The organism is Shewanella sp. MF05960 (assembly GCF_050849305.1).
Classification (GTDB): Bacteria; Pseudomonadota; Gammaproteobacteria; order Enterobacterales; family Shewanellaceae; genus Shewanella.
This window is the reverse complement of the sequence record NZ_JBOZPS010000010.1, coordinates 115,343-173,013: the sequence shown is the minus strand read 5'-3', so window position 1 is coordinate 173,013 and position 57,671 is coordinate 115,343. Positions and strand designations below refer to the sequence as shown.

The following is a 57,671-nucleotide window of genomic DNA, read 5'->3' as shown; positions in this document are numbered from 1 at the left end:
GGCATAATGGTGCTCAGGTTAACCACGATACTCAACATAAGGCTCATAATGCTTTTGCGAGTAATCATGAGCAATTGAAACAACGTCATCAGTCAATTTGTCATAAGTTAAAAGGGCTGAATTTGTCCTAATGAGCGAATGGTTCGTTAATAAACTTGATTGCTATGACTGTTGGGAATGACGCCGCTAAAACATATCGAATTGTTATCTGAAATCAATGCATTGCTACGGCAGCGTTACTCTGAAGTTTAGTCGCTATAGAGTAACGTTTATCTGTGGATGCATTAATAAGTTTTTGCTATAAGTGTTCATACTTTAATTACTTCTTATTTCACAGGAATAAGCATGAAAACCATTGGTATGATTGGTGGTATGAGCTGGGAGTCGACGCAAAGCTATTATCAGGCGATTAACCAGGGGGTTAAGGCGGCCTTAGGTGGATTACACTCAGCTAAGATTTGTTTGTACAGTGTTGATTTTGCTGAAATCGAAACGTTACAACATCAAGGGTTATGGGATGATACTGCCAAGATATTAGCAGATGCCGCTGTAGCGGTTGAAGCCGGTGGTGCTGATTTTGTGATTATTTGTACCAATACCATGCACAAAGTGGCTGATGAGATACAGGCGAAAATCTCGATCCCGATTTTACATATTGCCGATGCGACCGCCAATGCACTTCTGGCCGACGGCATCACTAAAGTCGGTTTGTTAGGCACTCGCTTTACTATGGAGCAAGACTTTTACAAACGCAGGATCAGTGACAATTACCCCATTGAAGTGATTGTGCCCAATTCCGATGACCAAACGCGAATTCATGACGTGATATATCAAGAATTATGTTTAGGCACCATCAATCCGCAATCAAGGCAAGCTTACCTAACCATTATCGATAAGTTGTTTGCTCAAGGCGCGCAAGCGGTGATTTTAGGATGCACTGAAATTGCTTTATTAGTGCAGCAACAACACACTCAAGTACCGTTATACGACACCACTCAAATCCATGCAAACAGCGCAGTATCGATGGCATTAACATAAAAAACGCCTTAAGCGCGGTGGCACTTAAGGCGTTTTGTATTAGCATTTTATAACATTAGTCTTTATAAGCACGGCCATAGAAGCTGTCTAATAGCACTTGTTTAATCTCGCTAATGAGTGGGTAGCGTGGGTTAGCACCAGTACATTGGTCATCAAATGCATCTTCTGCAAGTTCATCCAATTTGGCGATAAAGTCTGCTTCGTTGACACCGGCTTCTTGAATAGAGGCGGGGATCCCAATGACCTTCTTAAGCTCTTCGATTTTCTCAATGAGCTTTTCAACTTTTTGCTCATCTGTTTTGCCACCTAACTTTAAGTGTTCACTAATGGCGGCATAACGACATAATGCTTTAGGGCGGTCGTATTGGCTGAACGCCGCTTGCTTAGTTGGCATGTCTGTGGCGTTAAAACGAATAACGTTAGAGATTAACAGTGCATTAGCTAAACCATGTGCTAAGTGGAACTCAGCACCTAATTTGTGTGCCATTGAGTGACAGACACCCAGGAATGCGTTGGCAAATGCAATACCGGCAATGGTGGCGCCATTATGCACTTTCTCACGGGCAACAGGGGCTTTTGCTCCAAGCTCATAGGCGTCTGGTAAGTATTTCACCAGTAAATCGAGAGCTTGTAATGCCTGGCCGTCACTGTATTCGTTTGCCATTACACTGACATACGCTTCTAATGCGTGAGTTACCGCGTCAATACCGCCAAAGGCCGTTAATGACTTAGGCATGTCCATCACAAGGTTAGGGTCAACAATGGCCATATTGGGTGTCAATTCATAATCTGCAATAGGGTACTTTTTACCTGTCACTTCATCGGTGACTACCGCAAATGGTGTGACTTCTGAGCCTGTGCCTGATGTGGTAGGAATGGCCACCATTTTCGCTTTACGGCCCATTTTAGGGAACTTGTAAATACGTTTACGAATATCCATGAAGCGTAAGGCTAAGTCAGCAAAATCAACATCTGGGTGCTCGTACATGACCCAAATGATTTTCGCTGCATCCATAGGTGAACCGCCGCCTAATGCAATAATCACATCCGGTTGGAAGCTATTAGCCACTTTAGCGCCTTGACGGACAATGGCTAATGTTGGGTCGGCTTCGACTTCGTAAAACACTTCGGTTTCTAACCCTTGTGCTTTCAAGATCTTTAAGGTTTCGTTGCAATAGCCATTATTGAACAAGAACTTGTCGGTGATGATTAACGCACGTTTCTTGTCGCTTAATTCTTCAAGGGCAATCGGTAAACTGCCACGGCGGAAATAGATTGATGATGGAAGCTTGTGCCACAACATGTTTTCAGCCCTCTTGGCGACCATTTTTTTGTTGATTAAGTGACTTGGGCCAACGTTTTCAGAAATTGAGTTACCGCCCCATGAACCACAACCTAAAGTTAACGATGGCGCTAATTTAAAGTTGTATAAGTCACCAATGCCGCCTTGTGAAGCAGGGGTGTTAATTAAAATACGCGCGGTTTTCATTCTAAAACCAAAGGCTTTAACGCGTGCCTCCTGGGTGTCTTGATCGGTATATAAACCAGAGGTGTGGCCAATGCCGCCTAAAGTGACTAGGGCTTCAGCTTTATCCATGGCTTCATTAAAGTCTTTGGCTTTATACATACCCAATAACGGAGATAACTTCTCGTGGGCGAACGCTTCAACGTCATTAATGTCTGTCACTTCACCAATCAATACTTTGGTGTGGCCTGGCACGGTAATACCTGCCATAAGGGCGATATTGACTGCGCTTTGACCAACGATGTCGGCGTTTAGGCCGCCATTTTTAAGAATGACGCTTTGCATTGCGGCGGTTTCGGCTTTAGATAACATATAGCCGCCGTAATGAGCAAAACGCTCTTTGACTTGCTTATAAATGCTTTCTACCACAATGACAGCTTGCTCAGAAGCACACACTACGCCGTTGTCGAAAGTTTTAGACATTAAAATTGAACTCACAGCGCGTTTAATGTCTGCGGTTTCATCAATAACGATAGGAGTATTACCCGCGCCAACGCCAATGGCTGGTTTGCCAGAAGAGTAGGCGGCTTTCACCATACCTGGGCCACCGGTGGCTAAAATGAGGTTGATTTTTTCATGCGTCATTAATTGATTAGACAATGCAACGCTGGGTTGATCTATCCAGCCAATAATGTCTTTGGGTGCGCCAGCCGCTACAGCTGCATCGAGTACGATTCTTGCTGCTGTTGTGGTTGAGTTTTTTGCTCTTGGGTGCGGTGAAAAAATAATGCCGTTACGGGTTTTTAAACTTATAAGCGCTTTAAAAATCGCGGTAGAGGTTGGGTTGGTTGTGGGCACAATACCGCAAATAATCCCGACAGGTTCTGCAATCGTAATAGTGCCAAAGGTTAAGTCTTCAGACAAAATGCCACAGGTTTTCTCATCTTTGTACTTGTTATAAATGTATTCAGACGCAAAGTGGTTTTTTATCACTTTGTCTTCAAGCACACCCATGCCTGTTTCTGTAGCCGCCATTTTAGCAAGAGAGATGCGCGCATCTGCAGCAGCAAAAGCCGCAGCCCTAAAAATTTTGTCTACTTGCTCTTGGCTAAAGTTAGCAAATTCGGCCTGCGCCTTGGCAACGCGTTCTACCAGTAGGTCAAGCTCTTGAGTATTGGTTACAGTCATAATAGTTTCCTCTAAAAATATTCAACAAATCGTTTTTGCAAAATATTCTTTGTAAATAAAATTACAGTTTATAGGGTGAATATGCTGTGATACTGACCACAAAAAAGCGACAAATGTAATTTTATTACAACTTGTGTGTACGATTTTTGCACTTTTTTGTGTTGTAGATATGCATATCAATTACATGTTATTGAGTGAATGGCGATTGATGATCAAGTGCTAATTGAATCTTCAATCTTCAATCTTCAACCTTCAAATCTCAGCGTTCAGCCATTCACCTTGAGTGCAAATAAGCTTGCGCATTGCATCTTCAAAATGCGTTTAATTGGTGCAATGTACAAGGCGTCAAATGACAATATTAAGCTTCAATCTTGATTGTTCTGTATTACAGATTGAATGATTTTCGCTCAAGTTGAATCGTTTAATTATCGTACTTCCAAAGTGCACTTAATATTATTCTATTGAATTTAAATAACATTTTATTATCACAAAACGTACATAAGCAACCGCTAAAGCTCGATTTGCTTATTTAATTCAAGAAATGTGATTGACATCAATATTGAGAAGAGGGAATATGCTCAATGAAAGGGCATATGCTCACGCTGGGTGCAAAAGCTCGATTTAGGGTAGTCATACCCTGATTACAGATAATGACGCAGCGTAATAAGCATCGAATAATGCCTAACATAGACAGTTAAGTGGGATTTTTAGCTTAAAGCCATTGTAAAATAGGACCTTAATTTTCTTTATTCATTAAGGCTGGTTTATGGATACAAAGCCAAAGTTAGTCATTTTTGATTGCGACGGTGTTGTGATCGACAGTGAAGTCATCAGCGCGAATGTGTTAATCGACAAATTAGCCGTGTTGGGTGCCCAGATTGATATGGCGTTTGTGCAGCAACATTTTTTAGGCTGCCAATTTGCGACTGTGGCGACCAAAATTAACAGTTTGTTGAATATAACGTTGCCACATGCTTTTGAATTGCAGTACCGAGAACAGTTGTTATTGGCATTTGAGCGTGATTTAACCGTTACGAATGGCATTAAAGAGGTGCTCGCTGCCTTAACTGTGCCATTTTGCATTGCCACAAGCAGCAGTTTACCGCGAACAACAAAAGCGTTGGCGGTGGTGGGATTAAGCGATGTGTTTGCTGGAAATGTTTTTACCGGCAGCGAAGTTGAAAACGGTAAACCAGCACCGGATTTATTTTTACATGCAGCCAGGCGTATGGGTGTAGCACCAGAACAATGCTTAGTGATAGAGGACAGCTTTTTTGGCGTAACAGCCGCTGTCGCAGCCAATATGCCTGTTATTCATTATGTGGGTGGTGGACATATTAGTTACCACAATCATCCGGTTGCTAAGACTTTTCCACAGGTTACGGCATTAACAGATTGGCAAGATTTCGCTCAGTTAATGCCCAGCATAATGCGTTAACACTGAATAATGAGGAATATCATGGACAGTAAATCAAATTCAGAATTAGCGCGATTAGAAGATGCAGCTAGAGCGGCGTGGTTGTATTACGTGGCTAAAAATACTCAAGATGAAATAGCACAGAAATTAGAGGTATCAAGGCAATCTGCACAGCGACTCGTTGCACTAGCGGTGAGTGAAGGCTTAATTAAAGTCCGTTTAGACCATCCCATTGCAAAATGCATGGAATTGGCTGAGCAACTTAAAAACAGATTTTCTTTACTTGAGTGCGAGATTGTCCCTAGTGATCCCAGTGATGACAGCTCGGTACATGGCTTAGCACAGACCAGTGCGGCTGTGGTAGAACGCTATTTAAAGTCGGCACAACCGAAAACGCTGGCATTTGGAACGGGTCGGGCACTTAAGGCGTGTATTGATGAGTTACCGTCAATGCAATGCCCACAACATAAAATTGTGTCGTTGCTCGGTAATATGATGTCAGACGGTTCAGCTTCAGCATTTGATATTGTTGTCAGCATGGCGAACAGAGTCCAAGCTAAACATTACCCAATGCCATTGCCGGTTATTGCAAACTCAGTGACAGAGAAAAACATTTTGCATGAGTTAGCGCCGATAAAAAGTATTTTAGCGTTGGTTGAACAGGCGGATGCGACATTTGTTGGTATAGGGCAGATGGGCGAGCAATCACCCTTAATGCTCGATGGCTTTATTGACCAAGATAAATTGAATGAATTGGTGAGCGATAGCGCAGCAGGTGAAATCATTAGTTGGGTTTACGATCATCAAGGGCAGTTATTAGCACATCCCATTAATCAATTAGTGATGAGTGCGCCGTTAACACCCAATGCCAGTAAACCCGTTTATGGTATTGCCGCAGGTAAAAGTAAAGTGAATGCGATATGTGCAGCATTGCAAGGCGGGTTAATTAACTCATTAATTACTAATGAATATACCGCCGAGCAAATACTTGCAAAAGTGAAATAAATTATAGAATGCTAACAGAGTAGGCTGAGTCACTGGAATTATGGATGTGAAAGTGATTTGGCGTAAATAGATTTTACTCTCTGTATGTCAATCAATAGAGCTTAATTAATAGAACTTAAGAAATAGAGCTTAAGAAATAGATTGTAATTTTAAACACTGACTAAAAAATAATGTCAGTCGGTTTATCTCAATGTAAACCACAATACAATAAGTATCAGCAATAAAGTGTTATTGGTGCTTAAACTTTATATGCAGCAAAACGTATTAATAAAAATAGAACGTCAATGGGGTTATTATTTCAGTTAAACAGAAATAATAAATAGTCAAAAAGGTAAGTTGCATAATTTTATCATCGATATTGGTGAGGGATTAATTTACCTGAAAATATAGGAATATAACAATAATGACAACAAGTCACCGAGATTCTTCATTTCATCAAATGAATGAAGAGCAGCTTCCCGTCGCTAAGAATAAGTTGCACGGTTGGAAACATTTTGCAGGTTTATATGCTGGGGAGCATGTTGCTGCAACCGAATTTGTGATTGGTGCAACCTTTGTCGCCCTAGGTGCATCGACGATAGATATCCTTTTAGGGTTACTGATTGGTAACCTGTTAGCCATGTGTTCTTGGTGGCTACTGACTGCGCCTATTGCCGTTGAAACCCGTTTAAGTTTGTACAATTATTTAAATAAAATTGCTGGCGATTCAATGACCAAGCTCTATAACTGGGCTAACGTAATTATCTTTGCCGTGATTTCTGCCGCCATGATTACTGTGTCTTCTACCGCAGTGCGCTTTTTGTTTGATATTCCCGCGCAGTTGAATTGGTATCCCAGCAGTTTATGGTTTGTGATGATTGTATTGGCCGTTGGTTCAATCGTTGTGGTAGTGGCCATGTATGGTTTTTCAACCGTTGCTGACTTTTCTAAAATCTGCGCTCCCTGGTTATTTGTTATCTTTATTGCCGGTTCATTCAGTTTATTCCCTGCGTTATCAAACCATGTGATAGGCACTACGACGTTAGGTGGCTGGCAAGACTTTATGACCATTGGCGACAGTTCAATCTGGACGGGCTTAAACGATAAAGGCGAGCCTGGCATTGGTTTACTTGAAGTGATTGGATTTGCCTGGGCTGCCAACTCTATTACCCATTTTGGTTTAATCGACATGGCTATTTTTCGTTTTGCTAAGCGTAAAAGTTATGGTTTGTTTTCTGGTGTGGGTATGTTCTTTGGCCATTATATTGCCTGGATCTCGGCCGGTATTATGGGCGCGGGTACTGCGGTATTGTTAAAAACCACCATCACACAGCTTGATCCTGGTGACGTGGCTTATCATGCTTTAGGCTTTTCTGGTTTTGTGATTATTATCATTGCAGGATGGACGACAGCAAACGCTAACTTGTATCGTGCTGGTCTTGCTGCACAATCTATTTTTGTTAATCAATCGCGTGAACGAACCACTGCGATTGTGGGAATGGTCACGGTTGTGATTGCCTGTTTCCCATTTGTATTTACCCAAATGCTGCCATTACTGACGTATGCCGGTTTATTAGTGGTGCCTGTGGGCGGAATTGTATTTGCTGAGCATGTGTTATTTCCTAAAATCGGCTTAACTCGCTATTGGGCTAAATATCAAAACCTGTCTAAAAGCACACCAGCCATTGCCACCTGGGCGTTAGCATTAATCTTTGGCTTTGGTTTAAACAGTTTAGATGTGATTTCATTCTACTATTTGTTTATTCCTACCTGGATATTCACCATCATTATTTACACCGTATTAGCCAAAAAATACGGTGCTGATTTAGATTATAGCGACGCTATTATTGCTGATGAAAAAGAACAGCAACAAATTGCAGAATATCAAGACGCAATGGCACAAGATGATAAAGAAACAATCGAAGATGTAAGTAAGTTTACCAAGCTATTAAATGGTTTTGCCTTTATCTCGTTAGTGGTTATTACCGCACTTGCCGTGAATGTGATGTTTTATAGCCCAACGATGGATATATACGCAGACAATAAATCGTTATTCGAAACCGTGTGTTTTGTTTGTACGGTGATTTATTTTAGTTGTTCATACTTTGCATTAAAACGTCACAAAAAGTTAAATTCATAAAACCCAATGAGTGACTCAAAGCAATGGTCATATTAATGGTCATATTAATGATAAAGATTGCTTTGGGTCTGGCGTGTTACTGAGCTAACACAGAACCGATTATTATATTTTACGAGGCATGAGTATGCAGCACACTCAACAATCAAACGTTAAACTTAACCCATTAAATCAACAATCGTTATCCACTTTATCTGCTGATGTTGATGTGCCGAAATACGATCGCAGTCAGTTAACGGCAGGCATTGTGCATATTGGTGTCGGTGGTTTTCATCGCGCTCACCAGGCTATGTATGTTAATGAATTACTCAAAACACCTGGCTCAGAGTCGTGGGCCATTTGTGGTGTGGGTTTATTAGAAGCCAACCGTGGATTGCGTGATGTATTGGTTAAGCAAGATTACTTATACAGTTTAACGGTGCGTCACCCTAATGGTCAGATAGATCATCAAGTGATTGGTTCAATGATTGATTTTCTGTTTGCGCCAGAAAACAAGCAACAGGTGATTGATAAGTTAGTTAACCCACAAACCAAAATTGTCTCTCTGACCATAACTGAAGGCGGTTACAACTTTAACCCCGCAACGGGTGAGTTTGACTTTGCGAACCCTGAGATTATCCATGATATGGCTAATCTGCATGACCCTATCACCGCTTTTGGGTATATCACTGCTGCATTAATGCAACGTAAAGCCAATGGCATGAAGCCTTTTACCATTCAGTCTTGCGACAATATTCAACATAACGGTGACATGACCCGTAAAATGTTATTAGCATTTGTGAGTAAAATTGATGCTGAGTTAGGGCAATGGATAGCGGCAAATGTTGCGTTCCCTAATGCAATGGTTGACCGTATTACGCCTGTCACCACAAAAGCAGATATTGAACATGTCGCCAATACATTACACATTAATGATGAATGGCCAATCACCTGTGAAGCGTTTACTCAATGGGTCATTGAAGATAACTTTAGTGATGGTCGCCCTGCATTAGATAATGTTGGCGCACAATTTGTGAGCGATGTTACCCCATTTGAGAAAATGAAAATCCGTTTACTCAATGCCGGCCATTCTGTATTAGGTTTACTCGGTTCTATTCATGGTTTTGCCACGATTGATGAGGCCGTTACCGACCCATTATTTGCCACCTATTTACGCCGTTTTATGGACGATGAAGTCACGCCATTAATTGATCAGTTAGAGGGTATCGATTTAACCCAATACAAAGATACCTTAATTGAGCGCTTTGCTAACCCGAACATCAAAGACAGCCTGGCGCGTATTTGTTTAGAAAGCTCAGCAAAATTACCGAAATTTATCATTGCATCGATTAATGAAAACATAGCCTTAAATCGCGATACCTCTTTAGCCTGTTTGGTGATTGCTGCCTGGTGCTTATACAGCGATAAACAGGTTAACCAACAAGGTGAAGCGCTGGATATTAACGATCAAATGGCCGCTAAATTACATTCGTTCGCCAGTAAAACGAGTCAAGATCCATTAGCTTTTTTACAGTTAACCGATTTATTTGGCGACTTAAACAATCAAGCAGTTTTTTGTAAAGACTACCGTAACGCCATTGCTGACTTGTATGGCGAAAAAAGTAATATCAAAGCGATTATGCAAGCAAGATTACAAGCAAAAGGTTAAGCATGATGAACAGTGTATTAGTGAATCATAAAGCCAAAGCGGATATTAATATCAGTTGTTTTGGTGAAGTCTTGTGGGACTGTTTTCCTGACGGTAAACGAGTTGGCGGCGCGCCGTTAAATGTGTGCGTCAGGCTCAATGCTTTAGGCATTAAAGGCTCAATGATCAGCGCCGTAGGTGATGATCAATTAGGCCATGAGTTGTTAGCATTTATTGATGAACGTGGCGTTAACCGCGATTGTATTGCGATTAATCCGCTTAAAAGCACCAGTACCGTTGAGGTGACGTTAGACAAAAATGGCTCTGCGTCATATGAAATCGTGGCTGATACCGCCTGGGACAATGTGGCGTTAACCGACACGATTATTAACCAGGTTAAGCAAGCTGATGTATTGGTATTTGGCAGCTTAATTGGCCGCAGCCCGGTGTCATTAGCCACATTAACTGAGTTAGTGAACGCGGCTCATTTTACGGTGTTTGACGTTAATCTGCGTGCGCCGCATTACGATATCGACAGCATAGTTGAATTGATGAATAAAGCTGATTTCATTAAATTAAATGATGATGAACTCTACGAAATTGCCAAAGCAATGGGTTCACCGTTTAATTCATTAGAGCAAAATGTCGATTACATTGCTGCGCAAACACACACTGAGTATTTGTGTGTAACGAAAGGCAGTCATGGCGCGTTATTAAGTGTAAAAGGGCAGAAGTTTTACAACTCTGGTTACCTGGTCAATGTGGTTGATACCGTGGGTGCCGGTGACTCGTTTTTAGGGTCGTTATTGTATCAATTGTGCAGTGACAATAACCCGCAATATGCGATTAACTTTGCTTGTGCCGTTGGCGCAATGGTGGCGCAGTCTGCTGGCGCAACGCCTTTATTAACGCTTGAACAGATTAATGCGTTTATGCAACCAGCGTGAACGTGAGAGCGATGCGTTGCGTAAAAATTGAGTAGTAGATTAATCGTTTTGTATGTAAACAGTTGTTGTATGTAAAAGTGAAGTGTCGTGTGTCGTTTGGGTTAGTTCCCCTTTATTTAACCCGCTAGCGCTTGGTTTTTATGTTTATAAATAACCAAGCGCTTTTTTCTTTTCTAGGCAATATGATTATTGCTCGCTGCTTAATTCTAAAATCCCCGCTGTTTTAGAACCAAACAATTGTTGATGCAATCTGCCAGCAAACCCATCGGTCATCCCTGAAATATAATCGGCAATCACGCGCATGGGGTTACTGTTTTCAGCATTTGCGGCTAACCAACGCTCACGGGTGTTAAGCGGTAGTAATCGCTCAGGATCTGATGCAAAGGCTTCAAACAATTCCATAATGATTTGCTGGCCTTTGTATTCAAGCATTTGAATTTCAGGTTTACGAATCACATATTTAAACACCAACTGTTTGAGTACATGTAAGGTACTGGCAAAATCTGGCTGCAGCTGTGCGTTGTATTTTAATAAGTCGGCTTCAAAGCTGTTGTTGGTATCGATGCTAATCGCAGTGACAAAGCCGTTAACTAAAGTCCCTATGGCATCTTTGCGTAAATGATGTTCATGGGAAAATAACTTTTCGCCAATGCTGGCGATTTCTGATGTTAACCACTCATCGTTGATATGTTGTAATTGATCAACCACATCATGTTGCCACTGGCGCTGATTGACAATACCCATCACTATCGCATCTTCTAGATCATGCACAGCATAAGCAATGTCATCAGCCAGCTCCATAATCGAGCAATCTAATGATTTAAAAAGCGTTTTAAGGTGAGGGTAATGGGCATTGACCTGGCTTTGCTCACTGCTGATAAACAGTTGGCGATCGTTGTCGCTTAACGCTGATAACACCCAATCGATAATGGGTTTGTCGTCATCAAATAAGCCTTTAACCGGCGGCCAATCTGATGGTTTCAATTGACGATGATTGGCAATGTCTGGCTTATGTTGATCGATAAACAATTGCGAATGCATGGCTGGGTATTTCATGATCCCAAGCAAGGTGCGCCGCGTGAGGTTCATCCCCCATGACGGAGTATAAGGTTCTAGGCGTGACAGAATTCGAAAGGTTTGGCCATTACCTTCAAAACCACCATGATGTCGCATCATGTAGTTGAGCGCCACTTCACCACCATGACCAAAAGGCGGATGACCGATATCGTGAGCCAGGCAAACCGATTCGATTAAGCTCATCGAGTTAAGTAAGTATTTAAACTCGGGGTATTTACGGCGTAATTGTGCGGTAATGCCGGTACCAATTTGCGATACTTCTAACGAATGGGTTAACCGAGTGCGATAAAAGTCGTTCATGCCAACACCCAGTACTTGGGTTTTTGCCTGTAAACGTCTAAAGGCAGCTGAGTGTAAAATGCGGGCGCGATCGCGCTGAAACGGGCTGCGATGATCATTACGGCGTTGTTTATCTTCACCGAGTAGGCGTTGGTGCCAAATATTGTCTTGCTGCTCTGTGGTATCGGGCATAACTATCCTTACAGCATTTGGTTAATTTCATCTAAATTCAGGGTAAAACTTGGAATAAAACAGTCTCTAAAATAGCGCACCGCAGGGTTGGGATTGTCATCTAAGTTTTGTTCTAAACGCTTACGTGCGCTGTTAAATTCACTGTTACCGGCTTTTTGTTCTTCTAAACATTTCAAATAGGCGCATAGCGTGTCAGCGGCTTTCACAATCGCTTTGTATTGCGGATCCGCGGCTTCGCTGATAAATAAGCTACGATAATCCTCTTTAAATTCATCGGGTACCATTTCAAGCATACGCTGTTCGGCAATGGCTTCAATTTTTTTATATTCGGCTTCGATTTCTTTATTAAAGTATTTAACGGGAGTGGGTAAGTCACCCGTTAATATTTCGCTGGCGTCATGATAAATCGCAATGGTCGCGGCTTGATTAGGGTCTAAATCGGTGGCGAATTTTTTATTACTAATAATCACTAATGCGTGTGCAACCATGGCCACTTGTAATGAATGTTCTTGGACGTTTTCGCGGCGAACGTTGTACATTAATGGCCAACGTTGGATAAGTTTCATGCGGGCTAAGTGGGCAAAAAGATGACTCATGATAATCCTTACATTAAATGCATAATCTGTAATTCACATCTCAGCTTACCTGAGCTAGAGGATAAAAAAAAGCGACTGTTCAGTCGCTTAGTGTTTTAGTTGTCGCCAGTCTTCACAGACGTTATTGACGGTAATCTTCTAAAAAGTCGCCAAACTCATTTAACGCTTTGGTTAAGTCGGCTTTGTGCGGCAAAAAGACCACGCGTAAGTGATCGGGTTCGGGCCAATTAAAGGCGGTACCTTGCACTAAGAGGATTTTTTTGGTTTTCAATAAATCGAGCACTAGGCGTTCATCATCACGTAAATTAAACTTTTTCATGTCTAATTTAGGAAAGGCATACAGGGCGCCTTTGGGTTTTTTACAACTCACGCCAGGAATTTGATTGAGTAACTCGTATACCGCATCTCGTTGAATGGTTAAGCGGCCGTTGGGGAGTATCAACTCATTAATAGACTGATAACCACCCAGTGCAGTTTGTATCGCGTGTTGATTGGGCACGTTGGCACACAAACGCATTGAGGCGAGCATTTCTAAGCCTTCAATGTAACTTTTGGCGGCTTTTAAATTGCCTGATAACATCATCCAGCCCACACGGAAGCCAGCAGCACGATAGGCTTTTGATAGGCCATTAAAGGTGATGGTTAAAATATCGTCAGACAAACGTGCAGCAGGAATGTGTTTTGCTTCGTCGTATAAAATCTTGTCGTAGATTTCATCGGCAAATAATATTAGGTCGTGCTGGCGACATAACTCGATGACCTGTAACAGCAACTCTTCGCTATACACTGCGCCGGTTGGGTTATTAGGATTAATTAACACAATGGCGCGCGTGCGGCTGCTGATTTTACTTTTAATGTCATTTAAATCCGGAAACCAATCGGCTTCTTCATCACAACGATAATGAACCGCTTTGCCGCCAGCAAGGTTTGCTGCAGCTGTCCATAACGGATAGTCAGGAGAGGGGATAAGCACTTCATCATCGGTGTTAAGTAATCCTTGCATGGCCATCACGATGAGCTCTGACACGCCATTACCGATATAGATATCTTCTATATCCACGCCAAAAATACCTTGTGCCTGGTAATGTTGCACAATGGCTTTACGTGCTGAGAATAAGCCTTTGGATTCGCAATAACCTTGTGCACTTGGCAGGTTTAAAATTACGTCTCGCACGATTTCTTCTGGGGCTTCAAATCCAAACGGGGCCGGGTTACCAATATTTAATTTTAAGATACGGTGACCTTCGTCTTCTAAACGGCGGGCTTCTTTGTGCACTGGTCCACGAATGTCGTAGCAAACAGAGTCAAGTTTATTGGATTTGATAATGGGTCGCATACTGCTCTCAATAACTAAATACGGCTTAAGTTAGCGAACCATAACGAATTTATTGACTTTGTGAAAGGGGCAAACGAGCAAATTGAATAATAATATTAGTCGTTCATGCTATTTATGAGGGTAATTAAGCCTTTGCTTTAGTGTTTTATTCTGTTTGGTGAGTCAGTTTTAGCGTTTATGTAATGTGTAGAGACAAAAAAGCCAGCACGTATGCTGGCTTTTAGAGCGTTTACTTGAATTATGGCTATTTCAGCTGAAACTCAAATTAACTGGCGATTAAACGCGCTTTTTGAACTCGCCTGTGCGAGTGTCAATTTCAATCTTGTCGCCCACTTTAACAAAATCAGCAACAGTAATAGTACCGCCACCAGTGATGGTAGCTGGCTTCATTACTTTACCTGAAGTATCACCACGAGCTGAAGGCTCTGTGTAAATAACTTCACGTACGATGTGAACTGGTAATTCAACAGAAATGGCTTTCTCGTTGTAGAAAGTCACTTGGCACTGATCTTCCATACCATCAACGATGTATGCTGCAGCATCACCTAGATTGTCAGCTTCAACGTCGTATTGGTTGTATTCTTCATCCATGAATACATACATAGGATCAGCGAAGTATGAGTAAGTACAATCAAGACGTTCTAAAATAATATCGTCTAATTTGTCTTCACCTTTAAAGGTTTGTTCAGTGCCAGAGTCTAGCAATACGTTTTTTAATTTTAACTTAACGATTGCAGCGTTACGGCCAGAACGAGTTGTCTCAGTCTTCTGAACAACCCATGGGCTGCCATCTAACATGATCACGTTACCAGGACGGATTTCATGAGCAGTTTTCATTGTACTATTTCCTATATATATGGACTTTTTATATTTACAGAGCAGTATCTTAGCTATTTTTAACGAATTGAACTAGTCGACTCGCAAGATCTGCATCATTTAATGCGTTATTTGGCCAATTAAGCGCATGTTGCTGTAATGGCAAAATAACAGAATTTAATTGTTGCCAGTAGTTCACTACGGCATCTTGATCACCTTGATTGAAGGCCAAATTCACCTCACACCAAGCGGTCGATATTTCTGCCGCAAGATTATCGCAGTAAATCTTCATAAAAGCTTGTAATTTTACTAGATGATAATCATCTTCTTGGGGATAAATGTGCCAAATAAAGGGTTTTGCGGCCCATTGTGCCCGTAAAAACGAATCTTCACCGCGCACAATATTAAAATCACAGCTCCACAGCAAGCGATCAAAGCCTGTTTGGTCGGTCATGGGTAAAATATGCAGTGTGAGATTACCGAACTTAAATTGCTGACCGGGCATCAAATGATTAACATCACAGGGGAAAAATGAGGCTAAGCTGGTTAAACTGCGACCTTTAGGTATTAGCGCGTGTATTGGTTTGGCTGATGTTTGCCATTGGGCCATTAATGCGGTTAATGCAGGGCTTTCATAACTAAACACACTAATAACAGTGTCATCAACATTAATGCCACTCAGACCTAGTTGGTCAAAGAGACCCATTTTAGTATTGGGGTTGGCTTGCCATAGGTCGCGCTCTTTAAAGAGGTGTTGCTCGCAAATTAGCCCGCCTGTTTTTGGGTTAAAACCGGGGAAATAAAACCACTTTTTAACACCGCTTGGTTGTGTTGAAGGTAAACCGTGACAACCGTCTACCCAATTTTCGGCACTTAAATATTCAAGGTTTAACCAGTGTGGCGCTGAGCTTTGCGGTTGTTTATGTAATTGTTCAATGACCGACTTTACCTGTTCAGGTAATTCACAGGCAAAGGCTTCAATAATGACTTCGCCGGCCTGATAGTCTATATCTAATGGGTTATTCCATTGAAATATATTCACACTATTAAACGTTTGTTGGCAAAGTATAGGATTAAGGTTCGGTAGAATATGTGAGAAACTGTGTAAATCATCTACCCATAAGTTTACCGGGATGTGGTATTCAGCCGCCAATTGCTTAGCTAAGCGCCAGGTCACTCCAATATCGCCATAGTTGTCGACAACGGTGCAAAAGATGTCCCAGTGTTTAACGCGTTGAGTGTGATCTGTTGTGGTCATAAATAGAGGTGAAGTACATCATCAATGTAAAATTTGAATAGTAAAAAAGCGGCAAATGCCGCTTTTTTGTTGGGTAAAGCCAGAATTAATCTGCTAATTCTGCTAAGCACATTTCTTCATAAATTTGCTTAACCCAGCCATCAACACGCTCTTCAGTAAGTTCAGGTTGACGGTCTTCATCAATCCCTAAGCCTACAAAGTGCTTGTCGTCTGCCATGCCTTTAGAGGCTTCAAAATTATAGCTTTCAGATGGCCAGTGACCAATGATAATACCACCGCGAGCTTCAACAATGTCACGTATCATGCCCATTGCGTCAAGGAAGTATTCTGCATAGTCTTCTTGGTCACCACAACCAAAAATAGCCACTAATTTATCGGTAAAGTCGATTTGCTCAAGCTCAGGGAAAAAGTCATCCCAATCGCACTGCGCTTCGCCGTAATACCAAGTTGGAATGCCAAACATAAGCAAGTCGTATTCAGCGATTTGCTCTTTGGTGCTCTTAGCGATGTCTTTAACATCGAGCATGCTTTTGCCCAGTTTTTTCTGGATCATTTTGGCTACAGCTTCGGTGTTACCTGTGTCGCTACCGAAAAAAAGACCTACAGTTGCCATTGTCTATCCTTTAAATATCTAGTTCGCGTTGTGCGATGTTCTAAAAACGTCTCAGTTGTCGAGTTGCTGTTGCAGAATAAATTCGATTAACTGGCTACGGCTGATGTTACTGTTCAAAGCTTGTTGGTTCAAGGCATCATACAAATCTTGTGACACTTTTAACTCTATTCGCTTTAAACCGTTAGCGCGATCACGCTGAATTTGGTTACGCTTATTGATCTTTAATTGCTGTTCCCGAGAAAGTGGGTTACTTCTCGGACGCCCTCGGCGTGTTTCACTGGCAAAAAGGTCAATAGTCGTTCTATCTGTTGTTTCTTTTGCCATTGTATTTTAACCGATCCCAGAGCCTTCCCAGGTCATCTGTATAATACCTTTTGCAATAAACCCGGCACAGCCGAGAAATAACACTGCCCAAACAATATATCGACCAAATTTAGGGACATCACCTTGTTTAAGCACATCATGGATTGCCATGCCGATAAAAAAGAATATCGACGCAAAAAACAAGTTCAGCCCAACGGCTTCAATTTGATCCATGTACTGATTTAACATACTTCTACCTTCGCTTTAGTCATGTCTGGCGAAAAGAGGGCGCGAATATATCACATCGTGTCAGAATTGGGTATGTGCAAAACAGTAAATTATTAAAATTTACCCTTGGTTTTGTTCAATAAACTCAGCCACGATACGATTAAAAATCTCAGGTTTTTGTGCATGTAGCCAATGACCTGTGCCATTTAAGGTTTTTGCGGTCACTTGAGGAAATTGACGGACAATTTCATCACGGTGTTCTGCAGTAACATAATTCGATTCGCCGCCGCGTATAAACAGTGTTGGCTTGTCAAAATGCACATCAGAGCTAATCGGCAAATCCCAACCAATAATACGCGGGTAACCATGAATTAGACCATCAAGATTCATCTTCCATTCAAAACCTGTGTCAGTACGTTGCAGGTTTTTCAATAGAAATTGAGAAGTTGCTTCATCAATACCTGAGCTGATCAAATGGGCCAATGCCGATTTACGGCTGGTATGTTCGTCAAAGACTAGACTGGTTAACGCTGCAAACACGGTTTGATGACGCGGTTCGTATGCCACAGGTGCAATATCGGCTACCACCAGACTTTTTACTCGCGTTGGATGTAATAACGCCATGGCCATGGCTATTTTTCCGCCCATAGAATGGCCTACAACATGTGCGGCAGAGATCTGCAATTGGTCTAATAAATCCACCATCGCATTGGCAAGAGACGGGTAATCCATGTTGTCCCAATGCTCGCTTAATCCATGATTAGGCACATCAACGCGAATAACCTGATGGTTTTGTTGTAATACACTAGCGAGGTTTTTTAAGTTATCAAGGTTGCCAAATAATCCATGAATCAGCAGGACGGCTTCACCTTGACCTTGAGAGATATAATGCATAACGCGATAAACTCGTGACAACTATCAATTTGGCTGAATTTTGCGGCAATGGGTTAAGCAAATCAAGTTTTGCTGACCGTCTGAACCATAATTGCTGTAATTTTACCCGTGAAATAATAAATTTTAGCGAATATGCGCCATTAAATGATTTTGCTACTTTATTAGTAGGTTAAGCTTGGCTTACACTGAAGCTATATTTTGATCGCTGCGTAAAAATTTGATCGGCGATCGCGTGTTTAACGAGATTTAACGTAACGTTGAGCCTAAGACAAATAGAAGAATAAGGATGACTCTGATGAAATACATTGAAATTGATGAAGAACTTTATCGCTTTATTGCCAGCAAGACTGAACGCATCGGCGAGAGCGCTTCGGATATTTTACGTCGTTTATTGCATTTATCAGTGGAAACCGTAGTGGTCGATTTACCCGAGGCCATCAGCGAACCGAGCCTTGAAACTGAACCTGTAGCGGTGAGCGAATCCCAGAGCCAACGTAGTCAGTTATTTAATCAGGCTAAAGCGGCGGTTGAAAAAGTTATTGCGGCTCAAGTAGAACCTGAACTTGAAAACGAGCAAGGCGCGATTGTTAGCAGTATTGAATTTAAATCTATCGTTAATGAACATTTATTATCCCAACAAAAAGGGGCAGTGGGTCGTTTCATGTGGTTGCTTGGTAATTTACAAGCTGCAACGGGTAGCGACTTTACTAAAGTGCTCGATATTCAAGGTAAAGGACGTTTGTATTTTGCCCGTTCAAAACAAGCGTTATTAGAGTCGAGCCCGTCTTCAAATCCTAAAGAAATTGGTGCCAGTGGCTTTTGGGTAACCACCAATAATAATACCGCCAAAAAGCAAGCCATCTTTATTGAGGTATTAGAGCATTTAGGTTGCGACAGTGAATACGCCCGCACCATTGCAGAATATATTTAAGTTTGTCATAACCCGTTAATTTACTCGTAGGAGACCACTTGTGGCTATTCATCAACGCGCAGGACAGCAAGCTTTACAAACGGATTTAGTGAATATCCCTAAATTGATGAGTCACTATTATCGTATTATTCCCAATGTGGAAGACGTACAGCAAAAAGTGACTTTTGGTACTTCTGGTCATCGCGGTAGTGCATTTAATGCCAGTTTTAACCAAAATCACATTTGGGCGATTGCCCAAGCGGTAGTTGATTATCGTCAGTCAGCGGGCATAACCGGGCCGATGATTGTCGGTTTTGATACCCATGCTTTGTCTTATGCTGCATTTATGTCGGTGGTTGAAGTATTAACGGCAAATCAAGTCAAAATGCTTATTCAAAAAGACGATGGTTTTACGCCTACCCCTGTGGTGTCGCAAGCGATTGTGCGCGCGAATGCTTCTAAGCCTGCAGCATTAGTTGATGGACTCATTATTACTCCGTCGCATAACCCACCGCAAGATGGCGGTATTAAGTACAATCCGCCTCATGGCGGCCCTGCAGAAGGTGACATCACTAAAATCATCGAAGCCAAAGCAAACCAATATCTAGCAGAGCAATTGTCTGGTGTTAAAAAAGTCAATTACGGTGTGGCAGTAAAATCGGGCTGGATTGATGAGGTAGACTTTATCGCGCCGTATGTTGAGTCGCTTGCACAAGTGATAGACATGGATGCGATTAAAAAAGCCAATATTCGTTTAGGTGTCGATCCCCTTGGTGGCTCAGGTATTTATTATTGGGAACACATTGCTGCGCAATATGGGCTTAATATTACTTTGGTTAATGACAGAGTCGACCCTACCTTTGGTTTTATGCCGCTGGATAAAGACGGTAAAATCCGCATGGATTGCTCGTCTCCTTATGCCATGGCAGGCTTGCTAGCCTACAGCGAAGATTATGATTTGTGCGTCGGTAACGACCCAGATTATGACCGTCACGGTATTGTGTGCCCAGGTTTTGGCTTAATGAATCCGAACCATTATTTAGCCGTGGCGATAGATTATTTAATGACTCATCGTCCACAATGGTCTGAATCATTATCGGTAGGTAAAACATTGGTCTCTAGCGCAATGATAGATCGCGTTTGTGCTGCATTAGGCCGTCAATGTTTAGAAGTGCCAGTCGGCTTTAAATGGTTTGTTGATGGTTTAGCCCAAAGCACGATTGCCTTTGGCGGTGAAGAAAGTGCCGGCGCGGCGTTTTTAAAACGTGACGGCAGCACTTGGTGTACTGATAAAGACGGCTTTATTTTAGCGTTGTTAGCCGCTGAAATATTAGCGGTGACCGGTAAAACACCGGCGCAGCGTTATAAAGAGCTAACCGATCAATTTGGCGAAAGTTTTTATACTCGTATCGATAGCCCAATAAGCCTTAAGAAAAAAGCCAAGTTTGAATTACTTAACGCGCAGAGTTTTACCGATACTGAGCTGGCGGGTGAAACCATTACTGCGATTTTAAGCCATGCGCCGGGTAATAATGCAGCGATAGGCGGGATTAAAGTGACCACCGAAAACGGTTGGTTTGCCGCTCGTCCATCTGGCACTGAAGCGCTATTTAAAATCTATGCCGAAAGCTTTATTAGCCAGCAGCATCTTGAGAGTATTATTTCCCAGGCGCAAACCATGATTGATTCGGCTTTAAAAGGTTAAGGCTGATTTAGCGAGGTCAGGGTAGGTTAAGATTACGGCAGTAATTTTTAAAGCTTAAATAAAAAAGCACTGAATAATCAGTGCTTTTTTTGTGTCTAACAGTGAGGGTTATGCGAGATCAAATCGATCGGCATTCATCACTTTTGTCCACGTGTTAACGAAGTCCTGTACAAACTTCTCTTTTGCATCGTCTTGGGCGTACACTTCAGCGTAAGCGCGTAAAATTGAATTTGAACCAAAGACCAAGTCAACCCGTGTTGCGGTCCACTTCACTTTATTTGTGCTGCGTTCAACAATTTGATACTCGTTTCTGCCGACAGGTTTCCAAGTGTTTGACATGTCGATTAAGTTCACGAAAAAGTCGTTTGAAAGCACGCCAACGTTGTCAGTAAATACTCCGTGTTGAGTGTTGTCGTAGTTAGTGCCCAGCACGCGCATACCGCCTACTAATACTGTCATCTCATGCGCGGTTAAGCCCATAAGCTGAGTGCGGTCTAACATCATTTCTTCTGGTTGCACAACATAGTCTTTCTTTTGCCAGTTACGATATGCATCGTGAAGCGGCTCTAACACCTCAAATGACTCAACATCGGTTTGCTCCTGGGTTGAATCACCACGACCTGCTGTGAATGGCACAGTGATATTAACGCCAGCAGCTTTAGCCGCTTGTTCAACCGCAGCTGTGCCGCCCAGTACAATTAAGTCAGCCATGCTTACTGGTTTGGTTAATCCTGCTTTAATCGTGGTTAATGCACTGAGCACTTTTTGCAGTCTTGCGGGCTCATTGCCTTGCCAATCTTTTTGAGGCGCAAGCTGTATACGGGCACCATTTGCGCCGCCGCGGAAATCTGATCCACGGAAAGTACGTGCGCTGTCCCATGCGGTTGCCACTAACTCGGCAATCGACAAACCACTGGCTAAAATTTTCGCTTTTAACTCACTGATTTCTGGCTCCGTTAAACGGTAATCCACTTGTGGCACCGGGTCTTGCCAAATTAACTCTTCAGCAGGTACATCGGGGCCAAGGTAACGGCTCTTAGGACCTAAATCGCGGTGTGTTAATTTAAACCAAGCACGGGCGAAGACGTCTGAGAAGTAGGCCGGGTCTTTATAAAAACGTTCAGAAATCTTACGATATTCAGGATCCATTTTCATTGCCATGTCCGCATCGGTCATCATGGGTTCGACTTTAATTGACGGGTCTTCAACGTCTGCTGGCTTGTGCTCTTCTTTAAGATCGATAGCTTTCCATTGCCAGGCTCCTGCTGGGCTTTTGGTCAATTCCCAATCGTAATTCAGTAATAGCTCAAAGTAGCCGTTATCCCATTGTGTTGGGTTAGTGGTCCATGCACCTTCAATACCACTGGTTACTGTGTCTCGGCCAATACCGCGGCTGGTTTTGTTTAACCAACCTAAGCCTTGATCTTCTAATTCAGCACCTTCAGGATCGGGGCCTAAGTTTTCTGCACGGCCATTTCCGTGTGACTTACCTACAGTGTGTCCACCTGCGGTAAGGGCAACGGTTTCTTCGTCATTCATTGCCATACGGGCAAAGGTAATGCGAATATCGTGTGCGGTTTTAATTGGGTCAGGGTTACCGTCAACGCCTTCAGGGTTAACGTAAATCAAGCCCATCATCACGGCTGCAAGTGGATTTTCAAGGTCTCGTTCACCAGAGTAACGGCTATGTTCTGAACCGCTTGGCGCTAACCATTGTTTTTCAGAGCCCCAGTAAATGTCTTTTTCTGGGTGCCAAATATCTGCACGTCCACCAGCAAAACCAAAGGTTTTTAAACCCATTGATTCATAGGCAACCGTACCGGCCAAAATGATTAAATCAGCCCATGAAAGTTTGTTGCCATATTTCTTTTTAATAGGCCATAAAAGACGACGCGCTTTATCTAAATTGCCATTATCTGGCCAGCTATTAAGTGGAGCAAAACGTTGGTTACCTGTGCCAGCGCCGCCACGGCCGTCAGCAATACGGTAGGTGCCGGCAGAATGCCAAGCCATACGGATCATCAATCCACCATAATGTCCCCAGTCAGCGGGCCACCAATCCTGGCTATCGGTCATTAATGCAGTGAGATCTTGTTTAACGGCTGCAAGGTCTAAAGATTTGAAGGCTTCGCGATAATCGAAATTGGGATCCATAGGATCAGATTTGCTGTCATGCTGATGAAGGATGTCGAGGTTAAGTGCTTTTGGCCACCATTCCATCACATCATTTGATACTGAGGTATTACCGCCATGATTGACAGGGCACTTACCGAGCGATTGCTGTGCTTTTTCCATGAGATGTTCCTTTATCACTAAAATAGTTTAAACGTTAAGCATCATTGGATTACTTTTTCAGGCTAACTGAGTGTGATGACAAATTAAAGCAACTTTTATCTATCTGTTTAATCGGTTTTACTAATACACATAAATGCACCCAAAAACTGTTTAATAATAGTACAGTTATATACAAATTAGATTAAAGAATTACTTGTAGCAGAAGTATGATCTAGGTCATTAAACATATGGATGCATGGTAAAGGCTTGTCAATGAATGTCGGCAGGTAAAAAGGACAGAGGAAAAGCGTGTGGTGCCAGTTTTTTCTGACACCACAGAGGCTTGATGTTACTTATAAATATTTAATCCATGCTTGCTTGCTGGCTTGTTTATAGGCACTAAATCGCTTTACGGGATAATATAAAAGCACGATTAAGCTTAGGGCTATCAGCCAAACCCAAGCCATATTATCGACGCCTAACAGCTCACCATGATTAGCGCCAAACACGTATTTACTGATCCCATAAAGTAGTAATAATACATACAAATGAAGAATATAGAAAAACATGGGGACAGAGCCAAAAGTCGACAGTACTTGGCCAAACTGATTGTTTAAGCGCTCAAAGCCCACTAAACCGATAAACATCACCCCTAGGGTTATCAGTAAAAAACTTAACGAAGGAGGATATTTAGTTAAATTAAATATCGACATTAATGACTCACCTAAATGGGAGCCCAATTGCCATGGTAAGGTTTCACCATAAATATTGCCGCCTCGTAAGATAATAAATAAAGTTAAGCAAGCAAGCCCCAACAGAAGCAATTTACGTTGTCGGCTGTTGGCGAGTGATGATTTTGCAAATATAGGGCCGGCAGCATAACCCAGTAAAATGACTCCCATCCACGGCAGTGCGGGATAACTTATTTTGACTTTTAACGCGCCATCGGCAATTAAATAGCCGCGATCATGCAATATAGTCCAGACACTATATCCCCACTCATTTGGCATAAATTGAATTGGGGTTAATAGATTATGACCAAATACTATCGTAAATCCTAACAGCGCCATGATTGGCCGCGGTAAATTAATTAACGCGGCTAAGGTTAGCATGCTTAAACCTATGACCCAGATGACCTGCAACCACAAGGTATGGTAGTTGCCCATCCAAGAAATATTGATCACCAGTATTTCAAGCCCAATTAAAAACAGTCCACGTTTGATTAAAAACTCCCGTGCTGAGCGTGGCTGTAATGGGTTTCGATTAGCATAAAGCCAGGCTGATACGCCTGTTAAAAACACAAACACTGGTGCACAGAAGTGCGCAGCAAAGCGGCTCACAAACAATTCCCATGACGTGGTGCTTAAATCCATCGGGTCGCTTACTTGCATGTGCAGGTAAAATCGTTCACGAACGTGATCTAATAACATAATGAGCATAACGGCGCCGCGCATCATATCAATACTGCTGATCCGTTTAGCTTTTATTGCGCCATCCATAGCATTAGCCTGCTGATTAGAACTCATAAGACACACTCACTTTGACACTGCGCGGTTCGCCTGGTACAGCCCATAATGCTGAGTAACTGTTAGCGATGTAATGTTCGTCAAATAGGTTTTCGATGGCAAGGCCTAGATTGATATTGTTATCAAGGCGGCTATTTACAAAGAGCCCGACTAACTGGTAAGCCGATAATTGAAACTCAGGATCGACAGCATCGCCAAGTCTTGAATCGACATAACGCCAGTTAATTCCGGCATTACCATCAATATTAAAAACGGATAAGTCTTGTTTAATTATCACACTGGCAGTGTGTTTGGGGACATTGACTAATCTGCTACCAGCACTAACCATCACACCCCAATCAGGGTTAATCACTTCATTAACTGTGCGGGTATCCAGGTAGGCGTAAGACAGTTTAGCCGTTAAATTATCAGTTAAATCAGCATCAAGGTCGACCTCAACGCCTGTACTTTTAGCTTCACCTAAGGTGGCCGAAAAGCCTACGTTGACAGGATCCGCGGTTAAAATATTACTTTTCTTGGCATCAAAAATCGCCACCGTACCCGTTAATGGCATATCTTGACGCCATTGAGTCATAAACTTTATCCCCGCTTCGACAGAGGTACTTTCTTCTGGAGCAAAAGCACTGCCAGCATAATCGGTACCCGATACGGGTAAATAGCCTTCGGAATACACGGAATAAACACTGAGTTCATCAGAATAAACGTACACTAAACCGATTTTAGGGCTGACTCGCTGATCGGATTGTGATGAGGCAATTTGGGTGACAGCATCGTCAATTTGTTGATCGTAAGCATCAAAACGTAAGCCTAGCTGCAATTTCCATTTGTCGGTTAAATCCATTTGGTCTTGAATGTAAGTGCCCCATGCTTGTTGCTGCTCTTGCTTTTGATACAACGGACTGACATCAGGTTGAATATTGCTGTACACCGGTTGAAAGATATTGATTGCATAATCACCTTTACTACCACGGTAGCGATAAAGCCCGGTGTATAATTGATAATCGTAGGCATCAACGCCCACTAACAAATTATGATTAATGTTTCCCGTCATTACGCTACCGCTGAGCTCAAATCGCACCGCATGATCGACCGAGTTATAATCACGGTAGCGATGTTGGCGGGTGAGGGTTTCACCGTCGTCATATAGTGATTGGCGGCTTTGCGCTAACTCCGCATCTGAAGAAAAGCCGTTCAATGTCGAATAACGGTAACCGTAGCCAGCTGACAAAGACCATTGTTGATTGAGTTGATTGTCATAGGTGAGCTGATGACTTTGTGCTTCAATCTCGGTAGCACCATCATTGGGGTCGCCTAAATAACGCGACCTTGGTACGGTATTGATATTGTTGTCGATAACTACGATACCACGATCAAATAACTGCTCATGTTTGAGGTATTCCATTTCATACAATAACGAACTGTCGTCATTTATTTGCCAACGAAAAGATGGCGAAACCACCTTTTTATTGCTAAATACTTCATCTCTAAAACTGCCATAATCTTGCAAAGCACCGTTAATTCTAAAGGCGATGTCTTCACTTAAGCCCGTGGTGAAATCGCCTTCGAGTCGATATTGATCTTCACTGGCAGCCGATGCTTTAAGAAAACCGCTGGTTTCATATTGTGGTTTTTTTGTAATGATGTTGATGGTGCCACCCGGTTCAGAACGACCATAAAGTGCTGACCCCGGGCCTTTTAGTATTTCGACGTATTCAACATTCGACAAGTCGCGGTGGCCACTGAATGCACGGCCGCCATTAAAGCCATTGATTAAATATCCAGAGGGAATATTTTCATTTCCTGGAAATCCTCGTAATGAAAAACTGTCCCATAATCCACCACCGTCATTTTGTCTGGCGATACTGGATGAAAAATCCAATAACTCTTGAAACCGAGTCACACCAGTGTCTGAAATCAAACTGCTGTCTAATACGGTTATCGCTTGTGGAAGTTCCTGACTTGCTACATTGCCTCGATATGCCTGGCGATAGTGAATACTGATCCGTTCTATCTCGGCTGTACTTTGTGCCACTGGCTTAGCTTGAGTTAACGCTGGTGTTAACTCAGACTCAGCGGCCATAACATTGACGCTAACAGAAAATAGGGTGCAAGCCCCAATTGAATAAAGGTTTGGTTTTAATAAGGTTTTCATTGTCTCTCCGACAAACAGCAAACGACATTGAGCCATAACAAATGCAAGGCATTCATGCCGCACAATTGGTTAAGCTAATCGATAAAATTAAATAATTTATGAGGCTGTTTGCGGTGGAGCGCGTGTATTAAAAAAACGCGTAAACTGCGAGGTAAATGAAATTAATTGGAATTGTTGACGCACATAAGATTGCACCATAACAGGTACAATGTAAGGCGTTGAGGTGATGACATTTTGAAGTTGATGTAACGACGAGCAATGAACACTGTGATGTTTTGCCGTGTCTTCAATGTGAGTAATGCTATGAATCGATGAGGCGACAGACAGCAAAACCACCATAGCAATGAGCCACAGTGTTAAAAAATGCTTATTGTCTTCGTGATACGCCAATGCCGACCCCTTGTTTTTAGGTTGGCGATTGTAAATGACTAGCATTTACATTAGCAATGATAAAAATAATTATTTACAGATTAACGCACTCAACTAACCGAGCGAACTTTGATTAACCGAGCTAGCTTTGGCTTGTGACTGCGTATAACAGCTTATTCAAAAAGGGTGGGAAAGGGTTAATGAGCCGATGAGCGGATAGGTTGAATCAATTGTTCCCCTATCACGTCTTTTGGCATAGGTTTGCCAAAAAAATAGCCTTGGGCTAAATCGCATCCCAATGATTTGATTAAGTCTGCGGTGTCTTGGTGTTCTATGCCTTCGGCAACCACGGTACATGCTAAATGCTTGGCCAAATAAATCACCGATTTTACAATCGCAAGATCGGCATCTTGATGATGGATATTGCTGATAAATGAGCGGTCAATTTTAATTTGGTGAATGGGCAAATCACGCAACATCTCAAGGGATGAAAAGCCAGTCCCAAAATCATCAATACTGAATTTACCGCCTAACCTGGCAATGTAATTCATCGTCTGCTTAGCTTGCTCTGCATCTATCATCATTGCACTTTCTGTGATTTCGAACATCACCTTTTGCGATGTGTGGTTATTTTTGATTAGCGTGGAGACTTTATTCACGAGTTTAGTGTCGTGTAAATCTTTAGCGGACAAATTAATGTGAATACATAAGGCTAAACCCAGCGATTCAAAATAAACCATGTCCTTGGCCACTTGTAGCATAACCCAGGTGGTAATCTGATTAATTAACGTAGTTTGCTCAGCAATGGGGATAAATAGGCTAGGGCAAAAATAACTGCCATCGGGCCGAGGCCACCTTATCAACGCTTCTACACCATAAAATTGTTGATTATCCATTTTAACAATTGGTTGATACCATAATTCAAACTCTTGTAACTCAATGGCTTGCTTTAATAAAGCACTGATGTTGACCTTTTCAACCGCATTACTATTAAGGCTTTGGTCATAAAGACAAAATGGAGCGGATAAATGTTTACTGGAGTACATGGCAATGTCGGCTTGCTGCAGTAGCTGACCTATTTCTATAGCTTGGCTTGGATAATGGCTTACCCCCACACTGGCCCCGACAAGTAAGTCATACGTTTCAATTGAAAAGCCATTTTCGAGTGCCAAGTGGATAGTGTTTATGGTGGTAACGATTAATGATGGGTCGATTTGAGTGTCAATGACCGCAAATTCATCACCGCCTAACCTGAACAGTTGCGCAGAACGGGGCAGGTGATCTTGGATACTTTTACCCACCTCAATTAATAATAAGTCGCCGTAATAATGGCCCAATGCATCATTGACTTGTTTAAAGCGATTTAAATCAATTAATAATAAGCTAAATGGTTTACCTTTTGCGACTTGTTCGGTTAACGAGTCCATCAGGTATTTGCGATTCGGCAGGCCCGTTAGACTGTCGTGCAGAGCAATATTTCGCTCACTAATGACTAACTTCTCTACTTTTAGCAAGCTGAGTAAGCTAAGGCGAGTCACCAATACCACAAAGCCACCACCAAAGAGCATGATCACGCAAAAAATGATATCAGGCGTCGCAATCTCATGATGCTCACACAAATAATAAAATACGCCGAGATAACCCATTATAAAAAAGACAATGAGTGAGCGCAGTATTCGCCATCCTAGGCTATTGTCTTTGTGGCAAATGTCAGTTACTGCTCGCAAGCTGTAAACTAATAATCCGATCCCTAATACAAGCATTAACAAAGCTAATATCTGTAACAATCGTAATTTCCTGTGTCAATGAACGGTGATGAGCGACATAACCTAAACCGCAAGAAGGACGTTTTATCCGAATTAGGGTATTGATTCTAGCGTGTCGTCAGTAGTGTGTAGTCATAAGGAGGAGATTAAATCAGTTTACCTTGTATGGTTGCTATTCTTCGTAATTTTATTGCTTCAATAAAGCTGAGTGAAATCATTTATATTGGAACGTTGGCTGCTAAGCAGAGATTGAATACAGTGATATCACTATAGTGTAAGAAAGGATTTTTTGCCTACATGGTGTTGCTTGAATATTAACAATAATGATGCGATTACCCCATTACTGAGATAACCGCATCGTTTATCGTTAACCTGTTAACGGATAGAGCTGACTAGCCTCTGTAACCAAATAACTTTTGTTCCATAATCGCTTTACCCACAGCCTCAGGCACGGCATCAACCCATTCACCTTGACCACGGCAGATTTGCTGTAATATTTCACGAGAAAAAATATTAAACAAATCAGGATTACTGGATTCAATACTGGTGATAAAGCCGTTATCCAGTACATGACGGAATAAGTAACGTAAGTTATTAGGCACGCTGAGGGTATTTAAATCATTGATTTCACCTTTTTCATCTTGTTCAGGATAAACGAACAACCGGGTGTTATCAGGGAATAATTTACCAAAAGCCTCAAGAATACCGCCTTCCATACCACGGTAATATTCTTCGTCAAAAATTTGTTTGATATTGACAATACCCACCACAATCCCAATTTGTAATTGTGTATATTGACGGAAATAAGCGCGTAATGAGAAGTAACGGGTGTAATCCGAAATCATCACGTTATAACCTAATAAATTAAGTAATTTAACGCGTTCCATAATGTCTTTTTCAGACATGTTGGCATCTTTACCGTGTAGGTCATTGAGCGATATTTCTGCAATTAATACGGTATTTTTATCAGTGACACCTTCTTGTGTCGAAAAGGCTTTGTAGCCTTGCTCGATCATATCCACATTGAGGTTGGTAACAGGTTTAAATGAACCTCGAATGGTTAACACATTCTTTTTGTACAGCATATCGGCAGGTACCGCGACAGTGCCGTCCGCTTTAAACATAATTGCTCGGGTTTTCCAGCTACGAATAAGGTGGATATTTTTAGCCTGGTTATCGACGTCTTCAAAATACGGACCTTGAAAGTCAATGCAATCAATTTCAATACGATTGGCTTTCATGTTATCGGTTAACGAGTCGATAATCATTTTTGGGTCTTCAAAGTAGTAGTAACTGGCATAAATGAGGTTGACCCCCAAAATGCCTAACGCTTGTTGCTGAGCTTCAGCAGTATCGTCAAACATGCGCACATGGACAATGATGTTAGATGGCTCTGCACCTGGGTACATTTGAATTCGCACACCACACCAGGCATGACATTCATTTTTGCGATTAAAACTTTTAGCCGATACCGTAGTGGCATAACTAAAATAACGTGATGACTTTGAACGCACCCCACCAACACGATCGACAACAAGATCGAATTCTTGTTCCATCATTGCAAGTACACGGGCTTTACTGACATAACGGCCATCTTCTTGGACACCGTAAATCGCGTCAGAGAACTTCATATCGTAGGCAGACATGGTTTTAGCGATCGTTCCTGCTGCAGCACCCGCGACAAAGAAGTTACGTGCTACTTCTTGGCCTGCGCCAATTTCAACAATAGTGCCGTATTTCTTTTCGTCTAAATTGAGACGAAGGGCTTTTTCTTTGGTGCCACGCGAACTGACTTGCTTATCCATATTATCTCCACACGATTTACAACTAACGTTTACTCACTGCCCGCAATGTTATCGCAACAGTCTATATCTGTCAGTGTTAGATTGAAATTATTGAGTTTTATTGTGTCAACGCCTGAGTGTTAACGGCGATTAGTTAACGGGCACATCTAACATTGTTTGTAAAAAAACGGCCGAAAAAGGCGCTTTTTGTTGTTTTTTAATTTGTGGGCTCAAGCCGTTTTCAATGAGCACAAACAAATAGTCATGGCCATTGCTGGCTTTGACTCTGCCGGCCAAATTGGCCACCCCTAACATGCTGCCTGTTTTGGCAAACACATGATTTTTTAGCGGTGATTTATTAAAGTAGCGTTTATAACGCAAGGTGCCACTGACGCCCGACTCTGGCAGGGTATCGAGTAAAAAATGATATTCCGGCATGCGATAAACCGTGGTTAATACACTTAATACTTGCTCTGCACTGAGTAAATTATACCGTGACAACCCAGAGCCGTCGGCTAAATTAGCATCGGCCAAATCAATCCCTAGCGAATACAAAATGGCTTTCATGGCCTGACTACTGCGGGCAAAATCACTTGGCGATTGAAAATAAGCTTCGCCCACTTTTTTTAATAAACTGTCAGCAATTAAATTGTCAGATTTTAATAGCATGGTCGATAACAATTCAGTTAATGGGGCAGAGTGATGACTGCTAATTAATTGCCGCTGACCGCCAGACGGTGTGAGTTGCGCGCGGCTCAACGCTATCGGTGCGTTGTGCTGTATACCTAAGGCGGTAAGTTGCTTGGCCACGATGTGTTGGGCATAAAGCGCCGGTTCAGTAATGGCGATAGCTAGCGGCAGTGATTTCGCACCAACGTGACACCCGCTAAGGTGGTAACGATTATTATCAAAGCGACTCAGTGTAAGCTGGCAAGCCGGTTGGCTATTGGCCTGTGTGTATACCGATCCAGCAGGTGCGACTTTGTATTGTGAGCTGGCAACAACCGGATTAACAAAGTACGCTTCGTTAGTGATGTTAATTGGGCGTTTGCCCATCATACTAATACTGGCTGTTTTGTCGTAGCCTGTGGTCGATAAACGGCCATAAACGCAATTCTTATCAATAATAAACGGTGAAATAGGTGCAGCATAACAAATGCCTAAATCGTCCCACACCCAGCCTGGTGCTTGTAATTGGCTGTCTTGATCGCTGACTAACACCACTTGGCCATCAATTTTTCGAATGCCCAAATTTTTGAGTGAAGTCAGTAATTGCTGTAAATCTTGATACGTTAATGTTGGATCGCCACTAAACTCGATGTAAATATCACCCTGATATACGCCATTGTTAATTTGCTGTTTATTGAGGGGGGAACTGGCATAAGTACTCAATTGCGTTTGATAGTAAAACCCAGGACCTAATTGTTTAGTTGCTGCCAGTGCCGTGAGTAATTTTTGGATACTGGCGGGCTGCATTAATGATTGGTTGTTGTAAGTAAATACTGCTTGTTGGGTCGTCATGTCCCACACGCTAATACCAAGTTGAGAGTAGGCAGGTTTAAGTAACTGCAACATGCTCTCTAGGTATTGTGCTGCCGGTTTTGGGGCTGACTCATCAGAGGCCAATGGGACTTCAGTGACGAAGCTTTGCGGTACCGTTATTTCTGCAATGGCAACTGGCGCCATCACAACATGAGCCGCCATAACAGTTAAACTGGCAAAAAAAGTCCATAAACGCGTAACACGATGTTGCTGTGGTTTATTGTGGGGTAACGCCGTTAAAAACGGTAAATGCATATAGGCCTACAACTTAGTTAACGTGCGATTTAGTCAAGGTACAATTTTGTTAACGTGCAACTTAGTCAATGTGCAATTATGATCAATGCTTTACACAGTTTAGGTATTTTAGCGTAACAAATTATTCGCTGATACGACTATTGCACCCACAGCTTAAATATATTGCCGCAATATGCGTAAACCTATTCCATTTATGCTTACCTTTGGGTGTCGTTAGCTAAAATGTCGTATTTTGAATCACAAAGGGCATGTTGCAAGTGGATACCGCTGTGCAGTTAGTCAGCAGATTGGTAATTATTTAACGCTGTTGTATTTATTTTAGCCAAAGAAAGCCATTAAAACCGCCCTAAAGGAAGAAACATCTTGCTCATCACCTTGTTAGTCGGTAATTTCTATCAGCTAAATTATGCGTCAAAGACATGTTTTACTTGTGCTGCTTCTCTATTAAGCCCAATGAACCTGAAAATAAACCACGCTTTAGCTTATGATAGACGTTGTGTCAGGTTTGATAAAACGGATACCAATATCACATAGAAAAAGCACCAGTGCTTTAGTTGATTAAAACACACGATATCGAAATATCACCGCCCACATAATCATAACGATAGGCTGTGAAGTTTGTTATTTTGCTCATCACATTATGATGAGCACTCATTTTAAGGAGGATGCCTTGCTGGATAAGTTAGGTGGTATTGCGCTAAAAGCTGATGCTGTAACTTGGTTACTTAACCCCCAAGATTTTAAACAAGCATTATTAGCTAGAATTGCGTCAGCAACATCTTCAATTTACATTGCAGCTTTATACGTTGAAGACGATGAAGCCGGGCGTGAAGTGTTGCATGCGTTGTTAGCCGCTAAAGCGCGCCAACCAGATTTAGACATCAAAGTATTAGTGGATTACCATCGTGCTCGTCGTGGTTTAATTGGCCATAAAGGCGACAGTGGTAATTACATTATGTACCGCAATTTGATGGCCGAAGCATCTCATCCTTTTGACATTATTGGTGTGCCTGTAAAATCGCGCGAGTTCATGGGGGTGTTACACCTTAAGGGCTTTATTATTGACGACGCGGTGATATACAGTGGCGCGAGTATCAATAATATTTATTTGCAGCAAAAAGACAAATACCGTTTTGATCGTTATCACCTAATTGAATGTGCTGAATTGGCGCGCAGCATGCGAGATATGATCAAGCAAGATATCGTCAACGACTCTGCTGTGTGCGTATTGACCCAGCCATTAGAAAGCGAATGCAACCCAGAAAAGCAAGACATTAAGAGCTTTAAGCATCGACTGTCTCAAGCGCATTATCAATACAAAACCACCACAGTGGGAAATCGTGTTACCCCATTGTTAGGTCTAGGGCGCAAAAACAATTTACTTAACGACACTGTGATTAAGTTGGTTGAAAGCGCGAAACAACAATTGTTTATTTGCACGCCTTATTTTAACCCGCCAGCAATTTTAAGCCGAGCGTTAGCTAAGCATCTGCGCGAGGGTAAAAAGATTGATATTGTTGTCGGCGACAAAACAGCTAATGACTTTTATATTCCCCCTGAGCAAGACTTTTCTACCATTGGCGCTCTGCCATACATGTATGAGCAGTCGTTACGTAAATTTGCGAAACGTCAGCAATGGGCCATCGAAAATGGACAGTTAAACATACATTTGTGGAAAGATGGCATTAACAGTTTTCACTTAAAGGGCATCAGTGCAGATAACCGCAAACACCTGATTACGGGCTCTAATCTTAATCCTAGAGCATGGGCATTAGATTTAGAAAATGGCCTGTTATTGCATGATGAGTCGGGCAGTTGGAAAGAATCGTTTATTGCTGAACAGCAACATATCTTGTTGCACACTGAGCGACTGTTCCACTACAGCCAGATTGATACCTTACACAAATACCCTAAGCCGGTAAAAAAGGTTATGAATCGTATCCGTCGTTTAAAAGCTGACTTTTTACTGCGTCGTATTCTATAATCTCCGCTACAGCACAGTTGCTTATCCAACTTCCTTCACCACTCTAACGAGTGGTGAAATTTTTTTCACATCAGAGCGTTATATGAATCCTGTTGTTAATTCAAAAGCAAAAGCACCACTCCATGCGGTTCATCGCTTGCACGCTTATCGAAAATCATTGTCGACTAAGCCCTTTGGTGCGCGGGGGAAAAAGCTTATTCGCTGTGAATTATGTTTGTTGGGTGAATTGTTTTGTACCTGCGAGCATCGTCAATATTTGGCAACGCAAGTGAGTTTTATGCTGCTGATGTACAATGATGAGGTGTTAAAACCGACCAATAGTGGCCGTCTTATTGCCGATCTGATCCCTGACACCCATGCCTTTTTATGGACACGCACTGATATCGACCAACAGATGTTGGCGTTGTTAGCCGATGAGCGCTATCAACCGTACTTAGTGTTCCCGCAACAATATATTGAAAACCAGCAGCCTATCGTGAATCAAATTTTGCCAGACAATCTACTTCAAGCTAACGGTAAGATGAAAACCCCATTATTAGTGATGCTCGACGGCAGTTGGCGTGAAGCGATTAAAATGTTCCGTAAAAGCCCTTATTTGCATCAAATGCCGGTATTGTCATTTGCCCCAGAAACGCTAGCGACTTATGCATTACGCAAAGGTAGTCATGATTTTCAATTAGGCACCGCGGAAGTGGCATCATTGGCATTAACGGCGGCGCAAGAACCACAAAATGGTGCGGCGCTGTCTGCTTGGTTTGATTTATTTGTCGAATCATCATTGCTCGGTCGTAATCGCCGTGCAAAAGAGACCTTAACGCCCATTGCTCATTACATTAGTGCATTTACGGATGCACTTGCCGCAAGCCAAACACAAACGCTTTGTGATGAATAAATACCATGTGGTATTTGCATATTATTGATTTTTACGGGATGCTAAATAACGGTTAACGTGGCTTATGAGTGTTGCTGCTTTACTTTTGTCAGGGATTAATCGCATCATATAAAGCCGCCGATTTTTTTAGCTTACTCAAACAGTTTGCTTACGTACTACCGTTTAGCGACCAGTGTAAAAGTTGGATAGGGTAAATTGTCTCATCATTTGTTTAAGGATTATGTCACGATATTATGGAAGACTTGCTTAAAAGTACTCAGCAATACAGCCCGCAAAAGTTACTCATACTCTTTCGGCTTGAGCCTGGTTGTTTAGGGCCAGATGGCGTTGATCATATCGACACCTTTTGTCAGCTTGCTGAGCGCACGTTAACTCACCTCAATGCCGATGTTTGTCAGTGGTTTATTTCACCTCGTTTTGATAAATCATTAGTTGAGATCCAATATAGTCTTGCCGGCAAAGTCTTACCTCGCGACAAAGCGCTTAAATTTGTGCAATCGTTTGAGCAAAGCCTCGATACCCTGGAAGAGCGTTTTGAAGACAAGCTCACGCAGTTGATTAATCAATATATTGCCCGTAAACAGGCGCCATAAAGGCAAACCGCTATCAAGTGGCTAATGCAACCAGAATGCAATCAGAATGCAATCAGAACGCAATCAGAACGCAATCAGAATGCAATCAGAATGCAATAAAAGTGCAGCCACACAATGTAATACCAGCACCATGCTCTAATACCTGTATCATAAAGTAAGACCCGAAATGATACCAAGTGTGGATGAGCAGAGATGCCTGATATTAAAAATACGGCAGTAGCAACGATGTCGTCTCAATTTACGCTAACTATTTTATTTGTTAACCCTATGCAGTTTTGGGTTTCATCACCTCTCATAGGGATTATTTATGTCAACCAGTGACACTATTCATCTTGGCGATACAGCAACGTTAAACGATGCAAATCTGCACCAATTACTGCAACAACAATTTGGTTTCGATCAATTTAGACCCGGTCAACAAGCTGCGATAGAAACCATTTTATCGGGCCATTCAGCGCTAGCGATTTTTCCTACAGGTTCCGGTAAGTCTTTGTGTTATCAGTTTTGTGCACAACAGTTGCCTAATCTAACCTTAGTTATTTCACCTTTACTGGCATTAATGAAAGATCAGCTGGCATTTTTAGCCAGCAAAGGCATTGCCGCCGCCAGTATTGATTCAAGCTTAACTTATGAGCAAACCCAACAAGTCATGCGGGATATACGCGACAATCGCACCCGGATTTTAATGGTGTCGGTTGAACGTTTTAAGAACGAACGCTTTAGGCAATTTCTGCACTCTGTGGCAATTTCTTTATTAGTGGTTGATGAAGCGCATTGTATTTCAGAATGGGGGCATAACTTTCGTCCAGATTATTTAAAAATTCCGCAGTTTTGTGAGGCATTCTCGATTCCACAAACCTTGTTATTAACCGCCACCGCCACAGAGCAAGTGAAGCACGATATGGCTTCGCGTTTTGGGCTTGAGCCGCACCATATTATTCAAACGGGTTTTTACCGACCGAATCTTGATTTATCCGTTGTTGCTGTAAGCCAGCAAGATAAAAATAATCATCTTGCGCACTATGTTAAGCATTTTACTGCTGATGGCAGCCCTGGCGCTGGCATTGTGTATGTTACCTTGCAGCAAACGGCAGAAGAGGTCGCGCAGTATTTAATCAGTGAAGGCGTGAATGCTCGCGCATATCATGCGGGTATGGAGCAAGATGCTCGCCAAGATATTCAGCAACAATTTATGGATAATCGCATACAAGTCATTGTCGCAACCATTGCATTTGGCATGGGCATCGACAAATCAGACATTCGCTTTGTGATGCATTATGACTTACCTAAATCGATTGAGAATTACAGCCAAGAGATCGGCAGAGCAGGGCGAGACGGTAATGTGTCGCATTGCATTACCTTGGCCAATCTTGATGGCTTAAATACGGTCGAAAACTTCGTCTATGGCGACACGCCAGAACCTGAAAGTATTGCTAATTTGTTGGATATTATTGCCAGCGAGACCGATCAAGGTCGTTGGGAAGTGCAAGAGTTATCCTTGTCTACCGCTTGTAATATCCGTACGTTGCCGCTTAAAACGTTATTTGTGCAATTAGAGCTGATGGATGTGATTAAGCCAAGTTTTGCTTATTTTGCCGACTTTAAATATCGCTTTGTTGAAGACAAGCAAGCAATACTCAATCGCTTCAATACTGAACGCCAAGTGTTTTTAAACAAAGTCTTTGAGCACACTCAGTTTAAAAAAATCTGGGGACAATTGGATTTTGACAGCTTGTATCAGCAATATGGTAGTGAACGTCAACGCGTGGTGGCCGCGCTAGAATATTTAGCCGAGCAGAATTTAATTATTCTTGAAACCAAAAAAATCACTCAGGTGTACAGTGTTAAACAACATGCCTTGAGTAGCGAATCGCAAAGAGTGCAATTGACGCAACAATTAGCGCAATACTTTAGCGGCAATGAGCATAAAGAAATTGTCCGTATTGGTAAACTGGTGGATTTTTTTGAGCTCGACACTTGCTTAAGTGCCGCATTAGCTCAATATTTTGATGATCAAGCAGCCCCCAAAACATGTGGCCATTGCAGTGTTTGTCGAGGCGAAATTGCGGTATTATCTAAACAGGCGTTGGTTTCATTACCAGATACGGCCAACGTTGCTGCACTGCTAGCGCCTCTTCACCAAGTGGCCCAAGCAAAATCGTTACCCACTGTGACCATCGCAACACAGGCTAAGTTTTTAGCAGGTATGGTGATGCCAAGGTTTAGCCGTATGAAGGTTAAACAATTAGCCGGCTTTGGTCGTTTTAGTGCTTATCGATATCAAGATATTCTGGATGCAGTTAAGAAGGTGAATTCATGAAACCCGTTCCTGAAGCATTATTAAAGAAACACGCCAATTTAGTGCAAACTGAAGGCGTGACTGTTATTTCTCATACTCAACGTGATACTAATGATTGGGTATTGCAAACCTTGATGATTGAAAATTGTGATGTTCCTTTCAAATACAAGCGTCCTAAACGGTTTAAGAGCTTGCAAGGGCAAAAGGTCAATTTAATTTATTATCCGTCAAAAGAAGTGGTTGCCGGCTTTGAAATTGAAATTATGCAAGTTGTGCGAGTGAGACGGTATTAGCGCGAGTTAATCTCAGTAAAGTCATAAGTGCTAATTGTCAGCGCCATTGAAGATAGAGTGATTGCTGCTTGAGCATCAATGGTGTGTCTAAAATGTTAGCAAGGCTTTACATTTCCTATCCCCAATCAACCTGAAGAGGCTCTGAAACATGCTTCTTAGGTTGATAGGCAATATACCCGTTCTGTTAATCTATTTTCTATATCAGCTTTGTATAGCCCGTTTAGTAGATTAATTCTGTAGTTCAATTGTATAGCCCGTTTTGTAGATTAATTCTGTAGCTCCATTTTATAGCCAGTTTTGTAGTTCCATTCTGTAATTCAATTCTGTAAAAATCAAATCCTATATCGATGAGCCTTATCAATGCAGTGCATTAGAGTCATGCCGCTTATTATCAATAGCTTATTTCGCAAATTATTAATCGCTAAATGTAAATTCACTGGCTGCGCGCCAAATGCGATAACGTAATTGCGCATCTTTAGGAAGATAAAATACTTTGGCTAAACGGCTGTCATACTCTTGAGTTATGGTGTTGTTAAGGCTGATGAATTGGGCCTTTTTAGCTTCTGTACACATCATTTTTGTACTTGGTCCTTGGATAATACTGTCAACTTGGTAGTAAGGATATCCCCAGCCTTCGAGCGTTAATGTGTGGATGTCACCCATTAGGTGCATTTTATTACAATCAACTAGCTTATTCTGGCCAATTTGAATTTCGATCAAATATTGAGATTCATCGTTAAGCTTTGGCAGGGTTAATATATGCTGCATCATGTTTTCTTTAGGGGCAGGGTACATCTTAGTGTTAGCTTGAGTTTTATAATTGTCATTGTCCATTACACTGGTTTGAATCACGAGCTGTTGTTGCACTTGTTCTACTTTTGGCATGGCGTAGCCAGTAAAAGAGGTACTGGCAGCCAAGACGCTGAGTCCAAATATCAATTGTTTTATGTGTATTGTTGTTTTCATGATTAATCAATTCCCTGTTATGGCAAAGGTTACATATGGGCTGTAATGATGTCTTGTTTAAACGGGTTTATTAATGTGTGCTTACATAGACATGAGTGCCATTATTAAACGACTCACTGTTTATAAACGTGGCGCTGTTGCAAAAGGGTTATTTTTACACTTATTTTAACATTAAAAGTTTGCTTAATATTAGCAACAACAATTGAGTTTACTTCATAAGTATGACATAACATACTGATAACCTTTGACACATTGCTTTTATCATAAGGTATCGTTCTCGATGCACAATAATCAAAACCTAGAACAAACCTCGCACATATTGCGTTTAGCGTTACCTAAAATGTCCGAGTTGGCAATTCCAGTGACACCGGAAAACTATGCCATTTGGTATGATTATTTTTCGGAGTCCAACCTTAATTTAAAACGTGCTATCGATGGGCTCATTGCCAATGATGTTAAGTTTACTCCAGAAGTTAATTTAGGATTATACAATCGCTTCATTGAGGAGCGTTCGCCTGAAATTATCGAAAACGTCCAAATAGAAACCCAAATATTGATCAATAGTTTGGTGCATAAAATTCAACAGCTGGGTGAAGGTACGGAGTCTTTTTCGACTAACCTCAGTGAGTTTGGCGTTAAATTGCAAACAAAGCCTGACGCAGACGAACTGAACCTCATTGTGTTGAGTATTGCGGCAGAAGTCGAACAAGTGATTGCCAGTAATCGTCATATGTCAACCAGTTTGGTGTCGTTGTCAGATGAAATTGCTAACCTCAAAAGTGAGATGGATAATTTGAGTAAGGTGGCGATGACAGATGAACTGACGTCGCTGAATAACCGCCGAGCTTATGAGCTGTTTGCTTCGGAGCAAATGACTAAATTTACCGATACGCAAACCGTGTGTAGTTTGTTGATGATAGACATCGATCATTTCAAATTGTTTAACGACACGTTTGGTCATCTTATTGGTGACAAAGTGCTAGCCTATGTGGCTTTAGCGATGAAACAAACAGTAAAAGGTGATGACTTGGTGGCGCGTTATGGCGGTGAAGAGTTTGTAGTGATGTTACCCAATGCCAAATTACATGATGCGGTCAACGTTGCCGAGAAAATCCGCGAGCGTATTTCGTTAAAACAATTGTCGATTGGCAAAGAAAAGAAACAAAATTTAGGCCATATTACGGTGTCGATAGGGGTGGCTACACTGCAAACCGGCGATGATGTCGATACCTTATTAGCCCGTGCAGACGAGCAACTTTATAAAGCGAAAGCCTCTGGTCGTAATTGCGTTAAATTTGCGTAACGTGCGATAAAGGGTGATTAAACGAACGAGGCCATCAATAACACTGATGGCCTCTTGCTATTTATTATTGCTTTTAATTTTTGTCATTTTATCGATACGACGGTTTATCACAGCGCTTGCTTGTCTTGGTTTTCTAAATCCATGTGCATTTTGATCAAGTGCTCTTCCATATCAAACGACACAGTAAACCCCAATGATTTAGCCAAGCTGGCCATATTGCGATTCTCGAACATAGTGAAACCGGTTAAATACAAGGTGTTGTTGTTTTTATAGTAAGAGATAAGCTTCTCTAACAATAACTTGCCTAAGCCAATGCCTTGATAATCACTGCGCACTGCCATGGCAAACTCAGCTTCGGTATTATCGGGGTCGATAGAGGCTCTTACTGCACCTAAGGTTAACTCTTCATCCTCAGCTGTCATGGTAGTGGCAATAAAGGCCATTTCGCGCGCATAATCGATTTGAGTCAATACAGCCATTTCTTCATGGGTCATGCGTGAACGCACCCCAAAGTAACGTTTGTACCTGTCTTCATCGCTAAGTGAGTTATCAAATTCTAAATGCTTAGGCTCATCTTCGGGCAATATTGGCCTAAGCATCACGGTTAAGCCGTTTTTAAGCGTTGAGGTTTGCTCTAATTCTTTTGGATAAGGCATGATGGCTAGACGACCAATGTTGTCTTGTGGGCTGTCATGCAAGCGCATATTCACGTCTAACAAGGTAATTTTTTCGCCAGCCGCTAATACTGGGTTGATGTCGATTTCGGCAATCTCAGGACAATCAATAATTAAGTGCGATATTTGAGTGAGCATCACACACAATGCGTTCATATCAAGGCCTAATGGCAAATGTCTGTCGCGCAACTTATTGGTTTTAAGCGCTTGGATCACCATATATCGTGCTAGGGCCATATTAAGTGGTGGTAGGGCAACGGCAGCATCGCGTGTTGGGTCCCATTCAGATCCGCCTTCACCTAAACAAATGGCGGGGCCAAATACCGGATCGTTTATGACCGACACCCGAATTTCTTGAGCGCCTGCTGTTAATGCCATTTTTTGAATGATTAAGCCATCTATCTTGGCATTAGGGTTAATTTGATGAACCCTGTCGATGATGGAGTGCGCTGCGTGACTGACATCTTCATCGGACGTTAAATTCAATACCACACCGTGTACATCAGATTTATACAGCAAATCAGGCGATTGGACTTTTAATGCCACTGGATAGCCGGCTTTATTGGCTACATTCACAGCTTCATCTACATCGCTAACAAACCAGGTATCAATGGTGTTTAAACCATAGGCTTTTAAAATATCGACGGCTTGATGTGTCTCAACCACGGTTTGCCCGCGATCGAGTGCTTGTTGTAATAGAGTTTTGGCAGCATTACGGTCGGCCGGAATGTTGTCTGGAATTGACAATGGCACTTCTTGCAACAGTTTTTGGTTACGACGATATTCAACCATGTGCATAAAGGCGCGCACTGCACCCTCTGGCGTACGGTAAGTTGGGATGCCTGCTTTAGTAAAACGTTTACGCCCAAGATAGGCGGAGTCTTCACCACTCCAATTAGTTAAAATATTCATTCTATGGCGATGAGGGTGTTGGCTAATGGTATCGATTAGGCTGCTGGCAATCTCTACGCTTTCAGACAATATTGACGGTGAATGCAACACTAAAATGGTATCTGCATCGTTACTTTTCATTAAAATATCTAATGTTTTAGCATAACGCTGGTGGTCAGCATCGCCAATCATGTCGATAGGGTTTTGTCTTGACCAGGTGTCGGGCAAAATTTTATTGAGCTCGTTGATGGTGTCTTCTGATAATTGCGCTAACTTGCCGCCTTTAATGATCAGCTCATCAGCAGCAAGTACAGCAGGGCCGCCGCCATTACTCATAATGACTAAACGCTCACCTTTTAATGAGGTTGAGTGGGCAAGGCTTTCAACAGCCGCAAACAGTTCAATTAAGTCGTTTACTCTTAACATACCCGCGCGGCGAAATGCGGCTTCATAGACGGCATCGTTACCGCCAATACCGCCAGTATGCAGCATGGCTGCTTTAACGCCTTCATGGCTGCGGCCAGACTTAATCACAAAAATGGGTTTGTTGCGCGAGGCTGCGCGAGCGGCGGATAAGAAATGACGTTTTTCATTGATTGAATCGATATAGAGCATAATCGCGCTGGTTTTACTGTCGCGACCTAAATAATCGAGTAACTCATCAAAGTCGATGTCAGTGGCGTCGCCGAGCGAAATAAATGAAGAAAAACCAATGCCTTTATTATTAGCCCAATCTAAAACCGTGGTGCAAATTGCCGCCGATTGTGACACAAAGGCAATTTTACCCGGTAAGGCGCCAACATGTGCCAAACTGGCATTTAAGCCAATCGATGGCAATATCATGCCTAAACTGTTTGGTCCCAGTAAACGCATCCCGTAGCGCTTGGCATATTGTTTGGTGAGTGTTAATAAATTATTGCCGTGTTCATCGGTTTGTGAAGCCATACCAGAAGCCATAATGATGGCGACTTTACAGCCAAATTGGGCTAAGCGTTCAACAATGCTAGGCACTTTTTGGGCATTGGTGCAGATAATCGCTAAGTCTGGCTTTATCGGCAATGCTTCAATATTGGGGTAGGCTAAAACCCCCATTACCGCGGTATATTTAGGCGTAACCGGCATTATCGGTCCTGAGAACCCACTGGATAATAGGTTTTTCATGACGCCTTTTCCGGCGCGCTTATTCCCGTTGGATGCACCAATCACGGCAACTGAAGTGGGCTTAAATAACGAGTGAATACTGCGCTGGCTCATGTTGGCGTCCTTTGGTTACAACCGATGATAATCAGATTAGCATATTTTCAATAAAATGATGCAGTTACTCGATATTATCGGGATTAATTTAATCGTTGTCATTTATCGCTAACGTCAGTGTTTATGTGTAGAGATAAAAAAGGGACCTTTTAGTAAGGTCCCTTAATGAATCTACAAACAGTAAGGCTTAATTTTGTTGAGATTCTTCTAGTGTTGCGTTAGTTGAACTCGGTGAATAAATTCCGATAATACGCGCCATTAACGCTTTAGTGTCTTCAATGGCAATGTATAAACATGGAATTAAACACAGGGTGACTACGGTGGCAAATAACACCCCAAATGCTAATGAGACCGCCATTGGAATAACCATTTGCGCCTGCATGCTGGTTTCAGCCATGATGGGCACCAAACCAATAAAGGTCGTTAATGAGGTCAACATAATGGCTCTAAAGCGTTTACAGCCAGCATTAAGCACAGCTAAACGCATCGGCACACCCGCTTTGCGCGAGTTGTTGACATAATCGACCATCACTAATGAGTCGTTTACCACAACCCCCGCAGCCGCAATAATCCCGAACATTGAAAGGGCACTCAAATCAATTCCCAAAATGATATGGCCCATAACAGAACCAATAACACCAAACGGGATCACTGACATAATCATTACCGGTTGAATATACGAGCGCAGCGGAATGGCCAATAAGCTGTAAATCACTAACATCGATAAGATGAAGTCGCGCACTTGCGTGTCTGCACTATCGAGCTGTTCTTGAATATTTCCTGACACTTCACTGCGCACTTGCGGATACTTTACCAACAGTTCGGGGATAAAGTTGTCGCGGATATCTTTTGCCAGTTTAAAAGGTTCAGCTTGTTCAGCGTCTACAGAGGCCCATACGTTAATGGTTCGGCTACCATTTTCACGTCGGATACTGTTTACGCCTTGAACCACCTTAATGTCAGCCACTTCAGATAATGGCAACTCAGTACCGTCAGCAGTTTTGATTAACACGTCTTGGACCAACGCAATTGAGTTACGTTGCTCTTCTGGGTAGCGAAGCATTACTTTGATTTCTTCGCCGTTACGGATAATACGCTGCGCTTCTAAGCCGTAAAAACTGTTACCTACTTGCGATGCAATATTGGCCAATGTTAGCCCAAGCACGCTCGCGAGCGGTTTCAACTGGAATTGGACTTCTTTGGCGCTAGATTGACGGCTGTCGTTAATATCGCTTACGCCTTTTAGGCCGTTAAGCTTTTGTTTTAATGCTAATGAAGCTGCCACAAGTTGCGCTTCGTTATTTCCTTCTAATCTAAAGCTAATGTCACCGTCTTCACGGCCACCACCCATTAAGCTGTCTTGAATGGTAAAAGACTTCACTCCAGGAATAAGCGGCATAGCCTGGCGCCATAACTCAGCTAACGCGAATGTGTCCATTGGACGCAGTTCAGGATCAACCAGTTTGGTCATCACTTCTGCGCTGGTTTGGCTACGAAGATCAACCTGCATATCAGAAATCATTCGTTGGCCGTATTCGTCTTCGACTTTTTTATCCACTTTATACAGCGTTTCTTCAATGGCCAATGCTGCCGCTAAGGTGGCTTTTTCTGATGCATCAACGTTCATTTCGATTGTAATGCGCGGGAAGTCGTGCGGAATTTTTGGCTGACCAATAAAACGCACTAAACCACCGCCATAAAGCCCGGCACAGACCATAATTAAACTGATAAAGACCATAATTACCGCGTAGCGATATTTAATGGCTATTTCTAACGATGGCCGATAAATGTTTTCAATGTATTTGGTTAAATTACGATCTACTTTGCCTTGAATAAAATTCACGCCGTTACGCAGCCAATCGAGAGGGTTCTTTGAACCAGCCTTGACTACCTTAGGTTTTTTCATGTGAGCCAAATGCGCGGGTAAAATCAATTTTGATTCAACAAGCGAGAATAACAAACATAAAATCACCACAAAGCCAATCGCTTGGCCGAAGGCCGATGACGGACCGTCGCCCATGGTAATAGGTAAAAATGCGGCAATGGTGGTTAATACACCAAAGGTGGCTGGCATAGCCACTTTTTGCACCCCGCGGATAACACTTTCAACACTTTGCCCGTGCTCTTCAGATTCGCTATGAGCACTTTCTCCCATGACAATCGCGTCGTCGACCACAATACCGAGCACTAAGATAAAGGCGAACAAACTGATGACGTTAATCGTGACATCAATAAATGCCATTGGCATAAACAGTAGGGTTCCTAAGAAACATACCGGTAACCCCATCATGACCCAAAAGGCTAAACGGACTCGTAAAAATAACGCTAACATGAGGAATACCAGCACGGCGCCACTTTTCATACTGTCTAGCATGAGATCTAAACGACCATCGAGGTAATATGTCATGTCAACCCAAGGTTCAAGTGTGACACCTTGTGGTAATGATTTTTGCTTTTTATCAACATAAGTACGGATAACGTCGGCAACGTCAGTAATACTTTGGTTTTTAGCTGCGCCGATAAAGAAGGTAACGGAGTTTTTACCGTTAAATTTAGAGTATTGTATTCCTTCTTGAAAACCGTCATTGACGACGGCTATATCACCTAAAGACAGCTTGGTACCATCATCTAGCGTTAACAATGGCAACTCTTCAAATTCGTAACCTACATATGCTTGGTTTTGAACTCGCAAGTTAATATAACCGTTTTCTGCTTTAATCTGCCCCGCAGACATATTGCGCGAATAGCCTTGAACCGCTTGAGCCACATCATTAAAGCTGAGCCCAAACTCGCGCAACTTATCTTTACTGACTTCAATACTGATTTCATAACCTAAACCACCGTAATATTCAGAGATATTCACGTTGGGCAGTTGCATGATTTCGTTATGAACTTTATCGCCTAAATCTTTCAATTGGCGCTCAGACATGTCGCCATACAAGCTTAAGTACATGACTTCTTGACGAAATTTAATTCGTTCAACTTTTGGCGGTTCCATGTCAGCTGGAAAGGTTGAAATTGAATCGATTTCTGATTTAATTTCGTCTAACACCACTAATGGGTCGTAAGACTCTTCAACCTGAAAATAGCCTTGAGCTATATTGCGGTTTGAGTAGGTAATTACCCGTTTTAACCCTTGAACGCTTTCAAGTGCCTGTTCAATCTTAATGGTAATGCCTTCTTCTACTTCTTGCGGGGCAGTACCAGGGTAAACGGCGCTAAATTCAATCCAGTTGATTTCAACTTCGGGAAAAAATTGTTTTCTAATTGTGCTGGCAGTTAATAATCCGCCCAGCAATATGATGATCATTAGCAAGTTCGCCGCCACACTGTTGCGGGCAAACCAGGCTATGAGTCCTTTATGAGTATCAGCCATGATTGTTATTCACCTTCTTCCATCGCAAGTTCAGTGTCATCTTTTTCTGCTACGGGTTCTTTTTGCAGAACGCGGTCTTCTGGCAGCGCCACTTTCATGCCATCGATAGGATAATCAAGTGCTGAGGTAATCAGTTGCATTCCAGATTCTAAACCGTCGGTGATCACCACATTCGCGCCATCCTGGCGGATGACCGTCACGGGTTTATATTTTAACTTTCTATCAGCGTCCATAATCGCGACTGCACCATTAACTACGAGGTGGCGAGGCACTACTGCGACATTACCCACTTGTATGCCTTCAATTTGTGCAGTGACATAGGTGCCATAACGTAATTCATTTTTACCCGTGGTTAAGCCGTATGGGTCATTTATTTCTGCTATTAGGTAGGTCATGCGACTCTTGTTATCGACAACACCTTCGCTGCGGACAATTTTACCCGACCAGACTTGTTTACTGCCGGCAAACTGACCCGACAGATTAACATTGGCATTAACGCCTTTAGCGGCTAAATACTGCATTTCTTTGTCGGCGATAGGTAAACGAATTTCAGCTTTGTCGGTATTTAATACTTTGCCGACAGGGGTGCCTTTACTGACAAATGAACCTAGGCCAATTTCACGTCCGTCGATTAAGGCATCGTATGGTGCACGAATAATAGTTCGTTCTAAATCGCGTTTAGCGCGGTTTAAACTGGCTTCTGCACTTTTTAATTTGGCCAGTTCTTGGGCTAATTGCGGTTTGCGTAAACTTAAGTCTGTTGGCTCTCTGTTAGTGATATCCGCCCATTCGCGGATCGCCACTTCGGCATTGGCACGCTCTTGCACTAACGAAGCTTGCGATGAGGCAATGCTAGCTTGAGCATCGAGTAAACTCGATTGATAATCACTAGGGTCAACTTTTGCTAATATCTCGCCTTTTTTAACAAAGCCGCCTTTAACAAAGTTAGGGTCTAAAAAAATAATTTCGCCGCTGACTTGGGCAACAATTTCAGTCATGTATTTAGCATTGACTACGCCATAAGAGCTGACATCAAAGGTCATGGGCTGGTAGTTAATGACTTCAACAGAGACTAACGGGGTAGTATCTACCTCTGGTTTTTCTTCTGGTGGCTTTTTTAAAGCAGAAAGCCCAACCAGGCCAGCAATGCCTATTCCTAATACGATAATGGGTAAAATAATCTGTTTTTTAGTCGCCACAATGCTTCCCTTTAATTGATTTGTTTTTGCAGTGTTATCCCCAATAGGCTGCAAGTAATCTATTTTCTACCTTATATGTTAATCGAATTGTTTCTTGTTTGTTGTATCAATGTGTAAACTTGTGTTTCAGTCAAAGGCTGAGTTTGATTAAAGTGTCAGTATTAATAGGAACTGCCAATGCAAATAGCCAACACCGCTAGATTACACCTGTCATTAATGACACTTGATGACAACGCATTACTTTTTGAACTAGACCAAGACGAGCGCGTCATGCATTTTTTAAATGGCGGCATTAAATCCACTCAACATCAGATTGATACGGTGATGATCCCAAGATTGGCGCAATATTTAAATCCTCAAAAAGGCTGGGGCTTATGGAAAGTTCAAGCACTGGATTGCGTCGAAAATGATAAACATCAATTGAGTGGTCAATACCTAGGGTGGATTTTAGTCAGGCCAATGCATTTTTTTACTCAATCGCAGCCGCATAACATTGAGCTAGGCTGGCGCTTTAAATATGTCAGTTGGGGAAAAGGTTACGCAACAGAAGCGGCAAACGCGGTTATGCAAGCGGTAAGTACGGTTGATGAGGTCACACATGTGAGCGCGATAGCGGTTGAAGATAATCTAGCGTCTATCGCCATCATGAAAAAATTAGGTATGCAATTTCAGTACAAACGACTTCATCGCGATCCATTAGGCGATACTGAAGCGGTGTTTTATCAGAAAAGAGTGTAGATTTTATGGTTGGATTGAGTGATTAGCTATATTTTGTAGACAAAAAAAGAGCAGAAAATCTGCTCTTTTTTGTCATCGAAATCTCACTCGTTTGTATACCCGTTATTTGGCGAGTGAGTAAGCGAATAAATTATTTTTTCGCGTCTAAGTAACGCTCAGCATCTAGTGCAGCCATACAACCTGTACCTGCAGAGGTGATTGCTTGACGGTAATGTTGATCCATTACGTCGCCACAAGCATAAACACCTTCGATGCTAGTTTGTGTCGCATTACCCTGAAGACCACTGTTAACCTGTAAATAACCGTGGTTCATTTCTAACTGGCCAGCAAAAATACCAGTATTTGGGCTGTGACCAATGGCTACGAATACGCCAGCAACCTCTAAATCGGTAATAGAACCGTCTTTAGTGCTCTTCTTTTTAAGACCCGTTACACCCATGTCGTTACCCGTCACTTCTTCAAGTGTTTGGTCTAGGTGTAAAATGATGTTGCCATTAGCCACTTTGTCCATTAGACGGTTGATCAGAATTTTTTCTGAGCGGAAACTGTCACGACGGTGAATTAAGTGAACTTCAGAGGCAATGTTACTTAAGTAAAGCGCTTCTTCAACAGCAGTATTACCGCCGCCAATCACTGCCACTTTTTGGTTACGATAGAAGAAACCGTCACAGGTTGCACAGGCAGAAACACCGCGGCCCATAAACGCTTCTTCAGATGGCAGACCTAAATATTTAGCTGAGGCACCAGTAGCAATAATCAATGCATCACACGTAAATTCGCCATTGTCGCCTTTTAAACGGAAAGGGCGTTCTGTTAACGTGACTTCATTGATGTGATCGAAAATAATTTCGGTATCAAACTTTTCAGCATGCTTTTGCATACGTTCCATTAATGCAGGACCTGTTAGGTCTTCTGCATCGCCTGGCCAGTTTTCAACTTCAGTAGTCGTGGTTAATTGACCACCTTGCTGCATACCTGTGATCATCACAGGATTTAAATTTGCACGCGCAGCATAAACAGCAGCGGTATAGCCGGCAGGGCCAGAACCTAAAATTAGTAGGTTAACGTGACGAGCTTCACTCATGATTTTGTTCTCCGATAACATGCCTTAAGCAATTTGCATGGGATTGTATGGAATTTATAACGGCGGGTAAAGGGAAGTTAACGGTAGGAAATCGATTGCGCTAATCTATTGTGTAAATATTATTGTTCAAGCTGGGGAATGGTGATCATTAACCAGCTTGAAACGGCAATAAGTCTTGCTAGGCTTGGAACGTTACTGTGATTAATAAACCAAGTGACAGGTTGGTAAATTATTTTTTTCTAAATAATTCTGATGATATTCCTCAGCAATGTGGAATGTTTGTATTGGTACAATTTCAGTCACAATATGACGCTGTCCCCATTTACCACTACGTGCTAATGCCAACTTCGAGCTTTCAGCTTGGGCTTTTTGCTCTTTATCATGGAAAAAAATCGTGCTGCGATATTGCGTACCAATGTCGCCGCCTTGCATGTTGAGCATGGTTGGGTTGTGGTTTTTCCAAAACGTGTCCAATAAGTCGTTGTAACTGACGACTTCTGGATCAAACTCAACTTGAACCACTTCAGCATGACCAGTAGAACCTGTTTTAACTTCTTTATAGGTGTTAGCACTGTCTTTGCCACCCATGTAGCCACAAGTTGCATTGCTTACACCGTCGATTTCACGGAAGAAATACTCAACACCCCAAAAACAACCTGCACCAAATGTTGCTAACGCCATGACATACCCTTAAAACAAATTATAGAAGTCTAGATGGCTGTAATTGTGTTGAATATTTTATGTTTTTGCAAGCAAACTTTGATTAATAAATAAATCTAACATATGCCATCATTAAACTCGCGTTCTCCTATGATAGAATCCGCGCCAATAGGCACAAAAGTTAATCCATTAAGTAACATGTCATTAACGATGCCATATAATAATGATACAAGGAGTTGATCGTGTTATCTGACCTAACCAAACATAACGATTTTTTAGCTTACACCTTAGCCAACCCCACTCAAATACCTGCAGCATATGACTTTATGCTAGGTCAGCACACTCGTGTTGATGTATTAGATACTGGAGTGATTGTATTTACTCCAGCTCATGCCAGCAAAGATATTGTGTTGTCTTGCGCTGTGCACGGCAATGAAACCGCGCCGATTGAAATCTGTAATCAACTCATTAAAGATTTACTGACCCAGCGAATTATCGCAAAACAACGAGTGATGTTTTTAATCGGTAATCCTGCTGCTATTCTCAATAAAACCCGTTTTATTGACGAGAACATGAACCGGTTATTCAGCGGCGCGCATTCAAAAGGTGAGGGCTTAACCCACCCAGAACGTCATCGTGCAAAAGCGTTAGAGCAATATGTGGCAGATTTTTTCAATGCCAATCGTGACAATCAACGCATACATTACGACTTACATACTGCAATCCGTGCTTCAAAGCATGAGAAGTTTGCTATTTACCCATACCGCCCAGGCCGTGCTTTCAGCGGTGAACAAATTATGTTTTTGGCGGCATGTGGCGTTGATACGATGTTGTTCCACCATGAGCCCACAACCACGTTCAGCTATTATTCGTCAGAGCAATTTCAAGCAGATGCTTTTACTGTTGAATTAGGTAAAGTCATGCCATTTGGCCAAAACGATATGAGTCGCTTTGCTCAAACTCATACTATGCTTGAAAAGTTGATTACTGAAACTCAGTTAGCCCCAGTTGAGTTTGACGCTAGCAAGGTCAATTTGTACAAAGTATCTCGCTCGATTAATAAACATTTCGATGACTTTGCGTTTAGCTTTGCCGGTGATGCCAAAAACTTCAGTGCCTTTAATCAGGGGGAAGTGTTGGCCACCGAAGGCGGTATTGAAGTTAAAGTAGAACATCCGCAAGAAGCCATCGTGTTTCCTAATGCGAATGTCCCTATTGGTCAACGAACGGTGCTTTGCTTAGTGCCAGCATTAAATGAAACGATTGTATAGATTAGGCATAGTCGTAAAGCAATATATACATGTTAATCGTGAGTAAAATGCGTTTACAGCGAGAGTAGGTATTGATAGGTAGTTTACGTTAACGTAATGTCTACTCGCATAGTATAAATAGAGCCATGTTTATATTGAACATGGCTCAACAATAACAAGAGCATAATATGAGCAACGCACCACTGACCAATGAAACAGTGCACCGTGTCAGCTTCTTAGACAAAGCGTCATTGCACATCCCCATTTTGCGTATTTTGCAAGCCGACGGCACCACGTATGAAAACGCGGTATTGCCTGTTATCGACAAGACTTTAGCCGAAAAAATCTTTGATACTTGTGTTTTTACACGCGTATTAGACGAGCGTATGTTGGGTGCGCAGCGTCAAGGACGTATTAGTTTTTATATGACCTGTACCGGTGAAGAAGCCTCTATTGTCGGCAGCACAGCAGCACTTGATAAAGACGACGTCATTTTGGCTCAATACCGTGAGCATGCCTCATTGCGTTATCGCGGTTTTAGTACTGAACAATTTATGAACCAAATGTTCAGTAACGAAAAAGATTTAGGTAAAGGGCGTCAAATGCCGATCCATTACGGCAGCCGTGAGCTCAATTACCAAACCATTTCGTCACCGCTTGCAACGCAAATCCCGCAGGCTACAGGTGTGGCTTATGGTATGAAATTACAAGGCAAGCGCAATGTCGCCATTTGTTATTTTGGTGAAGGCGCTGCTTCAGAAGGTGATTTCCACGCAGGCTTAAACATGGCTGCAGTATTGAAAGCACCAGTTATTTTCTTTTGTCGTAACAATGGTTATGCCATTTCGACCCCTACCGAAGAGCAATTTGCCGGTAACGGTATTGCCAGTCGTGGTGTCGGTTACGGTATGCACACTATTCGTGTGGACGGTAATGACATGCTTGCGGTACTTGCAGCCACGCAACAAGCTCGTGCCCACGCACTAGAACATAATGCACCCGTGCTTATTGAGGCGATGACCTACCGTTTAGGCGCGCATTCTTCATCAGATGATCCATCGGGTTATCGTTCAAAAGAAGAAGAAGCCAAATGGCAACAACATGATCCGGTTAAGCGTTTCAAATTGTGGATGATTAACAAAGGCTGGACGACTGAAGCTGACGAAGCCACATTATTTGAACGTTATCGTGAAGAAGTATTAGCCGCTGTTAAAGTCGCTGAGAAACTGCCTGTTCCGAGACTAGACGAAATCATCGAAGATGTGCTTGATAAACCAACACCTGCATTAAAGAAGCAGCTTAAAGAGTTGAAAGAGCACATTGCTAAGTATCCGAAAGCCTATCCAAAAAGCGCAGGGAGACTCTAAACGTGGCTCAAATGAATATGTTACACGCCATCAATGAGGCGTTATCAATTGCCATGACTGCCGACGAGCGCATGGTGATTTTTGGTGAAGATGTAGGCCACTTTGGTGGTGTTTTCCGTGCAACCTCTGGTTTGCAAGAACAGTTTGGTCGCGACCGCTGTTTTAATACTCCGCTCACAGAGCAGGGTATTGCGGGTTTTGCTAACGGCTTAGCGTCATATGGTATGACTGCGGTTGCTGAAATTCAGTTCGCTGATTATATTTTCCCGGCATTCGATCAAATCGTTAATGAATCAGCAAAATTTAGATACCGTAGTGGTAATCAATTTGATGTCGGCGGCTTAACGTTTCGCACGCCTTATGGTGGCGGCATAGCAGGTGGTCATTACCATTCACAATCACCAGAAGCCTATTTTACCCAAACGCCTGGCTTAAAAGTGGTTATTCCGCGTAATCCAGAGCAAGCCAAAGGTTTGCTATTGGCTGCAATTCGCGATCCAAACCCAGTGATTTTCTTTGAGCCTAAACGCTTGTATCGCGCCTCTGTAGGTGAAGTACCTGCCGGTGACTACGTCATCGAGTTAGGCAAAGCACAAGTGGTTAAGCAGGGCAGCGATATTACTGTACTGGCTTGGGGCGCACAGATGGAAATCGTCGAAAAAGCCTGCGAACGTGCAGAAAAAGAAGGTATTTCATGCGAAATTATCGACTTACGCACCTTAGCACCTTGGGATGTTGACACTGTTGCCAAATCCGTGACAAAAACGGGCCGGTTATTGATTAACCACGAAGCGCCATTAACGGGTGGATTTGCGGGTGAAATAGCCGCAACCATTCAACAAGAATGTTTCTTATCGCTTGAATCACCAATCAGCCGTGTGTGTGGCTTAGATACTCCGTATCCGTTAATTCACGAAAAAGAATACATGCCTGATGAATTGAAGACCTTCGAAGCCATCAAGGCTACAGTAGCGTTTTAGGAGTAAGATATGATTAAAGATTTTATTTTACCCGACATCGGCGAAGGTGTAGTGGAATGCGAATTAGTGGATTGGTTAGTCAGCGAAGGTGACATCGTCTCAGAAGACCAACCGATTGCCGATGTGATGACTGATAAAGCGCTAGTGCAAATTCCAGCGCCCCATGCTGGAAAAATTACTAAGCTTTACTACGCCAAAGGCGACATTGCGATTGTACATCAACCGCTCTATGCCGTTGAAATGGACAGTGATGATGCAGAACACGCTCAGGCACCAACGGCAGAAGTTATGCCAGTCGTTGAAGCCGGATCAGCCGTTGCTGCTGTTAGCCATTCAAACGTAGAAGACTTTTTATTACCCGACATTGGTGAAGGCATTGTTGAGTGTGAACTGGTTGATTGGCTTGTTGAAGAAGGCGATATCGTGGTCGAAGACCAACCGATTGCCGATGTCATGACCGATAAAGCGTTAGTGCAAATACCCGCGATGAAAGCCGGGAAAATTGTTAAATTGCATTACCGTAAAGGCCAGTTAGCCAAAGTGCATTCGCCTTTATTCGCTATCGAAGTGGAAGCTGAAGAAGCGCCTATGACCTCAGCGCCACAACAGGTGGCTCAACAGGCCACAAGTCAAAGTGCTGCCGTTACTGGGGAACCCGTTGCGCAAGGTAAAGCACTAGCCAGTCCTGCGGTGCGCCGTATGGCTCGTTCACTTGATATCAATATTGCACTTGTTGCCGGAAGTGGTAAAAACGGCCGCGTTTATAAAGAAGATATTGAACGCCATCAACAAGGTGGTGTTGTTAAGTCTACTGCTCTCTCGTCTTCAGCTACTTCTGTTACTCATGCATCAACTAATGCTAGTACCACAGATGTCGCGATCATGAGTCAACCTGGCGCGGATCGTGTTGAACCGATCAAAGGCGTTAAAGCAGTGATGGCGAAGATGATGGTTGAGTCAGTATCGACAATTCCACATTTCACTTATTGCGAAGAGTTTGATTTAACAGAGTTAGTTGCCCTACGCGAAAGCATGAAACAACGTTACTCAACCGATGAAGTTAAACTCACCATGATGCCGTTCTTTATGAAGGCCATGTCACTTGCCATGATTGAGTTTCCGATACTCAACAGCCAAATCAATGCAGATTGCACTGAGCTGACCTACAAATCACGTCATAACATTGGTATGGCCGTTGATTCAAAAGTAGGCTTATTAGTCCCCAATATTAAAGATGTGCAAAGCAAATCGATTTTAGATATTGCTGCCGACATTACTCGCTTAACCACCGCCGCGCGCAGTGGTCGAGTATCGCCTGCAGATTTAAAAGACGGTACGATTTCAATCTCTAATATAGGAGCATTAGGTGGTACGGTAGCTACGCCAATTATTAACAAACCTGAAGTGGCCATTGTCGCATTAGGTAAGTTACAGGTATTGCCACGCTTTAATGCTAAAGGTGAAGTTGAAGCGCGTAAGATTATGCAAGTGAGCTGGTCTGGCGACCACCGTGTTATTGACGGTGGCACTATTGCTCGTTTCTGTAATCTGTGGAAACACTACCTAGAGCAGCCTCAAGAAATGCTCTTAGCAATGCGTTAATCCTGCAGTCGCTATGCGATAGTCTAAAAAAGACTAACTTAACCAAAAGGACGCTAAAGCGTCCTTTTGTTTTTAAGCTCTTTTTCGTATAATACTCGAATATTGTCACTAGATTGGAACCTGTATGAGTCTGTCGGCACCTAAAATTGAAACTATTGAATATCCGTTTCCGCCAAAACCTGCCGTGTTGTCTGACGTTGAGAAAGCACAATATAAAGTACGAATTAAGCAATTATTAATTGATCAAAATGCGGTGTTGGTTGCCCATTATTATACCGATCCTGAAATTCAAGCTTTAGCAGAAGAGACGGGCGGCTGTGTCTCTGACTCGCTAGAAATGGCGCGTTTTGGCCGTGACCATCCAGCAAAAAAATTGATTGTTGCTGGCGTTAAGTTTATGGGCGAAACAGCCAAAATCTTAAGTCCAGAAAAAACCATTTTAATGCCAACACTTGAAGCAACCTGTTCGTTAGATTTGGGTTGTCCTATCGAAGAATTCAATGCATTTTGTGATGCTCACCCCGATCATACCGTCGTGGTTTACGCCAACACATCTGCGGCAGTGAAAGCCCGTGCAGATTGGGTGGTGACCTCAAGTATTGCGTTAGAGATTGTTGAGCATCTTGATAGCCAGGATAAAAAAATCATTTGGGCACCAGACCGTCATTTAGGCTCATACATTAACAAGCAAACTGGCGCAGACATGTTGTTGTGGCAGGGCGAATGTATTGTACATGACGAGTTTCAAGCCAAAGCATTACGAGAGCTAAAAAAACAACACCCAACAGCAGCTATTTTGGTTCACCCAGAATCACCTGCCAGCGTGGTTGAGCTTGCCGATGCTGTAGGCTCTACCAGCCAGTTGATTAAAGCTGCGCAAACCATGGCTAATGATACGTTTATTGTGGCCACTGACCGCGGTATTTTTTATAAGATGCAACAAGCGGCGCCAGGTAAAACCTTACTCGAAGCGCCAACCGGCGGTAACGGCGCAACGTGTAAAAGCTGCGCCCACTGCCCATGGATGGCGATGAACGGTTTACAGGCCATTGAACAGTCATTGATCAATAGCGATAAAACCAATCACGAAATCTTTGTCGATGACGAACTGCGCATTAAAGCGCTTATTCCTCTAACACGCATGTTGGATTTTGCTAAATCGTTAAACATGAAAGTGAAGGGCAATGCGTAAACCATATTAAGCTTAAGTGTTAAATAAAAAGCCGACATCAAGTCGGCTTTTTTGTACCTCGTTGCTTCGTTATATAGGCAACTCGGTTGCTTTATGATCACTGCGAGTGCAACATCGATAAAGAGATGATCAAAACGACACCTAACGAATACAACAAGATACAGTCACATTCTCACAGGCAATAAAAAGCCCCGCATAAATGCGAGGCTCTTAATCTAAAACTAACAATTTAATCTACAAGGTAGATTACTTCGCGTTCATTAGTGCAACAGCGTTGTCTAACATGCGGTTACTGAAACCCCATTCGTTATCATACCAAGACATCACTTTCACTAAACGACCATTAACACGAGTTTGTGTTGCGTCGAAATTTGAAGAGAAAGGATTATGGTTAAA

Annotated in this window: 45 protein-coding genes (2 of these 45 running past the window's edge); 21 read left to right on the top strand and 24 right to left on the bottom strand. The window is 42.4% G+C overall.

All coding sequences use genetic code 11. From position 1 onward, the window contains the following. Both ACROAE_RS12335 and ACROAE_RS12330 read left to right on the top strand, forming a co-directional pair. Positions 1 to 131 carry the final stretch of a hypothetical protein gene (locus ACROAE_RS12335; protein ID WP_432402126.1) on the top strand. Its footprint begins 277 nt before the window's first position, so 131 of the gene's 408 nt are visible here — the last part of the coding sequence; its start codon lies off the left edge, out of view; it ends in the stop codon at positions 129 to 131. 214 nt (positions 132 to 345) lie between these two features. Continuing rightward, positions 346 to 1,038 carry an aspartate/glutamate racemase family protein gene (locus ACROAE_RS12330; protein ID WP_432402124.1) on the top strand — a complete coding sequence of 231 codons (693 nt, stop codon included), beginning with the start codon at positions 346 to 348 and terminating at the stop codon, positions 1,036 to 1,038. A 55-nt stretch (positions 1,039 to 1,093) separates the two neighbouring features. On the opposite strand, the gene adhE is transcribed toward ACROAE_RS12330, so the two are convergent. After that, positions 1,094 to 3,691: a bifunctional acetaldehyde-CoA/alcohol dehydrogenase gene (gene adhE / locus ACROAE_RS12325; protein WP_432402122.1), complete on the bottom strand. Its 2,598-nt coding sequence runs from the start codon at positions 3,689 to 3,691 to the stop codon at positions 1,094 to 1,096. A gap of 766 nt (positions 3,692 to 4,457) precedes the next feature. Between adhE and ACROAE_RS12320 the strand changes: the two genes are divergently transcribed. From ACROAE_RS12320 to ACROAE_RS12300, 5 genes are all read left to right on the top strand, one after another. Beyond that, positions 4,458 to 5,129 (top strand): HAD family hydrolase, encoded by a 672-nt coding sequence (locus tag ACROAE_RS12320; RefSeq protein ID WP_432402120.1) that lies wholly within the window; start codon positions 4,458 to 4,460, stop codon positions 5,127 to 5,129. A gap of 21 nt (positions 5,130 to 5,150) precedes the next feature. Continuing rightward, on the top strand, positions 5,151 to 6,113 hold the full coding sequence (locus ACROAE_RS12315) for a sugar-binding transcriptional regulator (protein ID WP_432402118.1): 963 nt from the start codon (positions 5,151 to 5,153) through the stop codon (positions 6,111 to 6,113). 403 nt (positions 6,114 to 6,516) lie between these two features. After that, entirely contained in the window at positions 6,517 to 8,232 is a 1,716-nt protein-coding gene (locus tag ACROAE_RS12310) for a purine-cytosine permease family protein (protein ID WP_432402116.1), read from the top strand. 124 nt (positions 8,233 to 8,356) lie between these two features. Then, positions 8,357 to 9,877, top strand: a complete 1,521-nt coding sequence (locus tag ACROAE_RS12305; protein WP_432402114.1) for a mannitol dehydrogenase family protein — start codon at positions 8,357 to 8,359, stop codon at positions 9,875 to 9,877. Positions 9,878 to 9,882: 5 nt separating this feature from the next. Further along, positions 9,883 to 10,803, top strand: coding sequence for a carbohydrate kinase family protein (locus ACROAE_RS12300; RefSeq protein ID WP_432402152.1), 921 nt, complete (start codon positions 9,883 to 9,885; stop codon positions 10,801 to 10,803). Positions 10,804 to 10,989: 186 nt separating this feature from the next. Here ACROAE_RS12300 and ACROAE_RS12295 read toward each other — a convergent pair whose 3' ends face one another. From ACROAE_RS12295 to ACROAE_RS12255, 9 genes are all read right to left on the bottom strand, one after another. Beyond that, entirely contained in the window at positions 10,990 to 12,351 is a 1,362-nt protein-coding gene (locus ACROAE_RS12295) for an anti-phage deoxyguanosine triphosphatase (protein WP_432402112.1), read from the bottom strand. An 8-nt stretch (positions 12,352 to 12,359) separates the two neighbouring features. Then, a complete protein-coding gene (gene yfbR, locus ACROAE_RS12290; RefSeq protein ID WP_432402109.1) occupies positions 12,360 to 12,947 on the bottom strand; it encodes a 5'-deoxynucleotidase in 588 nt (195 codons plus the stop codon). 121 nt (positions 12,948 to 13,068) lie between these two features. Then, positions 13,069 to 14,283: a pyridoxal phosphate-dependent aminotransferase gene (locus ACROAE_RS12285; RefSeq protein WP_432402107.1), complete on the bottom strand. Its 1,215-nt coding sequence runs from the start codon at positions 14,281 to 14,283 to the stop codon at positions 13,069 to 13,071. 276 nt (positions 14,284 to 14,559) lie between these two features. Continuing rightward, complete coding sequence (gene efp, locus ACROAE_RS12280; RefSeq protein WP_432402105.1) at positions 14,560 to 15,120, bottom strand: elongation factor P; 561 nt, start codon at positions 15,118 to 15,120, stop codon at positions 14,560 to 14,562. A 49-nt stretch (positions 15,121 to 15,169) separates the two neighbouring features. After that, complete coding sequence (earP, locus tag ACROAE_RS12275; RefSeq protein WP_432402103.1) at positions 15,170 to 16,357, bottom strand: elongation factor P maturation arginine rhamnosyltransferase EarP; 1,188 nt, start codon at positions 16,355 to 16,357, stop codon at positions 15,170 to 15,172. 85 nt (positions 16,358 to 16,442) lie between these two features. Next, a complete protein-coding gene (gene fldA, locus ACROAE_RS12270) occupies positions 16,443 to 16,970 on the bottom strand; it encodes a flavodoxin FldA (protein WP_432402101.1) in 528 nt (175 codons plus the stop codon). A gap of 51 nt (positions 16,971 to 17,021) precedes the next feature. Continuing rightward, positions 17,022 to 17,294 carry a LexA regulated protein gene (ybfE, locus tag ACROAE_RS12265; RefSeq protein WP_432402099.1) on the bottom strand — a complete coding sequence of 91 codons (273 nt, stop codon included), beginning with the start codon at positions 17,292 to 17,294 and terminating at the stop codon, positions 17,022 to 17,024. A 6-nt stretch (positions 17,295 to 17,300) separates the two neighbouring features. Then, positions 17,301 to 17,522 carry a DUF2788 domain-containing protein gene (locus tag ACROAE_RS12260; protein WP_124014960.1) on the bottom strand — a complete coding sequence of 74 codons (222 nt, stop codon included), beginning with the start codon at positions 17,520 to 17,522 and terminating at the stop codon, positions 17,301 to 17,303. A 99-nt stretch (positions 17,523 to 17,621) separates the two neighbouring features. Then, positions 17,622 to 18,395, bottom strand: coding sequence for an alpha/beta fold hydrolase (locus ACROAE_RS12255; protein WP_432402097.1), 774 nt, complete (start codon positions 18,393 to 18,395; stop codon positions 17,622 to 17,624). Between the two features lie 295 nt (positions 18,396 to 18,690). Between ACROAE_RS12255 and seqA the strand changes: the two genes are divergently transcribed. Continuing rightward, positions 18,691 to 19,326, top strand: coding sequence for a replication initiation negative regulator SeqA (gene seqA / locus ACROAE_RS12250; protein WP_432402095.1), 636 nt, complete (start codon positions 18,691 to 18,693; stop codon positions 19,324 to 19,326). Between the two features lie 40 nt (positions 19,327 to 19,366). Continuing rightward, the gene (gene pgm, locus ACROAE_RS12245) at positions 19,367 to 21,010 is read left to right on the top strand and encodes a phosphoglucomutase (alpha-D-glucose-1,6-bisphosphate-dependent) (RefSeq protein WP_432402093.1); all 1,644 of its coding nucleotides are present in this window, start codon (positions 19,367 to 19,369) and stop codon (positions 21,008 to 21,010) included. Positions 21,011 to 21,118: 108 nt separating this feature from the next. On the opposite strand, the gene katG is transcribed toward pgm, so the two are convergent. From katG to dacB, 7 genes are all read right to left on the bottom strand, one after another. Beyond that, positions 21,119 to 23,305 (bottom strand): catalase/peroxidase HPI, encoded by a 2,187-nt coding sequence (gene katG / locus ACROAE_RS12240; RefSeq protein ID WP_432402091.1) that lies wholly within the window; start codon positions 23,303 to 23,305, stop codon positions 21,119 to 21,121. 332 nt (positions 23,306 to 23,637) lie between these two features. Then, a complete protein-coding gene (locus ACROAE_RS12235; protein ID WP_432402089.1) occupies positions 23,638 to 24,810 on the bottom strand; it encodes a DUF1624 domain-containing protein in 1,173 nt (390 codons plus the stop codon). Next, on the bottom strand, positions 24,800 to 26,962 hold the full coding sequence (locus tag ACROAE_RS12230; RefSeq protein WP_432402087.1) for a TonB-dependent siderophore receptor: 2,163 nt from the start codon (positions 26,960 to 26,962) through the stop codon (positions 24,800 to 24,802). Before ACROAE_RS12230 ends, ACROAE_RS12235 begins: the two co-directional genes overlap by 11 nt. Before the next feature lie 96 nt (positions 26,963 to 27,058). Then, positions 27,059 to 27,352 carry a DUF2946 domain-containing protein gene (locus ACROAE_RS12225; RefSeq protein WP_432402085.1) on the bottom strand — a complete coding sequence of 98 codons (294 nt, stop codon included), beginning with the start codon at positions 27,350 to 27,352 and terminating at the stop codon, positions 27,059 to 27,061. Between the two features lie 176 nt (positions 27,353 to 27,528). Further along, entirely contained in the window at positions 27,529 to 29,118 is a 1,590-nt protein-coding gene (locus ACROAE_RS12220; RefSeq protein WP_432402083.1) for a putative bifunctional diguanylate cyclase/phosphodiesterase, read from the bottom strand. A 371-nt stretch (positions 29,119 to 29,489) separates the two neighbouring features. Then, positions 29,490 to 30,902 carry a TonB-dependent receptor gene (locus ACROAE_RS12215; protein ID WP_432402081.1) on the bottom strand — a complete coding sequence of 471 codons (1,413 nt, stop codon included), beginning with the start codon at positions 30,900 to 30,902 and terminating at the stop codon, positions 29,490 to 29,492. Between the two features lie 129 nt (positions 30,903 to 31,031). Next, positions 31,032 to 32,678 carry a D-alanyl-D-alanine carboxypeptidase/D-alanyl-D-alanine endopeptidase gene (dacB, locus tag ACROAE_RS12210; RefSeq protein WP_432402079.1) on the bottom strand — a complete coding sequence of 549 codons (1,647 nt, stop codon included), beginning with the start codon at positions 32,676 to 32,678 and terminating at the stop codon, positions 31,032 to 31,034. 643 nt (positions 32,679 to 33,321) lie between these two features. Between dacB and pssA the strand changes: the two genes are divergently transcribed. The 5 genes from pssA (at position 33,322) to ACROAE_RS12185 (ending at position 38,739) form a co-directional block, all read left to right on the top strand. Next, complete coding sequence (pssA, locus tag ACROAE_RS12205) at positions 33,322 to 34,662, top strand: CDP-diacylglycerol--serine O-phosphatidyltransferase (protein ID WP_432402150.1); 1,341 nt, start codon at positions 33,322 to 33,324, stop codon at positions 34,660 to 34,662. Between the two features lie 82 nt (positions 34,663 to 34,744). Continuing rightward, positions 34,745 to 35,554 (top strand): tRNA-uridine aminocarboxypropyltransferase, encoded by an 810-nt coding sequence (locus ACROAE_RS12200; RefSeq protein ID WP_432402077.1) that lies wholly within the window; start codon positions 34,745 to 34,747, stop codon positions 35,552 to 35,554. Between the two features lie 233 nt (positions 35,555 to 35,787). Further along, complete coding sequence (locus ACROAE_RS12195; RefSeq protein WP_432402075.1) at positions 35,788 to 36,147, top strand: hypothetical protein; 360 nt, start codon at positions 35,788 to 35,790, stop codon at positions 36,145 to 36,147. 307 nt (positions 36,148 to 36,454) lie between these two features. After that, positions 36,455 to 38,467 (top strand): RecQ family ATP-dependent DNA helicase, encoded by a 2,013-nt coding sequence (locus tag ACROAE_RS12190; protein ID WP_432402073.1) that lies wholly within the window; start codon positions 36,455 to 36,457, stop codon positions 38,465 to 38,467. Beyond that, positions 38,464 to 38,739 (top strand): hypothetical protein, encoded by a 276-nt coding sequence (locus tag ACROAE_RS12185; protein ID WP_432402071.1) that lies wholly within the window; start codon positions 38,464 to 38,466, stop codon positions 38,737 to 38,739. Before ACROAE_RS12190 ends, ACROAE_RS12185 begins: the two co-directional genes overlap by 4 nt. A gap of 414 nt (positions 38,740 to 39,153) precedes the next feature. On the opposite strand, the gene eco is transcribed toward ACROAE_RS12185, so the two are convergent. Next, the gene (eco, locus tag ACROAE_RS12180; protein ID WP_432402069.1) at positions 39,154 to 39,705 is read right to left on the bottom strand and encodes a serine protease inhibitor ecotin; all 552 of its coding nucleotides are present in this window, start codon (positions 39,703 to 39,705) and stop codon (positions 39,154 to 39,156) included. Between the two features lie 280 nt (positions 39,706 to 39,985). Here eco and ACROAE_RS12175 point away from each other — a divergent pair, with 280 nt between their 5' ends. After that, a complete protein-coding gene (locus ACROAE_RS12175; protein ID WP_432402067.1) occupies positions 39,986 to 41,008 on the top strand; it encodes a GGDEF domain-containing protein in 1,023 nt (340 codons plus the stop codon). Between the two features lie 107 nt (positions 41,009 to 41,115). Here ACROAE_RS12175 and ACROAE_RS12170 read toward each other — a convergent pair whose 3' ends face one another. The 3 genes from ACROAE_RS12170 to ACROAE_RS12160 all read right to left on the bottom strand — a co-directional run bounded on the left by ACROAE_RS12170 (position 41,116) and on the right by ACROAE_RS12160 (position 48,402). Further along, positions 41,116 to 43,827 carry a bifunctional acetate--CoA ligase family protein/GNAT family N-acetyltransferase gene (locus tag ACROAE_RS12170; RefSeq protein WP_432402065.1) on the bottom strand — a complete coding sequence of 904 codons (2,712 nt, stop codon included), beginning with the start codon at positions 43,825 to 43,827 and terminating at the stop codon, positions 41,116 to 41,118. A 187-nt stretch (positions 43,828 to 44,014) separates the two neighbouring features. Continuing rightward, the gene (locus ACROAE_RS12165; protein WP_432402063.1) at positions 44,015 to 47,203 is read right to left on the bottom strand and encodes an efflux RND transporter permease subunit; all 3,189 of its coding nucleotides are present in this window, start codon (positions 47,201 to 47,203) and stop codon (positions 44,015 to 44,017) included. 5 nt (positions 47,204 to 47,208) lie between these two features. Beyond that, complete coding sequence (locus ACROAE_RS12160) at positions 47,209 to 48,402, bottom strand: efflux RND transporter periplasmic adaptor subunit (protein ID WP_432402061.1); 1,194 nt, start codon at positions 48,400 to 48,402, stop codon at positions 47,209 to 47,211. A 177-nt stretch (positions 48,403 to 48,579) separates the two neighbouring features. Here ACROAE_RS12160 and ACROAE_RS12155 point away from each other — a divergent pair, with 177 nt between their 5' ends. Further along, entirely contained in the window at positions 48,580 to 49,140 is a 561-nt protein-coding gene (locus ACROAE_RS12155; protein ID WP_432402059.1) for a GNAT family N-acetyltransferase, read from the top strand. Between the two features lie 130 nt (positions 49,141 to 49,270). On the opposite strand, the gene trxB is transcribed toward ACROAE_RS12155, so the two are convergent. Together trxB and msrA are read right to left on the bottom strand one after the other, a co-directional pair. Continuing rightward, a complete protein-coding gene (trxB, locus tag ACROAE_RS12150; protein ID WP_432402057.1) occupies positions 49,271 to 50,224 on the bottom strand; it encodes a thioredoxin-disulfide reductase in 954 nt (317 codons plus the stop codon). Between the two features lie 201 nt (positions 50,225 to 50,425). After that, a complete protein-coding gene (gene msrA, locus ACROAE_RS12145; protein WP_432402055.1) occupies positions 50,426 to 50,905 on the bottom strand; it encodes a peptide-methionine (S)-S-oxide reductase MsrA in 480 nt (159 codons plus the stop codon). A 221-nt stretch (positions 50,906 to 51,126) separates the two neighbouring features. Here msrA and astE point away from each other — a divergent pair, with 221 nt between their 5' ends. The 5 genes from astE (at position 51,127) to nadA (ending at position 57,275) form a co-directional block, all read left to right on the top strand. Next, positions 51,127 to 52,155 (top strand): succinylglutamate desuccinylase, encoded by a 1,029-nt coding sequence (gene astE, locus ACROAE_RS12140; RefSeq protein WP_432402053.1) that lies wholly within the window; start codon positions 51,127 to 51,129, stop codon positions 52,153 to 52,155. Positions 52,156 to 52,322: 167 nt separating this feature from the next. Next, positions 52,323 to 53,501 carry a thiamine pyrophosphate-dependent dehydrogenase E1 component subunit alpha gene (locus tag ACROAE_RS12135; RefSeq protein WP_432402051.1) on the top strand — a complete coding sequence of 393 codons (1,179 nt, stop codon included), beginning with the start codon at positions 52,323 to 52,325 and terminating at the stop codon, positions 53,499 to 53,501. Positions 53,502 to 53,503: 2 nt separating this feature from the next. Further along, the gene (locus ACROAE_RS12130; RefSeq protein WP_432402049.1) at positions 53,504 to 54,481 is read left to right on the top strand and encodes an alpha-ketoacid dehydrogenase subunit beta; all 978 of its coding nucleotides are present in this window, start codon (positions 53,504 to 53,506) and stop codon (positions 54,479 to 54,481) included. A gap of 9 nt (positions 54,482 to 54,490) precedes the next feature. Beyond that, the gene (locus ACROAE_RS12125; RefSeq protein ID WP_432402047.1) at positions 54,491 to 56,083 is read left to right on the top strand and encodes a dihydrolipoyllysine-residue acetyltransferase; all 1,593 of its coding nucleotides are present in this window, start codon (positions 54,491 to 54,493) and stop codon (positions 56,081 to 56,083) included. Between the two features lie 124 nt (positions 56,084 to 56,207). Continuing rightward, on the top strand, positions 56,208 to 57,275 hold the full coding sequence (nadA, locus tag ACROAE_RS12120; RefSeq protein ID WP_432402045.1) for a quinolinate synthase NadA: 1,068 nt from the start codon (positions 56,208 to 56,210) through the stop codon (positions 57,273 to 57,275). Between the two features lie 246 nt (positions 57,276 to 57,521). Here nadA and gap read toward each other — a convergent pair whose 3' ends face one another. Beyond that, positions 57,522 to 57,671, bottom strand: partial view of a type I glyceraldehyde-3-phosphate dehydrogenase gene (gene gap / locus ACROAE_RS12115; protein WP_432402043.1) — the 3' portion only. The gene runs 861 nt beyond the window's last position; the window shows 150 of its 1,011 coding nt (coding positions 862–1,011); the start codon falls outside the window, past its right edge; the stop codon is at positions 57,522 to 57,524.

What these genes read in the sequence shown, in the direction of transcription:
- ACROAE_RS12330 (WP_432402124.1), top strand. Translation starts at nt 346, where the DNA reads ATGAAAACCATTGGTATGATTGGTGGTATGAGCTGGGAGTCGACGCAA.
- adhE (WP_432402122.1), bottom strand. Translation starts at nt 3,691, where the DNA reads ATGACTGTAACCAATACTCAAGAGCTTGACCTACTGGTAGAACGCGTT.
- ACROAE_RS12320 (WP_432402120.1), top strand. Translation starts at nt 4,458, where the DNA reads ATGGATACAAAGCCAAAGTTAGTCATTTTTGATTGCGACGGTGTTGTG.
- ACROAE_RS12315 (WP_432402118.1), top strand. Translation starts at nt 5,151, where the DNA reads ATGGACAGTAAATCAAATTCAGAATTAGCGCGATTAGAAGATGCAGCT.
- ACROAE_RS12310 (WP_432402116.1), top strand. Translation starts at nt 6,517, where the DNA reads ATGACAACAAGTCACCGAGATTCTTCATTTCATCAAATGAATGAAGAG.
- ACROAE_RS12305 (WP_432402114.1), top strand. Translation starts at nt 8,357, where the DNA reads ATGCAGCACACTCAACAATCAAACGTTAAACTTAACCCATTAAATCAA.
- ACROAE_RS12300 (WP_432402152.1), top strand. Translation starts at nt 9,883, where the DNA reads ATGAACAGTGTATTAGTGAATCATAAAGCCAAAGCGGATATTAATATC.
- ACROAE_RS12295 (WP_432402112.1), bottom strand. Translation starts at nt 12,351, where the DNA reads ATGCCCGATACCACAGAGCAGCAAGACAATATTTGGCACCAACGCCTA.
- yfbR (WP_432402109.1), bottom strand. Translation starts at nt 12,947, where the DNA reads ATGAGTCATCTTTTTGCCCACTTAGCCCGCATGAAACTTATCCAACGT.
- ACROAE_RS12285 (WP_432402107.1), bottom strand. Translation starts at nt 14,283, where the DNA reads ATGCGACCCATTATCAAATCCAATAAACTTGACTCTGTTTGCTACGAC.
- efp (WP_432402105.1), bottom strand. Translation starts at nt 15,120, where the DNA reads ATGAAAACTGCTCATGAAATCCGTCCTGGTAACGTGATCATGTTAGAT.
- earP (WP_432402103.1), bottom strand. Translation starts at nt 16,357, where the DNA reads ATGACCACAACAGATCACACTCAACGCGTTAAACACTGGGACATCTTT.
- fldA (WP_432402101.1), bottom strand. Translation starts at nt 16,970, where the DNA reads ATGGCAACTGTAGGTCTTTTTTTCGGTAGCGACACAGGTAACACCGAA.
- ybfE (WP_432402099.1), bottom strand. Translation starts at nt 17,294, where the DNA reads ATGGCAAAAGAAACAACAGATAGAACGACTATTGACCTTTTTGCCAGT.
- ACROAE_RS12260 (WP_124014960.1), bottom strand. Translation starts at nt 17,522, where the DNA reads ATGTTAAATCAGTACATGGATCAAATTGAAGCCGTTGGGCTGAACTTG.
- ACROAE_RS12255 (WP_432402097.1), bottom strand. Translation starts at nt 18,395, where the DNA reads ATGCATTATATCTCTCAAGGTCAAGGTGAAGCCGTCCTGCTGATTCAT.
- seqA (WP_432402095.1), top strand. Translation starts at nt 18,691, where the DNA reads ATGAAATACATTGAAATTGATGAAGAACTTTATCGCTTTATTGCCAGC.
- katG (WP_432402091.1), bottom strand. Translation starts at nt 23,305, where the DNA reads ATGGAAAAAGCACAGCAATCGCTCGGTAAGTGCCCTGTCAATCATGGC.
- ACROAE_RS12235 (WP_432402089.1), bottom strand. Translation starts at nt 24,810, where the DNA reads ATGAGTTCTAATCAGCAGGCTAATGCTATGGATGGCGCAATAAAAGCT.
- ACROAE_RS12230 (WP_432402087.1), bottom strand. Translation starts at nt 26,962, where the DNA reads ATGAAAACCTTATTAAAACCAAACCTTTATTCAATTGGGGCTTGCACC.
- ACROAE_RS12215 (WP_432402081.1), bottom strand. Translation starts at nt 30,902, where the DNA reads ATGGATAAGCAAGTCAGTTCGCGTGGCACCAAAGAAAAAGCCCTTCGT.
- dacB (WP_432402079.1), bottom strand. Translation starts at nt 32,678, where the DNA reads ATGCATTTACCGTTTTTAACGGCGTTACCCCACAATAAACCACAGCAA.
- pssA (WP_432402150.1), top strand. Translation starts at nt 33,322, where the DNA reads ATGAGCACTCATTTTAAGGAGGATGCCTTGCTGGATAAGTTAGGTGGT.
- ACROAE_RS12200 (WP_432402077.1), top strand. Translation starts at nt 34,745, where the DNA reads ATGAATCCTGTTGTTAATTCAAAAGCAAAAGCACCACTCCATGCGGTT.
- ACROAE_RS12195 (WP_432402075.1), top strand. Translation starts at nt 35,788, where the DNA reads ATGGAAGACTTGCTTAAAAGTACTCAGCAATACAGCCCGCAAAAGTTA.
- ACROAE_RS12190 (WP_432402073.1), top strand. Translation starts at nt 36,455, where the DNA reads ATGTCAACCAGTGACACTATTCATCTTGGCGATACAGCAACGTTAAAC.
- ACROAE_RS12185 (WP_432402071.1), top strand. Translation starts at nt 38,464, where the DNA reads ATGAAACCCGTTCCTGAAGCATTATTAAAGAAACACGCCAATTTAGTG.
- eco (WP_432402069.1), bottom strand. Translation starts at nt 39,705, where the DNA reads ATGAAAACAACAATACACATAAAACAATTGATATTTGGACTCAGCGTC.
- ACROAE_RS12175 (WP_432402067.1), top strand. Translation starts at nt 39,986, where the DNA reads ATGCACAATAATCAAAACCTAGAACAAACCTCGCACATATTGCGTTTA.
- ACROAE_RS12170 (WP_432402065.1), bottom strand. Translation starts at nt 43,827, where the DNA reads ATGAGCCAGCGCAGTATTCACTCGTTATTTAAGCCCACTTCAGTTGCC.
- ACROAE_RS12165 (WP_432402063.1), bottom strand. Translation starts at nt 47,203, where the DNA reads ATGGCTGATACTCATAAAGGACTCATAGCCTGGTTTGCCCGCAACAGT.
- ACROAE_RS12155 (WP_432402059.1), top strand. Translation starts at nt 48,580, where the DNA reads ATGCAAATAGCCAACACCGCTAGATTACACCTGTCATTAATGACACTT.
- trxB (WP_432402057.1), bottom strand. Translation starts at nt 50,224, where the DNA reads ATGAGTGAAGCTCGTCACGTTAACCTACTAATTTTAGGTTCTGGCCCT.
- msrA (WP_432402055.1), bottom strand. Translation starts at nt 50,905, where the DNA reads ATGGCGTTAGCAACATTTGGTGCAGGTTGTTTTTGGGGTGTTGAGTAT.
- ACROAE_RS12135 (WP_432402051.1), top strand. Translation starts at nt 52,323, where the DNA reads ATGAGCAACGCACCACTGACCAATGAAACAGTGCACCGTGTCAGCTTC.
- ACROAE_RS12125 (WP_432402047.1), top strand. Translation starts at nt 54,491, where the DNA reads ATGATTAAAGATTTTATTTTACCCGACATCGGCGAAGGTGTAGTGGAA.
- nadA (WP_432402045.1), top strand. Translation starts at nt 56,208, where the DNA reads ATGAGTCTGTCGGCACCTAAAATTGAAACTATTGAATATCCGTTTCCG.